Source organism: Streptomyces sp. T39 (assembly GCF_008042045.1).
Taxonomy (GTDB): Bacteria; Actinomycetota; Actinomycetes; order Streptomycetales; family Streptomycetaceae; genus Streptomyces.
Genome location: NZ_RDBP01000012.1, coordinates 112305 through 169975 on the forward strand (window position 1 = coordinate 112305; position 57671 = coordinate 169975).

Genomic DNA, 57671 nt, shown 5'->3' on the forward strand with positions numbered 1-57671 from the left:
GTCACCGACGCCGACACCGTGCGGTCCTCGGGATCGTTCACCGTCGCCAACGGCTTCGGCAGCTCCGGACACGCCGTACTGCCCGGCACCGCGACCGCCGCACACGCCGGCAACTGCACCAGGTGCAGCCGCGACGCATACGAGCCGCCGTACCCCTCCGCGAACGAGGAGTAGTCGACCGTCAGCCGGACCGGTGCCGCCTTCGCCCCCGCGTCGGAGCGCTCCACCCGCAGCACCGCACCGGCACCCAGCTCACCGGCCCGCTTCGACGGCAGCACATCCACCCGCACCTCAGCGGGCGAAACGGACGCCGCCGTGGAAGCGCTCCCCGAACGGGCGGACTTCGCGGCCTTGCCCGGTACGGCGGCCACGGTGACCGGCAAGCCGCCGATCCGCGTCTCCTTCGCCGCCCCCGCGACGGCGAGTTCGGCGCTGCCGCCGCCCGGCCAGACCGCCTTGTCCAGCGCCGTGACGGCCGCCTTCCGCGCCGCGTCCGAGGGGCGCTTCGCCGCCTTCGCGTCCCGGCCCTCGACCGGATCGCCGAAGTCCTGCACACCGGGACGACCCCGGCCCTGCTGCTCCTCCAGGGTGAGCGGCATCGCCTGAACGGTGGAACCGGTCAGGGCGATCGTCACCCCCAGAGCGGTGGCCGCGAGCAGCCGCCCTGGTATCCGCCGGTTCAGCAACCGGCCATGAAATGGCATCACGTGTCTCCGCACGTCGGTAGGGAAGGGTGGATGCGCTCGGGTGCCTGGTCCTCGAAGGTCCCTGCACCGTCACGTCGTGCCTGCGCGGGGACGGGGCCGCTCGGCGGTCCGTCCCCGGCACGTTCGGTGTCGTGCGGTGGGCGACGTCGCCGGCGCCGGGGAGGTGCGGGAAGGGGTATTCGGTGCCCACGGTGCCCGCATCGGGCGTCAGTGGCCGGTGGCCGGTGGCCGCGGGGTGACGCCGTGACACAGGAGACGGGCGGCCGTCGGAGTCCGTCGGTGCGGGAGGTCTACGGAGCCGACGCCGTCGGCGTCCCGACCGGTGCGTCCGGGCCGTCCCGGAAGGCGGCTTCCACCCGTGGTCGCCCACGGGGAGCCGACGCGGTCACCCCGAGCCCCGTACGTGCCAATGCGCGCGGCATGTGCCCCCCACCCCCGCATCGCCTCTCGCCCCGTCATCGGCGGGCCGGGCGGCAATCCGATCCATGTGCTCCGGCTGTGTGCGGATCCCCCCGGACCCCACGAAGCGGAACGGGACTATTCCACGCCGCTGGTGACTTCACAAGATCACAAGTCCGACATCGAACCATCGGCCGCAATCACCGTTTCATCACATCCGGCTCACCTTGCGGTCATGATTCGGCCACAATCGGGCCATCCCCCGCAGTCGCCGGACGCGGCCTCACACCACCTGGTGCAGCCAGCGGACCGGCGCGCCCTCCCCCGCGTACCGGAACGGCTCCAGCTCGTCGTCCCACGGCTTCCCGAGGAGTTTGGCGATCTCCGCCTCCAGGTCCGTCTCGCCGCGGGAGGCCCTCGCCATGGCGGCGCGCAGGCGGTCCTCGGGGACCAGGATGTCGCCGTGGATGCCCGTCACGGCGTGGAAGATGCCGAGGTCCGGCGTCGCGCTGTAGCGCTCGCCCTCCGCCGTCGCGCACGGCTCCGCCGCGACCTCGAAGCGCAGCAGGTGCCACCCGCGCAGCGCGGAGGCGAGTTTGGAGGCCGTGCCGGCCTCGCCGCGCCAGGAGAACTCCGCTCTCCAGGTGCCGGGCGACGCCGGCTGGCGGACCCAGTCGAGCTGGACCCGTGTGCCGAGCACCCCCGCGATCGCCCACTCGACGTGCGGGCACAGCGCGCGCGGTGCGGAGTGAACGTACAGAACGCCACGTGTCGTCACCGGGACCTCCAGTGTGGGACGAGGATCACCTTCCCAGCGGCCTCAGTAAACAGCATCCGGCGCGAAACTCCACAAAAGGGACATCATGTGACGTGATGTAATTTACTGGCGCCGACGGGCGGGGTGCCTCTGGGTCGACGGGGAAAAGCTATCGTGCGGGCGCCCCCGAGGGGTGCCGTACTCTCGGACCTGGGCCCGTACGCACCAAGCTTTCACCCGGCAGGAGTCGGACGCCGGTCTCGGGAGGGGATCACAGGATGCGTCAGCGTCCGGCAACACGCCGCCCGCGTGCGGCGGGAGCGGTCGCCGCGGCCCTCACCCTCCTGCTGACGGCATCCGGACTGGCCGCCTGTGACGCACCGTCACCGCACGGGACACCGTCGGGCCCGGCCACCTCACGGCCCGCTCCCCCGCCCACCCCCCTCTGGGACCGCACACCGCGTTCCGTCGCCGCCGTCGGCGACTCGATCACCCGCGGCTTCGACGCCTGCATGGTCCTCGCCGACTGCCCCGAGGTCTCCTGGGCCACCGGATCCGACACCTCGGTCGACTCCGTCGCGCTGCGGCTGCTCGGACCCGGCCGGGTGGCCTCGCACAGCTGGAACCACGCCGTCTCCGGCGCGGACGCGTCCGATCTGCCCGGCCAGATGGCGAAGGCGGCGGCGCACCGCCCCGAACTGGTCACGGTCATGGTCGGCGCCAACGACGCCTGCGCGGACTCCCTGGACCGGATGACGCCGGTGGACGCCTTCCGGGAATCCGTCACGACCGCGATGGAGGTCCTGCGCGAGGAGGCGCCCAAGGCCCAGGTGTACATGTCGAGCGTGCCCGACCTCAAGCGTCTGTGGGCGACGGGCCGGGACGACGCGCTGGGCAGCCGGATCTGGCAGCTCGGCATCTGCGCCACCATGCTCGGGGACGCGCAGGACGACAGCGCGCCGGCCCGGCAGCGCAGGGACACCGTCCACCAGCGCGTGATCGCCTACAACCAGGTCCTGAAGGACGTCTGCGCCGAGGACGAGCGGTGCCGGCACGACGGCGGCGACGTCTTCGGCTTCCGCTTCACCGAGACGCAGCTGAGCCGCTGGGACTGGTTCCACCCGAGCAAGGACGGGCAGCGGAGGCTGGCCGACATCGCCTACCGCCACATCACGGCCCCGTAGCCAGGATTCCCGGCTGCGGCGATACTTCCGCCCACCCGACGGAAGGACCACTGTGTTCCGGATACGCCCCCGCGCAACCGTGCTCGCCCTGGCCGCCGCCCTCGCCCTGGGTGCCGCCGTCGCCCCGCCCGCGGCGGCGAGAAGCACGGACCCCGCCCCCTCGCCCACGGCCGAGGAGCAGCGGCTGACGCGGGCGGTGCCGCAGGAGATCCTGCGGCGCAGCGGATTCGACTCCGTGGCACCGGCCTTCGCCGGCTCGCTCGCCGCGGCGGACACCTACCACGAGGCCGAGCGGGCCGTCGTCCGGCAGGCCCGTGCCCTGTGGGAGCGGGCCGTGGACCGGGCGCAGGGACGGGGCCCGGCGCTCGGGGACCTGAGCCGTGACGACGACCGGCCGCTGTACTGGGCCCGGCTCGGCATGACCTCCCAGCTGCGCGTGTGGCAGCCCTCCTTCGGCCTCGACGACGCGGCGCGCGCCCGCCTGCTGGACCGCCTGGAACGGGCGTCGCGCGGCCAGGACTCCATGGACTTCCCGGGCGGCAGGAGCGTGCGGCGCGTCGTGCTCACCGGCTTCGACCCGTTCACGCTGGACCGGGACATCCGGATCAGCAACCCCTCGGGGGCCACCGCACTCGCCCTGGACGGCACCTGGATCCGCACTCCCGACGGCCCCGCCCGCATCGAGACGGCCGTCTTCCCGGTCCGCTGGGAGGACTTCGCCGCCGGCACCGTGGAACGCGCCCTGCGGCCGGTGCTGCCGCGGGCCGACCTCTTCACGACGGTGAGCCAGGGCCGCGTCGGCCGGATCGACGTCGAACGCTTCAACGGAGCCTGGCGCGGCGGCTTCGCCGACAACGACAACCTCTCGCGCACCGGGACCGTGCCGGTGTCCGACCCGGCGACGCAGCCGCAGTGGACGGCGACCACGCTCCCGTACACGGCGATCACCGCAGCGCGGACCGGCCGCTTCCCGGTGTACGACAACACCTCCGTGACCGAGATTCCTGCGGGGGCCACCGCCCCGGTCGTCCGCCCCGGGGGGCCGACACCCGGTTCGGCGGCGCGGGCCGGGGGCGGCGGCGACTACCTCTCCAACGAGATCGCCTACCGGGCGACGCTGCTGCGCGACCGGCTCGGCCTCACGACCCCGGGCGGTCATGTGCACACCCCGGTGCTCCAGTTCGGGGCGGGGAACACGACCGAGGTGACGGACCCCGAGTTCGTGCGCAACCGGCTGGACATCATCGCCCAGGTGCGGGCGATCGTCGAGGTCGCGGCGGCGGCAGGCTGACCGGCGGGGACCCCCGCCCGGCGACCCGGGCGGGGGTCCCCTCATCATGGGCGCATGAGGATCGCAGCCGCGCAGTTCGAGTCCGTACCCGGCGACATCGAGGCCAATGTGCGCAGCATGGCCGCCCTGATCCGCGAGGCCGGCGACCGCGGCGTGCGCTTCGTGGCCTTCTGCGAGCTGTCCGCCAACGGCTACGCCCTGGACCCGATCGCCGCGGGCCCGGACGCCTGGCTGACCGAGGACGACCCGCGGCTGGCCCCCGTGCGGGAGGCGTGCCGGGCGACGTCCACGGCCGCGCTGATCGGCTGCGCCGCCGTCACCGGCGAGGACCGCCCGGCGATCGGCGCCCTCGTCGTCGGCCCGGACGGGGGCCTGCTCGCCCGCTACGACAAGACCCGCCTGTACGGCCGGGAGCTGGAGGTCTTCGTCCCGGGTGCCGCCGACGGCCGCTTCACCCTCGACGGTGTCCGCTTCGCCGTCGCCGTCTGCTACGACAACCGCTTCCCCGAGCTGGCGGAGCGGGCGAAGGCGGACGGCTGCGCGGTGTACGTGGCGAGTTCTGCGCTGGACGCGGAGAACGACTCGTTCGAGAAGGTCCTGCCCGTCCGGGCCCGCGACAACGCGCTGCACGTGCTCCTCGCCAACCAGGTCGGCGGCGGCGACGCGGGCGAGTGTTTGGGCGACAGCGGCGTCTGGGGCCCGGACGGCTCCCTGCTCGCGTCCGCGGGGCGCACCGTGCCGGGGCTCGTCGTGTGGGATCTCCCGACGGCGTGACGGTCCGTCATGAGCCGCTCTAGACTCGGTACATGCGGCAGAGGGGCGAACTGGTCGACGGGCGGTTCCGTCTGGTCCGGCTCCTCGGCCGGGGCGGAATGGGCCGCGTCTGGCTCGCCGAGGACGAGCGGCTGGGCCGCAGCGTCGCGCTGAAGGAGCTGCTCTTCCTCCACGGCACCGGCGAGGAGGAGCGCCGCTTCGAGCGCGAGGCGAGGGCGCTCGCCCGGATGCGGCACGACGCGGTCGTCGGGGTGCACGACCTGCTCTCCCATCTGGACCCGCCGGCCATCGTGATGGAGTACGTGGACGGACCGTCGCTCAAGGACGTGCTCCACACGTCCGGCAAGCTGCCGGTGCACGAGGCCGCGCGCATCGGCGGGGCGGTGCTCGGCGCGCTGCGGGAGGCGCACGGCAAGGAGGTCGTCCACCGGGACCTCAAGCCGGCCAACATCCTGGTCGCCGGTGGCCGGGTGGTCGTCACCGACTTCGGCGTCGCACTGCTCGGGGACCTGTCGCAGATGACCGGCCTCAGCGGCACACCGGGAACCTCGCTCTACATGGCGCCCGAGCAGCTGGAGCACGACCGCGGGAGCGCCGCCTCGGACCTGTGGTCGCTCGGGGCGGTGCTGTGGGAGGCCGTCGAGGGCCGGCAGCCGTTCAGCCGGACGAGCCAGGCGGCCGTGGTCCGCGCGATCTGCGACGAGGAGCCGCCCGAGGCGGAGCACGCCGGCGGCCTGACCGAGGTGATCCGTGGCCTGCTGGTCAAGGACCCGGCCGCCTGGCTCGTCCGGCTGAACGGCTGCCGGCCCTCGACGGCCTCCCACAGCACCGCCCCGAGCGACCACAGGTCCGAGGCGGCGCTCCCGCGGTCGTGCTCCAGCTGCTCGGGCGCCATGTAGAGCGAGGTTCCCGGTGTGCCGCTGAGGCCGGTCAATGTTGAGGAGGATGCGGTTGCGGGACAGCAGGGACGCGGTCCGGGCGTCCTTCGCCTTCGCCAGCTCCTCGACGAGCTTCAGGGCCGCGTCCGTGCCCTCCCACTCGTTGCCGTGGATGTTGTTGTTGATGAAGACCGGCGTCTTGTAGCGGGCCTTGATCCGGGGGTCCTTCGCCGCCCGAGCGGGGTCGTTCCCGATGAGCTCCCGCATCCAGTCCTGCTCGCGGGCCCGGGCAGCGGTCTCCGGCGCGGTCACGGTGACGAGGTACAGCTCGTGGCCGCCCGCCGAACGTCCGGCGACCTCCACGCTGACCCGGTCGCCCAGCCGCTGGAGGGCGTTGAGCCGCGGCGCCAGCGAGTGGTAGGGCGCCAGGCCGAGCTTGACGGACTTGTCGGCGGGGTTCTCCGGCGGGACGTCGAGCACGGTCTCGCGCGGGTAGCCCCCGGTGCGGACCGGCGCGGGGGAGCGGGTCGCGAGCGCGGCCGCGGAGGCGGATGCGGGAGCTCATCGGGAACGACCCCGCTCGGGCGGCGAAGGACCCCCGGATCAAGGCCCGCTACAAGACGCCGGTCTTCATCAACAACAACATCCACGGCAACGAGTGGGAGGGCACGGACGCGGCCCTGAAGCTCGTCGAGGAGCTGGCGAAGGCGAAGGACGCCCGGACCGCGTCCCTGCTGTCCCGCAACCGCATCCTCCTCAACATCACCGCCAACCCGGACGGCCGGATCGCGGGCACCCGCGCCAACGCGGCCGGTTTCGACCTCAACCGGGACTTCGTCACCGCGACCCAGCCCGAGACCCGGGCGATCCGGCAGATCGCGATCGACCGCAGGCCCGCCGTGATGCTGGACCTGCACGGCTACGTCAACGGCACCCTGATCGAGCCGACCACCCCGCCGCACGGCGAGAACTACGAGTACGACCTCTTCCTGAAGAACGCGTACGCCAACGCGCTCGGCATGGAGGCCGCGGTCAACGGCCTCGGCTACACCGCCGCCGAGGACGGCGTGCGGCCCGCCGTCATCCCGTTCCGGGACGAGAAGGAGGGCTGGGACGACTGGCCGCCGATCTTCACCCCGCAGTACATGCCCTTCCAGGGCGCGGTCGCCTCGCACACCGTCGAGTTCCCGATGACCGTCAACAACAGCGCCTACACCACCCTGCCGGTGGAGGAACTGCGCCGGCGGGCCGCCATCAACACGGACATCGCCGGAGCGGCGATGCGCGCGACCCTGGAGTACACGGACACCCACCGGACCTCGGTGATCGCCGACCAGATCGAGACGTTCCGCCGCGGGGCCGCCGGCGAGGCGCAGCGTCCGGTGTCCGAGGAGACCGTGCCGGGGGTGCCCGGCATCGGTCCGGAGGACGTCTACACGACCCGGTTCCCGCGCGCCTACGTGATCCCGGCGGGCCGCGGCCAGCGTTCGGCGGTGGCGGCGGCCCGGCTGGTGGCCCACCTGGTCGCCAACGACGTACGGGTCGGCCAGGCGCGCCGCGCCTTCGCGCTGGAGGGCCGTTCCTATCCGGCCGGTTCGTACATCGTGGACATGCACCAGCCCAAGCGGGGGATGGCCAATGTGATCCTGGCCGACGGGCGGGACATCAGCGCGGACGTCTCCACGATGTACGACATCTCCGGCTGGAGCCTCGGTCTGCTGTGGGGCGCGACCGTGGAGCGGTCCGAGAAGCGGGCGCCGCGGGTGCCGGCGCGTGCCGTGCACGCCGCCTCCGCCACCGGGTACGTCGCCCCGTACGGCGACCTGGGTCTGCGCCTGGACGACCCGAAGGAGCTGGCGGCCGTCAACTCCCTGCTCGCGCAGGGCGTCCGGGTGCGCCGGGCGGCCGACGGCTCGGCCGTCGTCCCGGGTTCGGCCCGGGGCGCGGCCCGTGTCCTCGCGGAACGCCTCGGGGTCCGCTTCGAGGCGGCGGCCCGGCGGGGCGTGGCGGACATGCACCGCACCCGGGTCGCGGCGGCGGTGACCTCCGGGGAGCTGTTCGCGCTGCGCGAGATGGGCTTCGAGGTGGAGCCGGTGTCCACGGCGGTGCTCGACGCGGGCTTCGACTGGTCGCGGGCGGACGCGCTGGTCGTGTCCTCCGGCCTGGACTACTCGGCGCTCACCCCTGCCGCGCGGGCGGCGTTCGAGGCGAGCGGGGTTCCGGTCGTCGGGCTCGGTGAGCAGGGTGCGGCGTTCAACGCGTCGGCGGGGCTGCTGGAGGTGACGGCGGTGACGGGCAACGGCGACGCCAACGGCGTGGTGCGGGTGACCAACGCGGGCGGTGCGATCACCGGGGGTGCCCCCGCGCACACCTTCGTCTACACGCCGGGCTGGTTCACCGCGCTCGGCGGCGGAGTGCGGGTGGAGCAGTCGTACGCCACCGGCAACCCGCTGGTCTCCGGGCACTGGCGGGCGGCGGAGGACGGCGGCGGCGGCCCGTCGGACGCTGCCGGGCGGGCCTCGGTGGTCTCGGGTGTCGCGGCATCCGGCGCCCCGGTGGTGCTGTTCGGCACGGAGCCGCTGTTCCGGGCGCACCCCAAGGGGGTGTTCGCCCAGATCGGGCGGGCGCTGCTGGCGCACTGACGGCACGTGCCGAGGGCCCCTCGCCCCGGACGGGGTGAGGGGCCCTCGGGCGCGATGTCACACGGCCAGGTCGACCGTGATGTTGCCGCGGGTCGCCTTGGAGTACGGGCAGACCTGGTGGGCCTTCTCCAGGAGGTCCCTGGCGGTGGCCGGGTCGACGTTCGGGATCGTGGCGGAGATCTTCACGATGATGCCGAAACCGTCGTCGTTCTTGCCGATGCCGACCTCGGCGGTGACCGTCGAGCCGCTGATGTCCGCCTTCTCCTGGCGGGCGACCACGCCCAGGGCACCCTGGAAGCAGGCGCTGTAGCCGGCGGCGAACAGCTGCTCCGGGTTGGTGCCGGCGCCGCTGCCGCCCATGGCCTTCGGCGGGTTGACGACGACGTCGAGGACGCCGTCGTCGGTGGCGACGCGCCCGTCGCGGCCGTTCTCCGCGGTGGCCACGGCGGTGTAGAGCACGTCGGACTGCTGGATGGACATATGTCGTTCCTCCTGCTGGTTCGCCGCGACTCGCGCCCACGATCGCGACGGCTGGGCAAGAGCCTAACGGGTGAACGTCTCAGCCCAGGGAGACGATCATCTTTCCGGTGTTCTCGCCGCGGAGCATGCCGGTGAAGGCGTCGTAGCCGTGCTCGATGCCCTCGACGACGGTCTCGTCGTACTTCAGCTCGCCCGAGGCGATCCAGCCGGCGACGTCCTCGGTGAACTGCTGCTGGAGGTGCTTGTGGTCGTTGACCAGCATGCCCGTCAGCCGCAGGCGCTTGCCGATGACCAGGGCCAGGTTGCGCGGGCCGGGCGCGGGCTCGGTGTTGTTGTACTGGGCGATCATGCCGCAGATGGTGGCGCGGCCGCCGACGTTGAACGAGGAGATCGCGGCCTCCAGGTGGTCGCCGCCGACGTTGTCGAAGTAGACGTCGATGCCGTCGGGGGCGGCTTCCTTCAGCTGCTTGCCGACGGGGCCGTTCTTGTAGTTGAACGCGGCGTCGAAGCCGTACTTCTCGACGAGGAGCTTGACCTTCTCGTCGGAGCCGGCCGAGCCGATGACCCGCGAGGCGCCCTTGATCCGCGCCATCTGGCCGACCTGGCTGCCGACCGCACCGGCCGCGCCGGAGACGAAGACGGCGTCGCCCTCCTTGAAGGAGGCCACCTCGAAGAGGCCCGCGTAGGCGGTGAGCCCGGTCATGCCGAGCACGCCGAGGTACGCGGAGAGCGGCGCGAGGGAGGCGTCGACCTTGACGGCGTGCTGGGCGGGGACGCTCGCGTACTCGCGCCAGCCGAGGCCGTGCAGCACGTGGTCGCCCACCTCGAAGCCCTCGGCGGCGGACGCGACGACCTCGCCGACCGCGCCGCCGTCCATCGGGTGGTCGAGCTGGAAGGGCGGGGTGTAGGACTTCACGTCGTTCATCCGGCCGCGCATGTAGGGGTCGACCGAGAAGTGGAGGTTGCGCACGAGGACGCGGCCCTCCGCGGGGGCGGTCACCTCGGCCTCGCGGAGCGCGAAGTCCTCTGCCTTGGGCCAGCCGTGCGGACGGGCGACGAGGTGCCATTCACGGCCGGACGCGGGAAGTGCGGACATGCTGCGAGCCTCCTGGGGAGCTTCAAAATACTTCAGAACCTGAAACAACCATGCGCCTGAATATTTCAGCTTGTCAAGCATGTGGGTATCGTGGTGTCCATGGCCGCCCAGCAAGCAGACCCCCTGACCGTCGAGGTCGTCGAGCTCATCGGCTCCGTCGTCGCCCGCTACCACGACGAGTACGAGCGGGCGGCCGCCGAGCACTCCCTCACCGGCGCGCAGGCACGGGTCCTGGGACTGCTGTCCATGGACGCGCTGCCCATGCGCCGTATCGCCCGGACGATGAAGTGCGAGCCGTCGAACATCACCGGCATCGTGGACCGCCTGGAGGCCCGGGGCCTGGTCGAACGCCGCCCCGATCCGGGCGACCGCAGGGTCAAGCTGGCCGCGGCCACCGCGGACGGCCGCGACCTGGCACGGCGGCTGCGCACCTCGCTGGACTTCGCCCGCGAACCGCTCGCCGAACTCACCGCCGCCGAGCGCGCGCTCCTGCGCGATCTGCTCAGACGGATGCTGGGCGGCGCGGAGGCATAGCGCCTTCCGTTCGGGTCAGGCCCGCCGGGATCCGGACGAGAGGCCCTGGCCGGCCCCCCGGCCGCGCGTCACAGACACCACCACAGGAACCGCTCGCACGTCGGTGTGGGCGCCGGCTCGGCCGGCGGCGGGGGCTGGGGCGACGGCGCCTGGGTGCCGGTGCCGTCCGACGGAGCACCACCCGACGGGGACGGCGACGCGGACGCCGAGGGCTCGGTGGCGCCGTCGGGATCGCGGGTCGCCGACGGCGAGGGGCTCGCATCTCCCGGGCCGGCCTCCGGCGTGCCCGAACCGTCCTTGCCCGGCGCACGGACCGGCACCGCGGTCCGCCCCGGGCGCGGCGAACCGGACGACGCCACCGGCTGCTCGGTCACCTCGGCCGGGCCGTCCGGCGTGGGGTCGGACGGCGTGGGCTCGGCCGACTCCGTCTCGACGACGGCGCTCTCCTTCACCACGGTCGCCGCCCCGTCGTCCCCCGGGCCCTCCGCGAAGTGCGCGAACCCCAGGGCGCCCGCGGCCAGCGCCAGGCCGACCGCCCCGATCGCCGTCGTGCGCCCGCGCTTCCTGCGCGCCCTGCGCCCCGCCGGAGCCGGCTTGCGGCGCGACGGCGCCCGCCGGCGTGCGCTGCGCGGCCCCGGCCGCGCGGGCTCCGGCTCGGGTTCGCGCTCCAGCTCGTGGACAGGGGTGCGCGCCGCCGGGGCGGTGAAGCTGAGACGGCGGAGCTCCTCGACAGGGGTACCGCACCCGGCACAGGCCAGAGCGCCGTTGAGGTGCCGTCCGCAGGGGTGGCAGTAATCCATGGCCTTGGGAGGCTATGCGCAAGGGACGTACGAGAGGCGGGGCGCTCTGTGAGGATCCTGTGTGGAACCGCATCCTCCGCGGCGTGCCCGCTCGCGGTGTCCGCCGGCGGGCGGGGGCAGGATGTCGGGCATGAGCCCCGACGCCCCCTTCGGTCCCCTCGACTTCCAGCTCGTGCTGCTCCGCCGGATGGCCGACCACCGGCCCGAACTCGTCGACGACGCCCGCCGGAAGCTGGGCGTCCCGCTCGCCGGGATGCGCGAGGCGAACCGCCGCTGGCAGGCGATGTGCCGGTCGCCCCGGGGCCGCGGCGCGCTGTCCCGCTACCACTCGGTCCTCGGCGCACCGGAGTCGACCGGCCGCCGCCGCATCGGCGACCTCGTGTGCGACGCGTTCCTGTGGCCGGTGCCGCTCTGGCCCGATCTGCGCTTCGAGGTGCTGGCCGTGGCCGGGAGCGGGGCGGTCTGGAACGAATGGCTGGTACGCGCACCGGGCGCCGCGGGGCCCGTCCTGCGCACGACGGCGGACCTGGTCCCCTGGTCCTGCACGGTCGACGAGGTCGCCCACGCCTTCCCCGGGGTCCGCCCCCTGGAGGGCACCGCGCCCACCCGCTTCCGGCTCGCCTTCCCCGACCCCGCGGACCCCGCCACCGCCCGCACCGCCGACTTCACCTGGGGACTGCTCCAGACGGTGAGCTGAGGGGCGGCCCGGCCCGTCCGGTGGCCCCTCCCGCGGCCGCCGGACCGTGGCGGGAGCCTCAGGGCACGGTGCGCGACCACCGGCCGCCGGTCGCGGCCGCAGCCCCGGCACACCGTCCCCGGACCGCGCACGCGCCCAGGTCCGTCCGGCCCAGCCCAGCGCGCGCCCCCGCCTGCCCGACCGGACGATGCGAACACGTACCGCACTCGGGAGGACTTGTCATGACCGTCAGCCTCGAGCAGCTCCGCCGCTGCCATGTCGCCGTCGACCTCGGAGCCGCTCGGACCCGCGTCTTCGTCAAGGGCGCCGGGCTCGTCGTCGACGAGCCGAGCGTCGCCGCCGTGAACACCCGCACCGGCGCCCTCATCGCCGTCGGAGCGCTCGCGGAGAAGATGACGGGCCGCACGCCGGACTACATCCGTGTCGCCCGCCCCGTCTCCGGCGGCACCGTCGTGGACATCGAGATGGCCCAGCGGATGCTGCGTCACCTGCTCGGCGAGAAGCTCCGCCGCCAGCTGCGCCGCAAGCCCCGGCTCCGCGCCGCCGCCAGCACCCCCCACGACAGCGACCCGCTCGCGCAGCGCGCGACGGTGGAGACCCTGGTGGGGCTCGGCGCCCGCCGGGTGGAGCTGGTGGACACGCTGATCGCCGCGGCGGTGGGCTGCGGCCTCCCGGTGGAACAGCCCACGGCCACCATGATCATGGTGTGCGGCGCGGCGACCACCCAGATCGCGGTGCTCTCCCTCGGCTCGATCGTGACCGCCGAACGCATTCCGGTCGGCGGCAACGCCATCGACTACGCCGTCATCCAGCACCTGCGCCACCAGCACGAGCTGCTGCTGCCCAGCCAGTCCGTGCGCCCTCTCCAGCTCGCCCTGCGCGGCAACGGCCTGACCGCCCAGGGGCCGGCGGTCACCGAGATCCACGGACGGGACGTCGCCACCGGCCTGGCCCGTTCGGTGCGCGTCGACACGGCCGCCGTGCGGGACGCGATCCACACGCCGCTGACCTCCGTCCTGGACGGCATCGGCAAGGTGCTGCGGGTGTGCCCGCCCGATCTGGTGGCCGACCTGGTGGACCGCGGCATCATGATGGTCGGCGGCAGCGCCCTGCTGCCGGGCCTGGACCAGATGCTCAGGGACGCCACCGGAATGCCGGTGCAGATCGCCGAACGGCCCGACACCTGCGCCGTCCTCGGCCTGGGCGCCATGCTGGAGGGCCGTATCAAGCCCATGGTGCTGGACCCGCTGGCGGACGCGATCCCGGAGGCGCAGCCGAGGCTGCGCACGGAGTTCCTGAAGCTCGGTGACGGCGACCGCGAGGGTGTCGCCGCGGGTGCCGCGGCCGGCTCCGCACGCGGCGGCGGCGCGGACGGCGCCGCCGACGACGGCGACCGTTTCTGAGACGCCCGGTGACGGGCGGGGAGCCTGCGCCTCCGGGGAGGTCCGGCACGCCGGACCTCCCCGGCCTCCTGGAGGCCGTCATCAGCGTCGGCAGCGAACTCGAACTCCGCCCCGCCCTGCAGCGCATCGTCGACACCGCCGCCGGTCTCACCGGCGCCCGGTACGCGGCCCTCGGTGTGCTGGACCCCGAGCACCGCCGGATCACCGAACTGTTCACCCACGGGCTGACCGAGGGCGAACGCCACCGGATCGGGCGGCTGCCGAGCGGGGCGGCGGGGCTCATCGGTGAGCTGATCCGCCGTCCGCGGCCGCTGCTCCTCGACGACCTGACCGCGGACCCCCGCTCCTGCGGGGTCCCCGACGGGCATCCGCGGATGCGCACCTTCCTCGGCGTCCCCGTGCGGGTGGGCGAGGAGGTGTTCGGCAACCTGTATCTGACGGAGCGCCGGGGCGGCCCGTTCGGGGACGGGGACCTGACGCTCGTCACGGTCCTGGCGTCGCAGGCCGGCATCGCGATCGGGAACGCGCGGCTGTACGAGACGGCCCGCCACCGGGAGCGGTGGATCGAGGGCGCCGCGGCCGTCACCACGGCGCTGCTCTCCGGCCACGGCGCGGACGACGCGCTGACGACGGTGGCGGAGCAGGCGAGGATCCTCGCCGGGGCGGCGGCCGGGGTGGTGCTCCAGCCGACCGACGAGGGCGGGATGGAGATCGTCGCCGCGTCCACCCGGGGCGACCCGGAGGGTCTGGTGGGGACGACGATCCTGCCCGGCTCCCCCGTGCTGGCCCAGTTGCTGGGCGGCGAGGCGGTGTTCGTCGAGGACTCGGCCACGGACCCGCGGATGACGACGCCCGTGCGCAGCCGGTTCGGCCCGTCGATGATGCTGCCGCTGCAGAGCGGCGGCCGGCTGATCGGCACCCTGGCGCTGCCGCGCCACCGCGGGGACCGTGCCTACACGGCCGTCGAGCAGTCGCTGGCCTCGCGGTTCGCCGCCCACGCCGCGCTGGCGCTGCTGCTCGCCGACGCGCAGCACGACCGGGAGCGCCTCGCGGTCTACGAGGACCGCGACCGGATCGCCCGCGACCTGCACGATCTGGTCGTCCAGCGGCTGTTCGCGACGGAGATGATGCTGGAGTCCACCCGTCGCCGAGCCGGCGGCGAGGAGGAGACGGGCGCACTGATCGGCCGGGCCGTGGACGAGCTGGACTCGACGATCCAGGAGGTCCGCACGGCGATCTTCGCGCTCCAGCAGCCGCCGGCCGACGCCCCGACGACCTTCCGCGGCCGGGTGCTGCGCGAGACGCGCGGCGCCGCCGTGCTGCTGGGGTTCCCGCCCTCGGTCCGCTTCACGGGCGCCGTCGACGCCCTGGTGCGGGAGCCGCTGGAGGGGCGGCTGCTGGGCGAACTGCGCGGCGCGCTGGCCGCGGCGCACCGGCGGGCGGGTGTGTCGCGGATCGAGGTGACCGTGGACGTGACGGCGACACTGCCGGACGGCGGGGACGGTGTGCGTCTGCTGGTACGGGACGACGGCACGCGCGAGGACGGCGGGCGGGGCACCGAGTTCACCTGGGAGGCGCCCCGCTGAGGGCTGTCCCGTCCGGATCTCGCGGGCTCGCGTGCCCCGATCCGGACGAAGGGCCCGGCACGGCGGCGGGCGGCCGCGCCTGCCCCGTACGGAGCAGTCCAGCGCGCCCCGCACCTGGCCGGATGCCTTGACTGGGCGGGTGGACACCGTCGCGAAGCCCTCGCCCGCGGAGGACGTGAAGCCCTCCGCCGCCGCGTACCGCAACCTCCTCATGGCCACGATCGGGTTCACGCTCACGTTCTGGGCGTGGAACCTGATCTCCCCGCTCGGCGGTGCCTTCAAGGACCGGCTGGACCTGAGCTCGTTCCAGCAGTCGCTGCTGGTCGCCGTGCCGGTGCTGGTCGGGTCGCTCGGGCGGATCCCGGCGGGCGCGCTGACCGACAAGTACGGCGCGAAGCTGATGTTCCCCCTGGTGTCCGCGCTGACCATCGTGCCGGTGCTGCTGCTGATCCCGGCCAAGGACTCGTACGCGGCGATGCTCGCGGTCGGATTCCTGCTGGGGCTCGGCGGCACGACGTTCGCGATCGGCATCCCGCTGGTCAACTCGTGGTTCCCGCCCTCGGAGCGCGGCCTCGCGCTGGGCATCTTCGGCATGGGCATGGGCGGTGTGGCGCTGTCCGGCTACTTCACCCCGCGGATCGCCGACCACGGCGACGACCTGCCGTTCCTCGTGGTGGCCGTCGCCCTCGCCGTGTACGCCGTCCTCGCCGCGCTGCTGATCACCGACCACCCGGACCGCAAGGTGCCCACCACGTCGCTCGGCGAGCGGCTCGGGCAGGCGGGCAGGCTGCGGGTGACGTGGGAACTGTCGGCCCTGTACGCGATCGGGTTCGGCGGCATCGTGGCGTTCGGGGTGTACCTGCCGACGTATCTGAAGACGTGGTACGAGCTGAGCCCCACCGACGCGGGCACCAAGGCGGCCGGATTCGCGCTGGTGACCGTCGTGTTCCGGCCGTTCGGCGGCTGGCTGTCGGACCGGCTCCATCCGGCGCTGGTGACGGCCGGGGCGCTCGGCTTCGTGGCACTGCTGGCGATCGTCCAGGCCTTCGACCCGGAGCTGGACCCGGTCGGCACCATCGCCCTGCTGTGCATGGCGGCGGGACTGGGCACCGCGAGCGGGAGTGTCTTCGCGCTCGTCTCGCAGGTCACCCCGCAGCCGCAGGTCGGGAGCGTCACCGGCATCGTCGGCGCCATGGGCGGTCTCGGCGGCTTCGTGCCGCCGCTGGTGATGGGCGCGATCTACAGCGCGCGGGACTCGTACTCGATCGGCTTCATGCTGCTGTCGGACCTGGCCCTGGCCGGGTGCGTGTACGCCTACGGCCGGATGCGCACCCTGCGTCCGAGCGCCTGACCGCCCGAGCCCGGACGGACCGCCTCCGCCGGAGGCCCCCCTGTCTTTCCCGGGCGCCCCGTGCGGCGGGCCGCGCAGGAGACGATGATGCACCGGAGAGCCGCGCCCGGCGTGCGCGGCACGAGATCCGGAGGTCGACGAGTGAGTTCCCTCTTCCCGGCGCTGACGGGCACGCCCGGTGGCCCGGACCCGGTGGCCCTGCGCTTCGGTGACCGGTCCCTGACGTACGGACAGCTGGCCGGAGCGGCCGGTGCGCTGGCCGCCCGGCTGAGCCGGGACGCCGGAACCGGGCGGGTCGCGCTCTGGGCCACCCCGGCGCTGGAGACCGCGGTCGGCGCGGTGGCGGCGCTGCTGGCCGGCACCCCCGTCGTCCCGCTGAATCCGAGGACCGGTGAGCGGGAACTCGCCCACATCCTCGGCGACAGCGCCCCGCAGCTGGTGCTGGCCGCCCCGGGCGAGCGGCTTCCGGCGGCGCTCGGCGCGCTGGAGCGGGTGGACGTGGAGGTGAGGGGCGAGGGGCGGACGCCGGACACCGAGCCGGCGCCGGACGCCGCGGCGCTGGTCGTCTACACCTCGGGAACCACCGGGCCGCCCAAGGGCGCCGTGCTGTCACGGCGGGCGGTCGCCACGACGCTGGACGCGCTGGAGGACGCCTGGCAGTGGGACGCGGACGACGTCCTGGTGCACGCGCTGCCGCTGTTCCATGTGCACGGGCTGATCCTCGGCGTCCTCGGGCCGCTGCGCCGCGGCGGCGAGGTACGGCACCTGGGCCGCTTCAGCCCCGAGGGGGTGGCCCGGGAACTGGGCTCCGGCGGCACGATGCTGTTCGGCGTGCCGACGATGTACCACCGGATCGCCGAGTCCCTGGACGGCGACCCGGAGCTGGTGAAGGCCCTGGCGGGGGCCCGGCTGCTGGTGTCGGGGTCCGCGGCGCTCCCGCTGCCGGACCACGAGCGGATCGCGGCGGCGACCGGGCGGCGGGTGATCGAGCGCTACGGCATGACCGAGACGCTCATGAACACCAGCGTGCGCGCCGACGGCGAGGCCCGGCCGGGCTCCGTCGGGGTGCCGCTGCGCGGCGTGGAACTGCGGCTCGTCGAGGAGGACGGCACCGAGATCACCGCCCTCGACGGCGAGACGATCGGCGAGATCCAGGTGCGCGGCGCCCACCTGTTCACGGAGTACCTGAACCGGCCGGACGCGACGGCCGCCGCCTTCGACGGAAGCTGGTTCCGCACCGGCGACATGGCGGTGCGCACGGCGGACGGTTCGGTCCGCATCGTCGGCCGCAAGGCCACCGACCTCATCAAGAGCGGCGGCTACAAGATCGGGGCCGGCGAGATCGAGAACGTCCTCCTCGACCACCCCGCCGTACGCGAGGCCGCCGTGACCGGGGAGCCGGACGCGGACCTGGGCGAACGGATCGTCGCCTGGGTGGTGGCGGCCGACCCGGCCGCGCCGCCGAGCGCCGACGAGCTGACCGGGCATGTCGCCGCCCAGCTCGCCCCGCACAAGCGGCCCCGCGAGGTGCGGTTCCTCGACGTCCTGCCCCGCAACGACATGGGGAAGATCATGAAGCGGGCGCTGGGCGATGGCTGACCCGGGGGCCCGGATCTCCGCCCGCGAGGCGATCGCCCTGGTCTGCGAGACCTTCACCGAGCACGAACTCGGCGAGGTGCCCCCGTCCGGGGACGGCCCGCTGGACTGGGAGGGCTACGGCGCGGCGCGCGACCGGGCGGCCCGCAGGACGGGGTCGGCGGAGTCGGTCGTCTACGGCGACGCGACCTGCGGCGGAGTGCCGTGCGTGGTGCTCTCCTTCGAGTTCGGATTCCTCGGGGGCTCGCTCGGTGAACGCACCGGCGACCGGCTGGAGGCCGCGTACGCCCTGGCGCGCGAGCGCCGCCGGCCGCTCGTGTCGCTGATCGCGACGGGCGGCAGCCGGATGCAGGAGGGCATGATCGCGCTCGGCCAGCTCCAGCGGGTGGCACGGGCGTCCGTGCTGCTGCGGGAGGCGGGCGCCGGGCATGTCGCGGTGGTGCGCGACCCCACGACCGGCGGCGGCTGGGCCACCCTCGGCGCCGGCGCCGACGTGGTCCTCGCGCTGCCCGGGGCGCAGGTCGGCTTCGCGGGCTCGCGGGTCCGCCCGGCCGGCGCGGACCCGGCGGCCTACTCGGCCGAGGGCCAGCTCGCGGCGGGCCAGATCGACGCGGTGGTGGAGGAGCACGCGCTCCGGGACACGGTCGCGTTCTGGGCCGGCGCCCTCGCCGGGGGCGCGGACACCGTGCCCGACGCGGCGCCCGTGCCGCGTGCGCTCGGTGCGGACCTGCGGCTGCCGCGCTCCGGCTGGGACGCCGTACAGGCGGCGCGGGACCCGCGGCGGCCGCGGGCGGCGGCCTACCTGGACGACTACTTCACCCGGCGCGAGCCGCTGCGCGGCGACCGCTGCGGCGGCGACGACCCCGGGATGCTCTGCGGGGTGGGCCTGCACCAGGGGCGGCCGGTGGCGTACGTCGCCCAGGCGGGCACGGCGACCCGGCCCGCCGGGTACCGGACCGCCACCCGGGTGGTGGAACTCGCCGGCCGGTTCGGGCTGCCGGTGCTGACCCTGGTCGACACCCCGGGGGCGGCCAACGACGCGGAGGCGGAACGGGCGGGCGCCGGCGCGGCCATCGCCGGCCTGTTCGGCGCGATCGCCGCCGCGCGCACGCCGGTGACGAGTCTGCTGATCGGCGAGGGCGGCAGCGGCGGGGCGCTGGCCCTGGCCGCGCCGGGACGCACCTGGGCCACGCCGGACAGCTACTTCTCGGTCATCGCCCCGGAATGGGCGGCCGCGATCCTCAAGCGCGACCCGTCGCGCGTCGCGCACACGGCCGACCAGCTGCGGCTGCGCCCGCAGGACCTGGCCGAACTGGGCGTGGTCCGGGGCATCGTCGGGCCGGCGCCGCACTGAGGGATCGCGGCGACGGCCGCGCGAAGGGCCCGGCGCCTCGGCGCCGGGCCCTTCGGGGTGGAGGGCAGCGGTTACCGCACGCCCACCGCCCGGGTGATCTCCTGCTTCACCGAGCCGCCCCGGTCGTCGGACGCCGATGCACGGACCGAGATGTGGTCGGCGCCGGAGGGGACGCGGACCGAGCCCTCCCAGGCGGCCGCCTTGCCGCGGACACCGTCGAGCCGGACCGTCGTCCAGGTCTTCCCGTCGTCGAAGGAGACCTCCAGCGTGCCGCCGGTGATCCGGCCCGTCCTCTCGGCGCCCTCGACGTACTCGGCGAAGATGCCGAGGCCGAGCCGCTTGCCGCCGCGCACGTCACCGCTCAGGTCGGTGTCGATGTCGAACCCGAGGTTGATGAGCGGCAGGACGGTCTGCCGGTCCGAGGGCGTCTCGGCGGAACGGAAGGTCCACTCGGCGTGGCCCTTGACGGCGAGCCGCCAGCGCTCCGGGTCCAGCGTGGTGTCGGTGACCACCCGGTACGTCCGCTCGGCCGGGTCCGCGTCCCAGGCGTAGGCGCCGGAACTCATCTTGCGGTCGACGAGTTCGCCGTCGGCCCAGACCTCGGTGAACTGTGTCATCGAGGGGTCGCTCCACACGTCGCCGAAACCCGTGTGGTCGGGGCCGGAGTCGCCCCAGCCGGGGGTGTTGAACTGGAGGTCGTTGCCCCTGCGGGTCTGGCCCCAGCCGAGTCCTGTGCCCAGCCACGGGTGCAGCACGGGCTTGAACCAGTTGAGTTCGGAGCGGGTGCCGCCCTTGTAGGCGGGGGTGCCGCTGCGCTGCTCGATGGCGCCGGGGCCGCTGCTCATCGACTCGTGCCAGCGCTGGCCGGGTCCGGTGGACACGTAGTCGGTGCGCTCGGCCGGGAAGGCGACCTTCTCCTGGAAGCCGAAGCCGATCGGGAAGGTGTCGGTGATCGAGTAGCGGAACTCGCCGCCGTCGGCGGGCTTCGCCGCGTGGAACCTCGTGTCCAGGACGGCCAGGTCGCGCGTGCCCGGACGGTAGGTGAGGTCACGGTCGGGGACGGCGCCCGGGTGGCCCTGGGACAGGTCGTACACGTACGGGGTGTACCGCGTGCCCTCCAGGTCGACCGTGCGGCCGCGGCGGGCGGCGTCGGCGAGCCGCGCGCCGCCGGCCGCGTCGACGGTCGCCACGTGCAGCGGCCGGTCCTCGTACGCCTCGGTGCCGAACCACTCCATCAGCCGGCCGGGGGCGTCGTCGGTGACGAACAGGGCCACCGCCCCGCCGTCCTGCGCGCGCTGGGCGATCTGCGCCGGGACACCGTCGCCGAGGCGGACGACGACGGCCTTGCCGCGCACGTTCCTGCCCTCGAAGGCGGCGGCGGAGCCGTCACCGGCGTCCACGACCGCGAGCCTGCGGCGGCCGTCGAGGACGGTCGCCCCGGCCTGCGGGGTGACGTCGCCGAGCAGCGTGCCACCGGCGGTGACGCTCAGCAGCGGCTTGCCCAGCCGCCAGACGGTCCGGTACTCGAAGGTGCCGGTCGCGGGCCTGTCGGTCGGGGCGGCGAAGATGCTGTCGTACAGCGGCGGGACCTGCACCGCACCGCCGTAGGAGGCGCCGTTGGCGTCGCGGTCGAACTCCATCAGCAGCTGGCGGGTCTCGGTCCGGCGGTCGACGTCCGCCTTCACCTCGCGCAGCTCACGCCCGTCGAGCGTGATCTCGCGGTCTCGGTCGAGGGTGATCTCGGGGTCGCTGAGGAAGCCCAGGCCGAGGGAGTCCTTGCCGTGGCTGCCGCGCACGTCGAGGAAGCTGCTCACCGTGTACGTGCCGGGCTTCAGACGCAGCACCAGGGTGCCGGACGCGGGGACGTCGGCCGGGAACGGGTCGACACCGGCGACGAGCTGCTGCACGCCCAGGCGTGCGGGGGCGGGAGCGCCGTCGCGGTCCTTGACGTGGACGGTGAGGGTGTACCGCTCCTCCTCCTTCACCAGGCCGAGGGCGGTACGGGCGACGGTCTCGCCGCCGGCGGACGCGGTGATCCGGCCGGAGGAGTTGCCGACGGGCGCGCCGGTGCCGTCGCCCGTGACGGTGGTGGACGCGGTGGCGCGGGCCGGCACGGTGAGGGTGGAGTCGGCGAGGGCGACCACTCCGGCGGGCATGCCCTCGACGGCGAGGTCCAGGGTGACGGGGGCGTCGGTGTGGTTGGAGTACGTCACGGTCCTCGTGACGGGCTCGTTCTCCTCGTAGGGCCAGCTGTGGAAGCCGAGGTCCGCGGAGCCGGTGGCGGTGATCCGCGCGCCGACGGCCGCCGGGACGTCGAGCCGGCCGGCGCCGAGCGCGTACGCCGAGGCGTCGAGGCGCTTGGACGTCGACATCAGCGCGTCCTTGAGCTGCCGCCCCGTCCAGTCGGGGTGCTTCTCGGCGAGGAGCGCGGCGACGCCCGCGACGTGCGGAGTGGCCATCGAGGTGCCGCTCATGGCCTGGTAGAGACCCTCGCCCGCGGAGAGCTGCGAGCGGGCGGCCAGGATGTCCACGCCGGGGGCCGACAGGTCGGGCTTGAGCGCGTTGTCGCCGAAGCGGGGGCCCTGGCTGGTGAAGTAGGCGGCCTCGTCGGCGGAGTCGACGGCTCCGACGGTGAGCGCGGAGTCGGCGGCACCCGGGGAACCGATGCTGCCGGGGGTGCCGGTGTTGCCGGCCGCGATGACGAAGAGGGCGCCGGTCTCGGCGGAAAGGGTGTTGACGGCCTGGGCCATCGGATCGGTGCCGTCCGACGCCTCGCGGGAGCCGAGACTCATGGACACGATCGTGGCGTCGATGTCCTTGGCGGCCCACTCCATGCCGGCGATGATCTGCGACTCGCTGCCGGAGCCCTCGTCGCTGAGCACCTTGCCGACGGCGAGCTCGGCGCCCGGGGCGACACCCTTCTCCCGGCCGTCGGACCCTGCCCCGCTGCCGCCGACCGTCGAGGCGACATGGGTGCCGTGCCCGTCGCGGTCGGCGACCTCCTGTCCCTCGATGAAGCTCTTCGTCTCCGCGAGACGGCCCTTGAGGTCCGGGTGGCCCGCGTCGACACCGGTGTCGAGAACGGCGACCTTCACGCCCTTGCCGGTCAGCCCGGCCTCCCACGCCTTCGGCGTGCCTATCTGGGCGTTGGACTCGGCCATGTCGGCCTCCACCCGCCCGTCGAGCCACACCTGGGAGACGCCCGCGCCGAAGGCAGCGCGGGACCGTCCGGAGGTGACGGAGCGCCAGAACTCCCCCGAGGCCGCGGCCTCGACGGCCGCGCCGCCGATGCTCGGCAGACTGCGCACACTCTGCGCACCGCGCGGCACGGCGGCACGCGCGCCCTTGCCGTACGAGACGATCAGCGGCAGGCCGGCTTCGCCGTGGAGCCCCTGCTCGATCAGGCCGGTCACGTCGAACAGCCGCTCGTCGAGGACGCCGGCGTCGAGGTAGGGCCGCGCCTCGTCGGGCACGACGCTGACCCGGCCGCCGGAGATCTCGCTGCGCACGGCGCCGACCGCGCCCGCGGCCCGCTCCACCGAGACCGTCCGCCGGTCGCCGCCGAGGTCGGTGACGGTCACCTTGTCGCCGGTGATCAGGGTGACGGTGTGCGCCGCGTGGGCGGCGGCCGTGGCGGGCCGGGCGGCCGCGCCGGCGGCCGAGTCCCGGTCCGCACCTGCCGCCAGGGCCTGTCCTGCGGGGAGCAGTACGAGCGAGAGCCCGGCGGCCATCAGCCGGGCCCGGCGCCTCGCTGGCGCTCTTGTCATGGGGATGCCTCTCCTCGTTCACGCCCGGTCGACGGGGGTGATGCCGGGGCGTTGCGCAGCAGTCTGGAGGCTGCGCGGGCGCTTGAGGCGTGCGGGACCTGGCGGTTAGCTGCCATGGCGGGCACCCGCCAGGGGGGCGGCCCGGGGGGCCGCCTCGTGCGGGCGTGGTGGTGGCTCGCACTCCCGCGGCGCGCGGGTGTCCTCWGGCGCTGGACGGGCTGTTGTGGTMRGGGGTTCGTTCGCCTCGTGCGGGCCCACGCCCCCTGCGCGCCCCGTCCCCCAAGCCACCCCGCGGACCCGTCCACCGTGGTGAAGGGGGATGAACCGGTCTGCACCCCGGTGGACCCATGACCGGCCTTGCCGGCTCGTGCGCGGCCTTCGGCCGCAACACATACACACGACGGCCCGCAGGGGCGATCCTTCCCCTGCCAGGACGGGCCGGTTCGCTCACGTCGACAGGGGCGCGGAGGGGGTGTGTGCGGGCGATAAAACGTCGTTGCGCTAGGGACCGGCCAACCCCGGGCGAGCCTCGCCCGCACACACCCCCGCAGCGCCCCAACGGCACACCCACGMACCCGGCCCACACCGGGCACCCCAGCCCGTCCGGCGCTTGAGGACACCCGCGCGCAGCGGGGGTGCGCAACCACCAGCCCGCACGGGGCGGACCAACCCCGCACCACAACAGCCCGTCCGGCGCCTGAGGACACCCGCGCGCAGCGGGGGTGCGCAACCACCAGCCCGCACGGGGCGAACGAACCCCGCACCACAACAGCCCGCCCGGCGCTTGAGGACACCCGCGCGCAGCGGGGGTGCGCAACCACCAGCCCGCACGGGGCGAACGAACCCCGCACCACAACAGCCCGTCCGGCGCTTGAGGACACCCGCGCGCAGCGGGGGTGCGCAACCACCGGCCCGCACGGAGCGAACGAACCCGCACGAGGCCGACGAACCCCGCACGAGGCGAACGAACCCCGCACGAGGGACGCCCCCCGCATCACGCCGAGTCCACGCGGGGCGGGCCGTCGACCGCGGTCGACCGCCGGGCGGGGCCGGAGTCCGGCCGGGCGGTGGTCGTGGTCGCCCAGATCTGGGCCGGCGAGTCGTCACGCACCCTCACCGTCACGGGCGATCCGGCGTCCGGCGACACGGGCACCACCGCGAGCCCCTCGTTCCAGCGGGGGACGATCTGGCCCTGGATGGTCAGGTCGTAGCGGACGTCGGTGCCGTCCGGCGCGGCACGCCCCGTGCACGCCCCGGCGACAACGATGCCATCGAGCCCGCGCGAGTCCAGGCACAGACCGGGGGCGAGCGCGCTGCGCAGCCGCCCGTCGGTCTCGTACACCCAGCGCTGGCTGGGCGACGCCGAGCAGGCGGCCATCACGACGTCCGCGCCGGCGCGCGCGTCTCCGCCGGCGAAGTCGACGCACAGGTCGGCCTCGACGTTGCGCAGGGAGAGGGTGAGGGCCCCGCCCGGGTGGCCCGCCGAGGTGGTGGAGGGCTGCGGGGCCGACGGCGTGCCCGTGGCGGGGTCGCTCGCGCCGGGCGCGGGGCGGGCGCTGCCGGTGACCGTCCCCCCGGGCGCGGTGGCGCCGGTGTGGTCGGGCTCGTCCTCCGGCCACAGGGCGGTCGCCAGGGTGGCGACCAGCAGCCCGGTGACCGCGACGGCCGCGCCGATGCCGAGCGCCGTGGGCGCCGTCCGCTCGGCGGCGGCCCGCCGGCCGCGCAGGAGCAGGTCGGGCAGGGCGGCACGCGCCCGGCCGGACCGGGAGTGGCGGCCGCCTCGCCCGGCGGGCCCCGGCCCGTCGGGCCGGTCCGGACCGCCGGCCCTGAGCCGGGCCTGGCGGCGGCGGCCGGGCCGGGAGGCCAGATAGGGCGCGGCGGCGCCGCCGAGCAGCGCCTCGGCGAGCAGGAGCCCGAGGCGCCCGTCGGACTGGTTCAGCTGATCGGCGGCGTCGCGGCAGTAGCGGCACTCGGAAAGGTGCACCTGGATGTCGGGGATGAGCGTCCCGCCGCGGCGCAGGGATATGTCGAGGAGCCGGTTGTAGTGGCGGCATTCCCCGGTCGGCGCGTGTTCGCGGTGGGTGCGGACGCATGCCTGGCGGAACTGTTCGCGCGCCTGGCCGAGTTGATCGGCGGCGAGGCGCGGATCGATTCCGAGGAGACCGGCCGGGACGGATATCCCTTCGGCCTCCGTCTCGGCATGCCAGAGCAGCACCTGGGGGACCATGGGCATTGTGTGGAATGCGCGGGCCACCAATTGGCGGTTCTCGGCGGGCGGTTCGGGAATCGTCAGACCCGGCAGCATCGTGGTGACGCGCGGGTCGCCTGCCCATCCCTTGGCGATGTGACGGGCGGTGACCAGCAGGTGGGGGCGCACCGCGCCCGTCACCCCGTTGCGCGCCAGTGTGTCGAGCACTTGGGCGAACGCGGCCGTCGCGAGCATGGAGGCCGTCCTCGCGGACGGCGCGCAGGCGGCCGCGTAGTCGAACAGGGGCTGCCAGTGGCGCGCGAGGAGCGCGGCGACGGGGTGGGCCGGCCGGGTCGTGTGGTCGGTCCCGAGCGCCGAGGCGAGCTCCTCGTCGGAGGTCCCCGGCATCTGGCCGGCCGGCGGGGAGGGCACGCTCCCGGGCGTGCTGGGGTGCTGCATAGAGGTCTTTCCATCCATGGCAATGCGGTGGGGGGTTGCGGTTTCGGCCATCGGCTCCGGCCGGCGGATGCCGGCGGCCGGTCGAAAGGCGCGCACCTGTTGGTACGCACCTTCTGGTGGCGATGCCCTCTCTTTTGAAGAGGCCCACCCACAGGAAATTCGAACGGTTGATCAGAATGGTGTTTGTTCGGATGCGAAGGCTCACCCTGGCACAACTGCCCTGTCATGAACAAGAGTTCCGTAACTCCTGCCATTCACCACCGCACAGGATCGGACAACTTCAGGGGCCAGGAACCGCTTTCTGCGAACGCGGGTCAGTACAACAATGCCGCCCCATTGGAGTGCCGATCCCCGGCGTTTGCCCGAAAGCGGTCCGAACTCGTCCGGGTTACCGCACGAAACCCCGCCGCTTCCGCACATGCGGCCCTGGAAAAGACACGTTCGGCAACCCGCCCGCGCCGGAGGGGCGCCCCGGATACGCTGCACTTCCGACATGACGCCAGAAAAGGGGATGAACGTGTCTTCTCGCCTCAATCCGTACCTCAGCTTCGCCGGCGACGCGAAGCAGGCGATGGAGTTCTACAAGAGTGTCTTCGGGGGGTCCCTCACGTCCCACACCTTCGGTGAATACGGCGGGGCTCCCTCCGAGGAGTACAACGACAAGATCATGCACAGCATGCTGGAGACGGACAGCGGCTACACCCTCATGGGCGCCGACAACCCGCCCGGCATGGAACACCGTCCCGGCACCAACTTCTCGGTGAGCCTCAGCGGCGACGACGCGGACGAACTGCGCGGCTACTGGGAGAAGCTCTCCTCCCGCGGCACGGTCGCGGTCCCGCTGGAGAAGCAGATGTGGGGCGACGTCTTCGGCATGTGCACGGACGCGTACGGCATCTCCTGGCTGGTCAACATCACCGGCACCGAGAACTGACCGGCGCCGCCGCGCCCCTCCCCGCAAGCGGCGGGCTCCCCTCTACGATGGCCGACATGATCCGGCGACAGGAGCGGCGCACGCCCCGGGCCCGCGGAACACGGGCCCGTCTGCTGCTGGTCCTCGCCGTCCTCACCGGCGTGCTCGGGATGCACGGTCTGGTGTCCGCGCCGGCCCCGCACGCCTCCACCGCGCACACGAGCCACGGCCACGCCGGCGCGGCCCCCGCCCGCGCGCACTCGGATGCCGAGGTCCACGCCGCAGGCCCGGCCGCGCACGACGACCCCGGCGGCGGCCACGCCGAGCACGCCGACGGCACCTGTGCCGCGAGCGGGCTCGGCGCCGCCCCGGCCCTCCCGGCGCTCGCCCCGGCTCCCTGCGCGCCGGCGCCCCAGGCGTACGCCGCGGCGCACGACGGCCCCGCGGGAGCGGAGGGCCGCGGCCCTCCGGCACTGAGCGAACTCCAGGTCCTGCGCATATAGGCGGCCTCCCGCGGCACCGCCCTCCGGCGGCCGTCCGCGTCCGCATGCCCTTGTCCCGCGAGGCCCCGCGCCCGGAGAGCGCCCCGCCGCGCCACTCCCGGAAGGTCTGCCCCCGGGCACCTTCACGGGAGCGCGCGCCGCCCAGGGGCTCCTCCCCGCCGGGAGCGCCTCGCGCCCTACGCAGCACAGGAGTCGCATCACCATGACCGCACAGCGTTCCCTCGCCCGCCGGGCGGCCGTCCTCGCCGCCACCACCGCGGCGGCGCTCGCGCTGGCCGCCTGCGGGTCCGACGGCGGCAGCCCGTCCGGGCACGGCGCCCACGGTTCCCCGGACGCCTCCGCGTCCACCCCTGCCACAGCCGCCGGAGGCCGCCACAACGCCGCCGACGTCGCCTTCGCCGAAGGCATGATCCCCCATCACCGCCAGGCGCTGGAGATGTCCGAACTGGCCGCCGGCCGCGCCTCGTCGGCACAGGTGAAGACGCTCGCCCAAGAGATCCGCGCCGCCCAGGACCCGGAGATCCGGACGTTGTCCGGGTGGCTCACGTCCTGGGGCGAGAAGGTGCCCGCCCCCGGCTCCGAGGGCCATGCCGGCCACGGGGCGGGCCACACGATGTCCGGAATGATGTCGGCCGACGACATGGAGCGGCTGCGGACGTCCTCGGGCGCCGCGTTCGACGCCGCGTTCCTGTCGCTGATGGTCGAGCACCACCAGGGCGCGGTGGAGATGGCCGAGGCCCAGAAGGCCGACGGCTCCTACCCGCCGGCCAGGACGATGGCCGAGGAGATCATCACCGCGCAGAACGCGGAGATCACCCGGATGAAGGCCCTGCTGAAGGACTGACCGTCTCGCGCGGCGGCCCGCAGGCCGCCGTCCGGGAGGTGAGCGGAAGGCCCCCGGCGCGTCGCACCCGTGGTGGGACGTTCCGGGGGCATTCCCTTCCGTGGCCGCCCGCCGTCACCACGGGCCGCTGCCGGCTGTCCGGCAGCTGTGAACGATTCCGCCCGCCTGGCGTGCAGTGGGGCGGGAGGGACTCGAACCCACCAGCGTGACGCCTCTCACCTGCGGAAACACCACGGAGGCGGACCTTCACATGTCACTCGACGGCGCTCGGCTCGCGGAACTCGCTTACGGCCATGGCCGTTTCGACCCCGTGGGGGTGCAGCAGGTGGCGCATACGGAAGGTGTCGACGTATGCGGCGTCGAAGGGGTACGCGAGAAGACGCGAGAGCGCAGTGCCGTGCTTGGCCATCGAGCTCCTGCCCGGCATGAAGATTGACAGCTCGTCCCGGGCCTCGAACGTCTCCACCCCGATGTCGGCAGGTAGAGACGCCAACGTCCTTTCGTCCGCTTCGACGGGGACTCCGACCAGCCAGTGCGGTCCCTCACCGGCAAGGATTCGGCTCTTCTGCTCCGGGGTCCCGGCGGCCAGGGTTCGCCAGGACGTCCCGGTCACCACCGCTCCGCACGACTCCACGGCCCTCACCACTTCCTGAACCGCGGAAGTGACGGCGGCATCAGCCGCATTCCAGTCGTACCGGTTGCGCCCGGCCGGACGCGGCACCGGCTTCGACGCCACGGTCATCTCGTCCACGTGGCGCAGGACCGCCTCGGGAGGCGACGCAAGCAACTCACGTGCGTCTCTGATGTCCTCGTCCTGGGTTCGGCGCTGCTGTCGCACCTCCGTCACGTGCTGCCTCAGGAGGCCGAGTGCCTCGTCGGGTTGGTCGAGAGCGCGTCGGACGAGCGTCACGCTCATACCTGTGCCGCGCAGCGCAGTGATCAGCATGGCCCGTTCGACCTGATCGAACGTGTAGGAGCGGTAGCCGGTCCGCTCGTCGACATCGGCAGGAACGAGCAGGCCTGCGGCGTGGTAGTACCGAAGTGTCTGCGGCGGCAGGTCGCACATCTCGCTGAAATCACTGATCGACAACATGCTGCCATCCTCGGCCTTGCAGTGGCTGCAAGGTCCAGTACCGGGCCCGAGCCATGGAAGGTACCCGGCCTGTCGGCCCGCGCCACGTCGAGGTCCCTCGGGTGAACGGTGTGCGTGTCCGGTCGGCATCCGTGGCCCACGGTCCCAGACCTGCTGCTCTTCTGCGGCGACCGCTGCGACACCCCGCACGCGACCGGTGCAGTCACCGGCGGGACGCCCGCCCGGCCCGTGGGGCGGGCGTCCCGTGTCGCGGAGTCCGGCCGGGCCAGGTCCCAGCCCGGCTGCCCGGTCGTGCTGCTGCCATGATGCGCGTCGACTCCTGTCGCCGGCCCGACGGCATGGTTCGCGGGGCTCACGGTCCTGTCGTGCAGCAACCGGGCTACGGCTCAGGTTCCCGCCCGGTGCGTAACCGGCCGCGTGCCCTCTCGCGGCAGGCGGGGCGTCGGCCGCCGGTCAGGCGGCGAGGAACGCGAGGAGTGCGTCGGTGACTTCCTGGGCATGGGTCCACAGCAGGCCGTGGGGGGCGCCGTCGATGACGACGTAGTCGGCCTGCGGAAGTGCCTGGTGGAAGAGTTCCCCGGTGGCCTCGATGGGGAGGATGCGGTCGGCGGTGCCGTGCAGGATCAGTGCCGGGACGTCGATCTTGGCCACATCTGCACGGAAGTCGGTCGACCAGGTCGCCACGCAGGCCAGCGAGGCGTACGAGGAGGCGCCGGCGGCGACGTTCCAGCTGTTGCGGACGGCTTCCTCGCTGATGCGGGTGCCGAGGTTCTCGTCGAGGTTGTAGAAGTTCTCGTAGAACTCGGTGAAGTAGGCGTAGCGGTCCGCGGTGACGGCACCTTCGATGTCCTGGAAGATGCTGCCGTCGACGCCGCCGGGGTTGTCGTCGGTCTTCAGCAGGAAGGGTTCGAGGGAGGCGAGGAAGGCGGCCTTGGCGATGCGGGCGGAGCCATAGGTGCCCAGGTAACGGCCGACCTCGCCGGTACCCATGGAGAAGCCCACCAGAACCACGTCGTCGAGGTCGAGGGTCTCCAGGACCACGTTCAGGTCGGCGGCGAAGGTGTCGTAGTCGTAGCCGGTGGTGGGCTGGCTGGAGCGGCCGAAACCACGCCGGTCGTACGTGATCACGCGGTAGCCGGCCGACAGGAGTGCGGCGGACTGCTTCTCCCAGGAGTGGCCGTCGAGCGGGTAGCCGTGGATCAGCACGACCGGCTGCCCCGTGCCGTGGTCCTCGTAGTACAGCTCGACGCTGGCGGAGTTCTCCTGGTCTACGGTGATGAACGCCATGGTGTGCGCTGCCTTCCGGTGTGAGTGCGTCTGATGGTGACGTGCCCGGTCGGGCACGGCTGTGAGGTGAGGTGCGGTGAACGGCTGGGCGGCGCCGTCGGTCATCGGACCGTGCGGGCCGCCTGCTCGACGATGCGGGTGACAGCCTCCGGGCGGGATACGGACACCGCGTGAGACGCGTCGATGGTCGTGGTGCGGGCCTCGGCGCGGGCCGACATGAAGCGCTGGGCGGCGACGGGGATGTTGCGGTCCTCCGTGGTCACCAGCGACCAGGAGGGGATCGTCTTCCAGGCGGCCCGGGTGGACTTCTCCTCCAGAGCGGCGGCGGCGATCGGACGCTGCCCGGCAGCCATGAGCCCGGCCTTGTCCTTCGGCACATCCGCGGCGAACTGGCTCCGGAACTTCTCCGGCTCGATGTAGACGTCAGCGCCCTGACCGCCGTCGGGCAGGGTGTAGTTGACGGACTCGACGGCCTCGCCGAGGGTGCTGCCGGGGAACTTGTTCGTCAGTCCGATCGAGCTCTCGCCGGTGTCGGGCAGGAACGCCGCGATGTAGACCAGTGCCTTGACCTTGTCTTCGAGGCCTGCGGCGGCCTGACTGATGACGGTGCCGCCGTAGGAGTGGCCGACCAGGACCACGGGCCCGTCGATGTGGTCGAGGACGCTGCGCAGATGGGCGGCATCGGTCGCCGGACCACGCAGCGGGTTCGCGGCGGACACGACCGGGTAGCCCGCCCGCTGGAGCCGGGCGACGACACCGTCCCAGCTCGCGGCGTCGGCGAACGCTCCGTGTTCCAGCACGATCGTCGGACGTACGGGGCGGTGGGGCGTCGCGTCGGCCGCAGTGGGCAGGGTGACGGCGGCGACGGACAGTCCGACGGCCGCGGTGACACCGAGCAGCGCGGATCTGCTGCCCGGACGGGCGTGGCGGGTGTTGCGCATGGGAGGAATTCCTCGTGTGTGGTCAGTGGTCCTCGACGGACCGTGGAGACGGCGCAGGGCGCGTTCGAGGAACGGGGCCGGTCTGCTCCGCCGGTGACGGGTTGATGTGCGTCCGTCCGCGCCATGTGAGCGCAGCGGACCGGACCGCGGGTGGCGGCAGGGCGGCAGCGGCCCGGAGAGCGGCTGCCGGGCTGCGGCCCGGGTGGTCCTGAGGCATCGGCCTCGCCCGGTCGGCGGGCGAGGAGCGTCCTTCGTCCTGTCCTACGAGAGGGCGAGCGGACGGGTTCATCCGGAGACGGACGTTCGTTCACGGACATGGGGGTCGTGCGGGGTGCTGCGGTCAGCGGCTTCCCGGCGCGGCCGGCCCCGTGGCCGGGTCCGCGGGCACACCGCGGCCGGTGGGCTCCAGAACTTCGTAGACGTGCCTGAGGTAGCTGTGGGTGCGCTCCGAGCCGAGGATCCCGTCGCCCACCCGGTTCATCGTGTACGAGAACGTGACGCGCCGGTCGAGGTCCATCATGACGATCGAACCGCCCCGACCGACCCAGAAGCAGATCCTCCCGGTGGGCATGTGCGGCATCGTCCTCGGATCGGAGAGTGCGTAGCCCATGCCCCAGCGGACGGGAACGCCCAGGAACAGGTCGACTCCGTCCGTCTGTGCCTCGAACACCTGGTCCACCGTCTTCTCGGAGAGAAGCCGGGGGCCATTGGCCTGCCCCCGCCGCGAGATGACGGAGAGCGCTCGTGCCAGGCCCCGTGCGTTGCTGTGCCCGTTGACGGCACCGAGCTCGGCGGACCTCCACTGCGGGGTGTCGACGTGCTCGTCACGGGCGGGACTTCCGAGCAGCGTCCTGGTGAACACTCCCTCGGGATCAAGTCCGCCGGGTATACCGCCCAGTTGTGCGGGGGTCACCAGATCGGCGATGCGCGGCCAGTCGGCCCGGCGCGCACCGATCTGGACATCGGCCTGCAACGGCTCGGCGATCTCGGTGGCGACGAACTCCTTCAGGCTGAGGCCGCTGACCCGCCTGACGAGCTCTCCCACCAGTTGCCCCTGGGTCTGCACGTGGTAGCCGGAAGCGGAGCCCGGCTCCCACCAGGGTGCCTGCGCCGCCAACCGGGCACTTGCGGTGGGCCAGTCGTAGAGATCCTCGACGGAGAAGGGCTGCTCCCAGCCGGAAAGCCCCGAGGCGTGGGCAAGGACGTGCCGCACCTCGATGTGCTCCTTCCCTCTGGCGGCGAACTCGGGCCAGTAGTGCGCGACCGGGCGGTGCAGATGCAGTGCGCCCCGGTCGACGAGGACGAGCGCCGCGAGGCTGGTGAGGGTCTTCGTGGTCGACCACAGGCTCACCAATGTGTCCCGCTGCCACGGAACGGTCCGCGCCGCGTCCGCGTAGCCACCCCAGAGGTCGACCTCCATGACGCCGTCCACATCGACGGCGATCGACGCTCCCAGCTCCTCGCCCGCTTCGAGGTGCGCTGCCAGCGCCGCTCGTACCGGTTCGAACCGGTCAGTGCTCGTTCCCTCGACGACCATGCTTCTCTCCACTTCTGACGACAACCCCGTTCCCTCACTCGACGGGCCGGACCTCATGGCGGTTCATGTATCACTACAGGTCATGACATCTGTTCACATGCCGGTGCGGCACGGTGGGGCTACGCAGCACGGTGGCGTCGCCCTCGACGGAACCGAGGCGTGACCCTGACCACGACGCGATCTCCGCCCGACGCCGGGGGCACGGGGCGAGGACCGCTCGCGGGGGCCGGGCAGGCCGGGTTCTCAGACCCGGTTCTCCGCCTGGAACATCCAGCTCTGCCTCTCCAGATCGGAGGTGAGTCCGATGAGGAGGTCCTCGGTGACGACATCCACCGGGCCCACCTCGACGATGCGTTCACGCAGTCGTTCGATCACCGCGGAGAGCGCGTGCACCAGAGCCTCGACGGCGTCGCTGTCCTTGGTCCAGCCCGGCGGAAGGGCGGGCACGCCGCTGGCTCCCGCGATGGTCCCGGCCCGTCCGTCCGGGCTGACGCCCAGGGCAGCCGCGCGCTCGGCCACCGTGTCGGCGTGGTTCCGGGCGACGGTGGCGGCCTCGTCGAGCTGGACGTGGACCGAGCGGAAACGCGGGCCGTACACAGTCCAGTGGGCCTGCTTGGCCACCAGGGACAGATCGAGAAGGTCGGCCAGGGTCGCCTGGAGCGCCGCACCCGCGGTCTCGCGGTCGCGCTCCGGCAGAGGGTTGTCGATGACCGGCACAGGAGTGTGGTCCTTTCGTGAGAGGTACCGGCGCCCTGGTGGCGGACGCCGGCGACCGGCGTCGGCAGAAACGTGCACAGCTCGTTTCCGGGGGCGCCGATCGGTCTGGACGAGGTCGCCGTGAGAGGGGGAGACGACGGGGGGAGTGCGCCCGTCTGCTCTCGTCGGTGACGCACGCGGCACGCGGCGACAGCCGCCTCGAGGCAGTGGAGCGCTCAGGGGGACACGTGGCCTCGCCGGCTACACCCCCAGAATCCCCTGCTTCTCCAGCGCCCTGCGCAACGCCCGCACGGCATAGAAGGCGCGGCTCTTGACCGTGCCGGGCGGTATGCCGAGATGCTCGGCAGCCTGATCGACGCTGCATTCCAGGACGTACATGAGGCGGATGACGGTCTGCTGCTGTTCGTTGAGCTCCGCCAATGCCTGCACCACCCCATGGGAGTTGATGGTGGATGCCGTGCTGTCACTGGACGTGTCCAGCTCCTCGACGGGCATGAGCTCCAGCGGCCTGATCCGGCGTGCCCGGTAGTGGTCGATGACGAGATTTCTGGTCACGGTGAACAGCCAGGGTCTGAGGCGTTCGTTGCGGCTGCCCAGGAAGCGGGCGTGCGTCCAGGCGCGGGCCGCGGTCTCCTGGAAGATGTCCTCCCCCTTGTGCCAGTCGCCGTCCAGCAGCCGCGTGGCGTAGCGGACGAGCACAGGTCCGTACTGGTCGTAGATGTCCTGGATGAAGGCGTCGCAGTCGGTGTCCGCGGCGAGGTGCCCGGCCTGCGACGCAGTCGGAACGGCGGCAGTGACCCCCGTTCCCGTGATCCCGTTCATGGAGGCGCCCAATCCTGTTCAAGTGTTCCGTGGCGTTCTCACCCGCATGCGCGGAGAACAGCTCACCCACGTGCTCCTCACCAGGGGAGGAGCGCCGGCTTTCAGACGGCGAGGAAGTCGATCAGAGCGGCGTTGACCTCGGCTGCGTGGGTGAGCAGCAGCCCGTGCGGAGCGCCGTCGATCTCGACATAACGCGCCTCGGGCAGGAGGCGGCGGAACTCACGAGCCGTGGCGTCGATCGGCAGGATGCGGTCGGCGGTCCCGTGCAGGATCAGCGACGGCACATCGATGCGCTCCACGTCGGCCCGGAAGTCCGTCAGCCACGCCGGGACGCACGCGTACGCCGCCATGGGCGCCGAGCCGACGGCAGTGATCCAGTTCGCCCGCAGCGCGGCCTCGCTGAGCCGCGACCCGAGTGTCTCGTCGGTGTTGAAGAAGTCGACGAAGAAGCTCTCGTACCAGGCGTAGCGGTCGGCCTCCGCCTCTTCCGCGATGCCGTCGAAGACGCTCTGCGGCACACCGGTGGGGTTGTCCGGCGCCTGCAGCAGGAACGGCTGGAGCGAACCGAGGAACGCCGCCTTCGCCACCCGCTGCGATCCGTGGACGCCGAGGTAGCGGGCGACCTCGCCCGAGCCCATCGAGAACCCGACGAGAACCACGTCCCGCAGGTCCAGTTCCGTCAGTACGGTGTCCAGGTCGGCGGCGAAGGTGTCGTAGTCGTAGCCCGTCATGGTCTTGCTCGACCGGCCGAAGCCGCGGCGGTCGTAGGTGATGACGCGGTATCCGGCCTTGACCAGCGCATCGGTCTGCTTCTCCCACGACTGCCCGTCCAGCGGGTAACCGTGGATCAGGACGACCGGCTGCCCCGACCCGTGGTCCTCGTAGTAGAGCTCGATGCCGGTCGAACCCTCGGTTCCGACGGTGATGGTCCCCATGGTGTGCCTTCCCACCCGTCCGCCGTGTGCGGACCGGGCATGGCACCAACCTAGGAAACGAGCAGGCGGGCCCGCGTCCGTCGGAGTACGTCTTCGGCGTACGTCATCACGTCGCGCCGTCGGGGTACGTCATCGCGCCGCCCAGCACCGCGGCGAGCTCGCCGCGGGACGTCAGGCCCAGTTTGGGGAACATCCGCTGGAGATGGGTGCTCACCGTCCTGGGCGAGACGTACAGCCGCTCGCCGATCTCCCGGTTCGTCAGACCTTGCGCGGCAAGCTGGGCGACATGCAGCTCGGTCGAGGTCAGCCGGTCGACCGCGGCCGGGTCCTGGCGCGGGGACGACGCGCCCGCGGCGCGCAGCTCCTGCCGTGCCCGCTCCGCCCACGCCGACGCGCCGAGGGCGTCGAAGATCTCGCGTGCGGCCTGCAGGGCGGCGCGGGACTCCGCGGGCCGCCGGTGCCGCCGCAGCCACTCGCCCAGAGCGAGGCGCGCCCGCGCCCGCTCGAACGGCCAGTCCGTGGGGACCGCGTCGAGGGCCGCCCTGTACAACGGCTCGGCGGCATCCTGCGGACTCAGCAGAGCCCGGCCAAGTCGCACTCCGCAGAGCAGGGCCGGCGAAGACGTCGTTTCCCCGAGTGGGGTCAGCTCCCGCACGATGTCGCGCGCCACCTCCGCCGATTCGCTGCGCACAGCCGCCTCGACCAGCTCCGCGACCGCGTAGAAGCGCAGCCAAGGATGGAAGGAAGGGTCAGCCGGGTCGAAGACGCGGTGCAGGTGGCCGAACGCGTCGCCGTAGCGGCCCTGGCAGAGTGCCGCCTGGCCGCGGGCCGTCTGCAGGATGGCCAGCACGGGGCGCCCTCCGCTGGGAAGCGCCGCGCGTTCCGCTTCCGCCGCCCACGCCTCCGCCGCCGGGTCGCCGCTGACGGCGGCCAGTTGCGCGCGGATGGCATTGACCATCGCGTGCACGAGGGGCTGACCGGTCTCTCGGGCGAGCGACGCGGCCTCCTCCGCGGCGAGGGAACCGGCGCGTACGTCACCCAGCCGGGCGGCGCTCCCCGCCTGGACGCAGAGGGCGCGGGCCAGCATCGACAGCCTGCCTTGCGCCCGGAGGGCGTCGAGCGACCTCGTCGTCAACCGGCTTGCCAGGGCGGGGGCGCCCACCGTCACGGCGGCGCCCCCCAGAAGCTGGTCGCCCTCTGCGTTCTCGGACGCACGCTCCAGCTGACCCGCCAGGTCCTCCATGACCGCTCCCCCACGCTCGACCGGCACCGAGTAGGCCCGCAGAGCGACCAGGTCGGCGTTGTCGGTGTGTACGGGCATCCGGTCGGCGGCGGCGGCGACCCGCTCGCGGGCGGCCGGCCCCGGCTCTCCCCAGAAGCACTGCAGGACCGCGCCCCACAGCATGCGCAGCGCCAGCGTCGGTTCGCCTTCAGCGGCGATCTCGACCGCCAGATCGGCCAGCTCGGCGGTCGCGGCGCCCTCGCCCCGAGTCCCCTCGGCCAGAGCGATGCTGACCCAGGCCGCGCGGCCTTGGTCCCGGACCGAAAGGTCCAGTGAGCGCGCCTGGGCCAGCAGATGTGCCGCGACGTCTCCTTGGCCCGACTCCAGCGCGAGCTCCGCCGCCCGGAGCAGCCGGTCCGCCCGCGCGGACGGGTCCTTCGTCAGCTCCGTCGCACGCCTCAGCGCGGCAAGGGCTGCGGCGACACCGCCTCGCCGCAGGGCTCTGCCGGCAGTGGAGTCCAGATCCCTTGCCACCTGTTCGTCGGGACCAGCGGTGGCGGCGGCGCGGTGCCATGCCTGCCGGTCGGGCTGGCTCTGGAGTGCGGCGGCCAGAGCGTCATGTGCGGCCTGCCGTTCCGCGGCGGTAGCGGCGTGGTAGATCGCCGAGCGGACGAGCGGGTGCCTGAAGGCCATTCCCCGGGCTTCCACCAAGCCCGCGCTGATCGCTGCCTCACCAGCGGAGACGTCGACCACCCTCCCGAGCATCCGGGTCGCTGCGGCGAGGCATTCGTCCATGGTTCCGTCACCGTTGAGAGCCGAGAGGAGCAGGAGCGCACGGGTGTCGGCCGGAAGGCGGGAGACACGCGCCGTGAAGGTCCTCTCCAGCCGTGCGGTCAGCGGCAACGGACCAGGGTTGAGCGCATACGCTCCGCCGACCGACCGCAGCGCGACCGGCAGCTCGGTGAGCGCCAGCGGGTTCCCGGCGGACTCCTCCAGGAGTCGCCGCCTGACCTGCTGTCCCAGGCCGGGGGCCACCGCGTCCAGCACCTCACCCGACACCTCGTCCGTCAGCGGCCCCAGGTGCAGCACGGGCAGGCCGGCGCTACTGAGGCGGTCGTCAAGGCGCCGGGTGACGGCGACCAGGACGAGGGGATCGGACTCGATCCGCCGCGCCACGAACCCGAGCACATCGAGGCTGGCATGATCCATCCAGTGGGCGTCCTCGACCACCACGAGCAGCGGAGCCTTTGCCGCCGCGTCCGTCAGCAAGGTCAGCGCGGCCAGGCCTACGAGGTACAGATCGGGGACGGCCTCGTCGACGAGCCCGACGGCGGCGAGCAGCGCGGTACGCTGGCGCCCCGGCAAGTCGTCGATCCCGTCGCGCAGTTGGTGAACCAGCTGGTGCAGCCCGGCACAGGGCAGGTTTTCCTCCGACTGGACCCCGACAGCAGTGATCACATGGGTTCCCCCGCGCGCTGCCACGGCCGCGGCCTCTGCGACCAGTGCCGACTTACCGATCCCCGGCGCGCCGGTGATCACCGTCGCGCCGCCCGACCCGGCGGCTCCCTGCTCGACCAGGGCAGCCAGCGCGCGACGCTCCGTCTCGCGCCCCAGCAGCACCCGCCTCTGCATGTCTCACTCCGATTCTCTGCGGCTCCCGGCAGCCGAGGACTCCACGTCCTCGCGTCGCCAGGCAACTCGGCGGCATCTCCGACGGCGGGCGATCGGACAGGCCTGACCTGGATGCCGTTCGTGCAATGGTATGCACGCAGCCGGGTGGGAACTACCGCGGTCCGCGCCCCCAAGGGCCGCCGCCCGTGGCGGTGTCGTGGTGGCGGGCGGCCGGTTCCTCGTCGATGCGCGGGGACCGGAGGGGGCGGCGTCTTCGCCGCCCTGCGATCGCAGGACAGGATCTGGCGGGCGGCGCCGGTGCGCTCCATGGCCTCCGGCGTGATGTGTCGGCCCTCCCCGGCGCGCCGACGCCGCACGACACCCGGCGTTCGCCGCGGCCGATTCCGTCTGCCTGCACCGAGCGCGTGAACAGCTCAGAGAGAAAGCGACCGGAGCAAGGTGCCCGAGTGGTGAACGGGAGTGCCCTTTTCCACGTTGCGCTGATGGGACGTGCCTGCGTCCCTGCGATGCCGCCGTGCGCTCCGGCCCACTGCGGCACCACACCACCATGGAAGGAACAACACACCAGTGAAGCGCTTCATCACACGCCTCGCGGTAGTCGCGGCGGCTGGGGCCATGGCCGTCGTGCTGCCTGCCTCGTCGGCGTCCGCCATCAACCGCACCGAATGCAAGGGACTGGGCCTCCTGTCGCTTCACAACGCAGGCGGCTCTCTCTGCTTCGCCAACGCGGGAGTGCAGAGCGTGGCGATCTACGGCGTGGACCAGATCTGGACCGGAGACAACAAGGTCACCTTCGAGTACGTGCCGAGGCTCGGGGCTCCGGCGACCAGCGCGACCGTGGACAAGTGGCATTTCGGCACCGCCCCCGGTGAGCCCATCCACAAGATCACGAAGATCAGGATCTGGTAGCGGCAAGCCGGTGCGAACGGGGTGACAGCGTGCCCTCGTCAGCGATCACGTCGCTGTGGCCGGTCCGTTGAGTCCGTTCGGTGCCGCCTCTCGAGGGGGACCCGCGGTCGCCGCACCTCCGGGAGGCGGACGCCGCACGGAAAACGGTTCCAGAAAAAGCGATTCCCCAGGTCAGAACGATTCTGCCTGGGGGCCCTGGTGGGGCGGGTGGGACTCGAACCCACGGCCGACGGATTATGAGTCCGCTGCTCTAACCGGCTGAGCTACCGCCCCTAACGGCGCGTCGCGCACATGTGTGCGCGCCGTCCGCCGTAGCATAGCCGGTCATACGATCTCCTGCCTCGTATGGTCGGCATCGCCTGACCATGAGGACTCCGCTGGTCGCCGCCCGGTTCCCGCATCGCGTGCACAGGACACGGGATGTCGCACGGAACACATCCGGGACACGCCCCGGCACGAACGACGAAGAGGGCCCCCGGGGGCCCTCTTCGTCTCCGCTCCCCCGGCTGGACTCGAACCAGCAACCCTCCGGTTAACAGCCGAATGCTCTGCCAATTGAGCTACAGGGGATCGCGCTCCCCCGACTGGACTCGAACCAGTAACCTGCCGGTTAACAGCCGGCTGCTCTGCCAATTGAGCTACAGGGGATTGCTGCGTGTGCACCGAACGTACCTACCGGATGCGTCCCGGAGGGCGTGCGCTCGCTGCGACACATACATTAGCGCAAGCAGGGGGGTGCTCCGCCAATCGGTTCCGCGCAGGGTGATCTGGCGCCGGGACGGGTAGGCGGGCAGCACCGACGCAACGGAAGGTGACACCCATGCGGTACAAGCTCACGTTCGTCGCCGGACTGGCCCTCGGCTTTGTGCTCGGCGCACGTGCCGGGCGCGAGCGGTACGAGCAGCTCAAGAAGTCCGCGCGACAGATCTCCCAGAACCCCGCCGTGCGCAACGCGGCCGAGTCCGCGGCCCACAACGGCCGCGAGGCCGCGGGCAAGGCGTTCCACGCGGTGAGCGACAAGGTCGGCGACCGCGTCCCCGAGTCGGTCGCCGACCGGGTGCGCTCGCTGCGTGAACGCGGCTCCGGCACCGAGGACGACTGGGGAACGACCAACACCTGACCCGCCGGCCCCCGCGCGTACGGCAGAATTCCGGACATGGGGATAGTCGCAGGACTGGACAGTTCGTCCGAGTACACACGCATCGTCGTCTGTGACGCGGACACGGGCGCCGTACTGCGCCAGGGATACGCGCCGCACCCGCTGGAGCCGAAGTCCACCGAAGCCGACCCGCAGGCCTGGCTGCTCTCGCTCGGCGAGGCCGCGGGCGGCGGGCTTCTGGAGGGCGTGCAGGCCATCGGTGTATCGGCCCAGCAGCACGGCCTGATCACCCTCGACGCGCAGGGCGGCCCCGTGCGCCCCGCGCTGCTCGGCAACGACCGGCGCGCCCAGGTCGCCGCCGCCGATCTGGTGGACGCCCTGGGCGGCCGGCAGGCGTGGGCCGAGGCCGTCGGGTCGGTGCCGCAGGCGGCCCAGCCCGTCGCCAAGCTGCGCTGGCTGGCCCGCACCGAGCCGGAGGCGGCGCAGCGGGTCGCCGCGGTGATGCAGCCGCACGACTGGCTGGTGTGGCAGCTGCTCGGCAGGCCCGCCCGCCGCACCACCGATCGCGGCGGCGCCTCGTGCACCGGCTACTGGTCGGCCGGCACGGGCGCCTACCGCCCCGATCTGGTGGAGACCGCGCTGGGTCACCCGTGCGCGCTGCCCGAGGTGCTCGGCCCGGCCGAGGCCGCGGGCACCACTCCGGAGGGGCTGCTGATCTCGGCCGGTACGGGCGAGACGATGGCCGCCGCGTTCGGGCTGGGCGTCGGCACCGGTGACGCCGTGGTGTCGCTCGGGGCGTCCGGCTCGGTGATGGCCGTCCACCACGAGGCGCTCGCCGACCCCACCGGGATGATCACCTCGTTCGCCGACGCGACCGGGATGCACCTGCCCGTGGTGCACACCCTGAACGCCGTCCGTGCCCTGCGCGGGACGGCCGAGATGCTCGGGGTCGAGTCGCTCGACGAACTCTCCGCCCTCGCCGTGAAGTCGACGCCCGGGGCCTCCGGGCTGGTGCTGCTCCCGTACCTGGAGGGTGAGCGCACACCCCAGCTGCCGCACACCGCGGGCACGTTGAGCGGGCTGCGGCGCGAGTCGATGAAGCCGGAGCACCTGGCGCGGGCCGCCTTCGAGGGCATGCTGTGCTCGCTGGCCGACGCCCTGGACGTGCTGCGCGGGCGCGGGGTGGAGGTGCGGCGGGTGTTCCTGCTGGGCGCCGCCGCCGAGCTGCCCGCGGTGCAGGCCGTGGCCCCCGCCGTGCTCGCCGCCCAGGTCGTGGTGCCGCAGCCCGCGGACTACGCCGCCCTCGGCGCGGCCCGTCAGGCGGCCTGGGCCCTGGGCGTCGCGCAGGGGACCCTCTCCCCCGCGGCCCCGCCGGCCTGGCAGGGCGCCGCTGCGCAGGTGTTCGAGGCGGGCGAGGACGCGGACGTGGGCATGGCGGTGCGCCAGCAGTACCGGGCCACGCGGGAGCAGATCCACCCGGGGGCGTTCTCCCAGGGCATGTGATCCGTGCCGGGCGGCGCGGCCCGCCCGGCACGGTCCGTTCTTGACCGGGGTTTGGGGAAAATCCCGGGAGGTTCGCCGACTCGGTGTCGGAAGATGGGTGGATCCAACCCCCGATCGTGCCGAGCCGAGAGACACGTGTGCTGATACGACTTCTGCGGACCTATCTGGGTCCGTACAAGAGACCCATCGTCCTTCTGGTGGTGCTGCAACTGCTGCAGACCAGCGCCACCCTCTATCTGCCGACCCTCAACGCGGACATCATCGACGACGGCGTCGTGAAGGGGGACACGGGCTACATCCTGTCCCTCGGCGCCCTGATGATCGTCATCAGCGTCGTCCAGGTGCTGTGCAACATCGGGGCCGTCTTCTACGGCGCGCGCACGGCGTCCGCGCTCGGGCGGGACGTGCGGGCCGACGTGTTCGGGCGGGTGCAGAGCTTCTCCGCCCGTGAGGTCGGCCGCTTCGGGGCGCCGTCGCTGATCACCCGTACCACCAACGACGTCCAGCAGGTCCAGATGCTGGTGCTGATGGCGTTCACGCTGATGGTCTCGGCTCCGATCATGTGCGTCGGCGGCATCGTGCTGGCGCTCGGGCAGGACGTGCGGCTGTCGGCGGTGCTGCTGGCCGTGGTGCCGGTGCTCGGCATCTCCGTCTCGCTGATCGTGAAGCGGATGCGGCCGCTGTTCCGCACCATGCAGGAGCGGTTGGACACGGTGAACCGGGTGCTGCGCGAGCAGATCACCGGAAACCGGGTGATCCGGGCGTTCGTCCGCGACGGCTACGAGACGGAGCGCTTCCGGGGCGCCAACGGGCAGCTGACGGACGTGTCGCTGTCGACGGGCCGGCTGATGGCGCTGATGTTCCCGATCGTCATGACGGTCGTCAACGTGTCGTCGATCGCCGTCGTCTGGTTCGGCGCGCACCGGATCGACAGCGGCGGGATGGAGATCGGCGCGCTCACCGCGTTCCTCGCCTACCTGATGCAGATCGTGATGGCCGTGATGATGGCCACCTTCATGTTCATGATGGTGCCGCGCGCCGAGGTGTGCGCCGAGCGCATCCAGGAGGTGCTGGACAGCGAGTCCAGCGTCGTCCCGCCGAAGGCGCCGGTGCGCGAGCTGCGCGCGCACGGTCATCTGGAGGTACGGGACGTCGACTTCCGCTACCCGGGCGCGGAGGAGCCGGTGCTGCGGTCGGTGTCCCTGGTCGCCCGTCCCGGCGAGACCACGGCGATCATCGGCTCGACGGGCAGCGGCAAATCGACCCTGCTGGGCCTGGTGCCCCGGCTGTTCGACGTGACGGGCGGCGAGGTGCTCGTGGACGGCGTCGACGTGCGCACCCTGGACCCGGCGCTGATGGCGCGGACGGTCGGGCTGGTGCCGCAGAAGCCGTACCTCTTCACCGGCACCGTCGCCACCAACCTGCGCTACGGCAACCCGGACGCGAGCGACGAGGAGCTGTGGCAGGCGCTGGAGGTCGCGCAGGCCGCCGACTTCGTCCGGGCGCTCGGCGCCGGGCTCGACTCCCCCATCGCGCAGGGCGGCACCAATGTCTCCGGCGGTCAGCGCCAGCGCCTCGCCATCGCGCGCACGCTGGTGCAGCGGCCGGAGATCTACCTGTTCGACGACTCCTTCTCCGCGCTCGACTACGCGACGGACGCGGCGCTGCGTGCCGCGCTCGCGGCCCGCACGGCCGACGCGACCGTGGTGATCGTCGCGCAGCGGGTGTCGACGATCCGTGACGCGGACCGGATCGTCGTCCTCGACGAGGGCCGGGTCGTCGGGACGGGCAGCCATCACGAGCTGATGGAGGGCAACGAGACGTACCGGGAGATCGTTCTCTCGCAGCTGACGGAGGCTGAGGCCGCATGAGCGGGCCGGGTGCTGCACGGATGATGGCCGGCGGGTCCCCCGCCGACCGTTCGATGGACTTCAAGGGCTCGGGCAGACGGCTGCTGCGGCAGCTCGCGCCCGAGCGGGCCGCCCTGTGGCTGATGCTGTGCGCCGGGGTGCTCTCCGTCGCCCTGTCGGTGGTCGGCCCCAAGATCCTCGGAGCGGCGACCGACCTGGTCTTCGCCGGGGTCGTCGGGCGGCAGATGCCCGAGGGCGCCACCAAGGAGCAGGCGGTCGAGGGCGTCCGGGCGGACGGTGACGGCTCGCTCGCGGACATGCTCGCCGGCGTGGACTTCACCCCGGGCGAGGGCATCGACTTCGGCGCCGTCGGCCAGGTGCTGCTGCTGGCGCTCGCCGTGTACCTCGGGGCGGGCCTGCTGATGCTGGTGTCGACGCGGCTGTCGATCAAGGTGATCAACCGGACCGTCTACCGGATGCGCGAGGACGTGCAGGCGAAGCTGGCGCGGCTGCCGCTGTCGTACTTCGACAGGAAGCAGCGCGGCGAGGTGCTCAGCCGCGCGACCAACGACATCGACAACATCTCGCAGACGCTCCAGCAGTCGATGGGGCAGCTGATCAACTCGCTGCTCACCATCGTCGGCGTGCTGGTGATGATGTTCTGGATCTCCCCGCTGCTGGCGCTGGTCGCCCTGGTGACCGTGCCGCTGTCGGTGTTCGTCGCGGCCCGGATCGGCAAGCGGTCGCAGCCGCACTTCGTGCAGCAGTGGAAGTCGACGGGCACGCTGAACGCGCACATCGAGGAGATGTACACCGGGCACACGCTGGTCAAGGTCTTCGGGCGGCAGGACGAGTCCGCGCGGGACTTCGCCGAGCAGAACGAGGCGCTCTACGAGGCCGGATTCCGGGCGCAGTTCAACAGCGGCATGATGCAGCCGGTCATGTTCTTCGTGTCCAACATCAACTACGTGCTGGTCGCGGTGGTCGGCGGGCTGCGGGTCGCCTCGGGCTCGCTGTCGATCGGTGACGTGCAGGCGTTCGTCCAGTACTCGCGGCAGTTCTCGATGCCGCTGACGCAGGTCGCGTCGATGGCGAACCTGGTGCAGTCGGGTGTCGCGTCCGCGGAGCGGGTCTTCGAGCTGCTGGACGCCGACGAGCAGGAGCCGGACGCGCCGGCCGAGGCGCGGCCCGTGCGGCCGGACCGGCCCGAGGGCCGGGTGGCGCTGGAGAAGGTGGCGTTCCGCTACGACCCCCAGAAGCCGCTGATCGAGGATCTGTCGCTCACGGTCGAACCCGGTCACACGGTGGCGATCGTCGGGCCGACGGGCGCGGGCAAGACGACGCTCGTCAATCTGCTGATGCGCTTCTACGAGGTCACAGGCGGGCGGATCACCCTCGACGGCGCCGACATCGCCGCGATGTCCCGCGAGGAGCTGCGCTCCGGCATAGGGATGGTCCTCCAGGACACCTGGCTGTTCGGCGGCACGATCGCCGAGAACATCGCCTACGGCGCCTCCCGGGAGGTCACCCGCGAGGAGATCGAGGAGGCGGCGCGCGCCGCGCACGCCGACCGGTTCGTGCGGACGCTCCCCGACGGCTACGACACCGTCATCGACGACGAGGGCGCGGGGGTGAGCGCGGGCGAGAAGCAGCTGATCACCATCGCACGGGCGTTCCTGTCGGACCCGGTCATCCTGGTCCTCGACGAGGCGACCAGTTCGGTCGACACCCGCACCGAGGTGCTGATCCAGAAGGCGATGGCGCGCCTGTCCCACGGGCGCACCAGTTTCGTGATCGCGCACCGGCTCTCCACGATCCGGGACGCCGACGTGATCCTGGTCATGGAGGACGGGACGATCGTCGAGCAGGGGACGCACGAGGAGCTGCTGGCGCGGGAGGGGGCCTACGCCCGGCTCCACGCGGCGCAGTTCGCGCAGGCGGTGGTGGAGGTGGAGTAGCCCGGCACCGCCCGTCGTGTCGGCCGCCGTGCCGCCGTGCCTCCCCGGCGCGGCGGCACGGCCCGTCTCCGGGTCAGTCGAGGTAGCCGCGGAGCTGGTCGGCGAAGGRGTGGTCGCGCAGCTTGTTCAGCGTCTTCGACTCGATCTGGCGGATGCGTTCGCGGGTCACCCCGAACAGCCGCCCTATCTCCTCCAGGGTGCGGGGGCGGCCGTCGTCGAGGCCGTACCGCAGCTGGACCACCTTGCGTTCGCGTTCGCCGAGCGTGGAGAGCACCGCCTCCAGGTGCTCGCGCAGCAGCAGGAAGGCCGCCGACTCGACCGGGGACGCGGCGTCGCCGTCCTCGATCAGATCCCCGAGCGCGACGTCGTCCTCCTCGCCGACGGGCGCGTGCAGCGACACCGGTTCCTGAGCCAGCCGCAGCACCTCGCCCACGCGCTCGGGCGCCAGGTCCAGCTGGGCGGCGACCTCCTCGGCGGTGGGCTCGTAGCCGCGTTCCTGGAGCATGCGGCGCTGGACGCGGATCACGCGGTTGATCAGTTCGACGACGTGGACGGGCACCCGGATGGTGCGGGCCTGGTCGGCGAGCGCGCGGGACATGGCCTGGCGGATCCACCAGGTCGCGTACGTCGAGAACTTGTAGCCCCGGGCGTAGTCGAACTTCTCCACCGCTCTGATGAGGCCCAGGTTCCCCTCCTGGACGAGGTCGAGCATGGTGAGGCCGCGTCCGACGTAGCGCTTGGCGACGGAGACCACCAGACGCAGGTTCGCCTCGATCAGCCGCCGCTTGGCGACCCGGCCCATGACGACGAGGCGGTCGAGATCGACGGCGAGCCGGGAATCGGGGTCGGGCGTCCGGGCGAGGCGTTCCTCGGCGAACAGACCGGCCTCCACCCGCCGCGCGAGCTCGACCTCCTCGGCCGCGCTGAGCAGCGGGATGCGCCCGATCTCGCGCAGGTACTGGCGGAAGAGGTCCGAGGAGGGACCCGAGCCGTCGGCGGCCCGGCCGGTGGGCCGCGGCGGCTCGGGTGTTTCGAGTTCCACGAGGGGCTCGTCGGGAACGGCCTCGGGAAGGCCGTCGGGCCGGCCCTGCGCGGGCACCTGCCCGACCGGGGCGACGGCCGCTGCCATGGCCGGTTCGGTCTCGGGCTCGGTCAGGATCTGGGTCTGCACGCGACCTCCAGGGTGATCGCTGCCGGTCGGGGGGCTTGCGGCAGCTTCCGAGGGCTCAGGCACCGCCACCCAGTGTGGGGTACGACACATCCCCGCCACGAGGGGCGTGCGGCGACTTTCTGGGACCCGGTGTGACCGGACGGTTACTCGGATGCCCCCATGTGTGGGGGTCTGGCAGGATCGGCCGATGCCGAGGGGCGGCGACGAGACGTACGAGACCCCTGTGACCGTCCGGTGCGACGGAGAGCCCGGCCGTGGGCGGCTGGACGCGGGGGCGCGGACGGCGGGGCCGAAGGCGACGCACATCGTGCCGGCGCGGGGGCGGATGGTGTCGCGGCCGATGCTGACGCTGCGGGGCGGCGACGGCCTCGCGGCGCAACAGGCCGCCGCCCACGGACTGGTGACCGGACTGCGCAAGGCCGGCTTCGCGCCGGCGCGGGTGAAGACCGAGACGACGCCCTGGGCCGCGGAGGTCGCCACGGCCCCGACGGCTGCTTCGAGCACCGTCTGAAGCTTCCGCTGGACGACACACGTACCCGCGGGGCAGGGAATCTCCACGACGCGGTGCTGCCGGCCGAGCGGCACCCGCTGCCGCTGCCGCTGCCGCTGCTCACGGAGGCGCTGCGGCTCTCCGGCGAGTGGCCGCCGGGGGCACCCGGCGTCGTGCGCCTGGAGGATGTCGAGGATGCGGTCCGGCATGTGGAGTGGCACCACTTCCCGGCCGAGCCGCCGGTGCCGGCCGACACCGGGGAGGCGTACGCCCGGCGGCTGGTGACGGCCGTGCGGCCGGCCTTCGCGGGGCGCTGACCGGCCCGGCCGCCCGGAGCGCAGGCCCGGTCCGGCGCGGGTCGGACGCCGGGCGCCCCCGGCGCGGGCGGGGGGCACAGGTCTGCGGGCACGGGCAGGCGGGCACCGCGCCGGAGGAACGGGGCCGCCGCCGCTCAGGGCGGGGCGGTCACAGCGCCGCCGCGCCCTGGTTGCGCAGGGCCTGACCGTACTGCTGGAGGACCCAGAGCTCGTTCGCCACGGCGGCGTACCGCTCGGGGTCGCCGCCGGTGCCGAGGCGGGCGAGGGTGCCCTGGACGTCGGCGATGCGGCGGTCGACGGCGCGCAGCCGGACCTGGACCAGCTGCATGCCGGCGTACACCTCGTCGACGGCGCGTGCGTGGATCGCCTCGACGGCGAGCTCGGTGACGAGGGCGCGCACCGAGTCGTCGGGCGCGGTGTCGCGGACCCGGGCGAGGTAGCCGGGGGTGTCCTCGCAGCCCGACTCCGCGCCGCCGGCCTCCATGATCGTCTGGCGGACCGCCGCGTAGGGCGGGGCGGTGAACTCGTCCGTGCCGTAGGCGTCGAAGGCCGGGGAGACCAGGGCCGGGTGCTGGAGCGCGAGCTTCAGCAGCTCCCGCTCGGTGCGGTGGGCGGGGCTGCGGAGGTTGAGGGCGGGGCCGGACGGGGCGTGCGGCGCCGCCGGCGCCTCGAACGCCCGGGCCCTGCGGTCGGGCCCGGGGCCGCCGGGCCCGCGGCCGTTGCCGCCGCGCTCCCGGGCCCAGCGGGCCAGCTGGGCGACGCGCTTGACCACGAACTGCGTGTCCAGGATGCCGAGGATCCCGGCCAGCTGGACGGCCGACTCGTGCTGGATGGCGACGTTCTTGATGGCGGCGACGACGGGCGCGGCCTCGTCGAGGGCGGCCGCCCGGCCGGCGGGGGTCTCCAGGTTGTGCCGGGTGACCATCTGCCGGATGGCGAACTCGAAGAGCGGGGTGCGGGATTCGACGAGCTTCTGCACCGCGTCGTCGCCCTGGGCGAGGCGCAGGTCGCACGGGTCCATGCCGCCGGGGGTGATCGCGATCGAGGTCTCGGCCGCGAACTTCTGGTCGTCCTCGAAGGCGCGCAGGGCTGCCTTCTGCCCGGCCGCGTCGCCGTCGAAGGTGAAGATCACCTCGGCGGTGGCGTTGTCCATGAGGAGCCGCCGCAGGATCTTGATGTGGTCGCCGCCGAAGGCGGTGCCGCAGGTCGCGATGGCGGTGGTGACGCCCGCGAGGTGGCAGGCCATCACATCGGTGTACCCCTCGACGACGACGGCGCTGCTGGTGCGGGCGATCTCCTTCTTGGCGAGATCGATGCCGTACAGGACCTGCGACTTCTTGTAGATCGCCGTCTCGGGGGTGTTCAGGTACTTCGGTCCGTTGTCGTCCTCGCGGAGCTTGCGCGCGCCGAAGCCGACGACCTCCCCGGTGATGTCCCGGATCGGCCACATCAGCCGCCCGCGGAAGCGGTCGATGGGGCCGCGGCGGCCCTCCTGGGAGAGGCCGGAGAGCAGCAGCTCCTTGTCGCTGAAGCCCTTGCCGCGCAGGTACCGGGTCAGGTGGTCCCAGCCCGCCGGGCTGTAGCCGACGCCGAAGTGCTGGGCGGCCGCCTGGTCGAAGCCCCGCTCGGCGAGGAACGTCCGCCCGGTCTCGGCCTCGGCGCCGTCCAGCTGCTCGACGTAGAACTGGGCGGCGATCTTGTGGGCCTCGACCAGGCGGATGCGCTCGCCGCGCTGGTGGGTCGGGTTGTAGCCGCCCTCCTCGTACCGCAGCGTGATGCCCGCCTGGGCGGCGAGGCGTTCGACCGTCTCCGAGAAGGAGAGGTGGTCGATCTTCATCACGAAGGCGATGGTGTCGCCGCCCTCCTGGCAGCCGAAGCAGTGGAACAGGCCCTTGCTCGGGCTGACCTGGAAGGAGGGGGACTTCTCGTCGTGGAAGGGGCACAGTCCCTTGAGGTTGCCGCCGCCGGCGTTCCTCAGCTGGAGGTACTCGGACACGACGGCGTCGATCGGGACCGCGTCCCGTACCGCCTTCACGTCGTCGTCGTTGATCCTGCCTGCCACGGGGGAAGTCTACGGCGGCGCCACGGCACTCCCGTCAGCCGGCGAGCGAGGCGAGGGGGACGGCGGGGTCGCCCAGGGCCTGGGGGTCCACCGGGGACCCGGACCGGACGAGGCGCTGGATCTCCTCGGTGACGTCCCACACATTCACGTTCATCCCCGCCAGCACCCTGCCCTCGCTCAGCCAGAAGGCGATGAACTCGCGCTTGCCGGCGTCGCCGCGGAGCACGACCTGGTCGTACGAGCCGGGCGGGGCCCAGCCGGAGTACTCCATGCCGAGGTCGTACTGGTCGGAGAAGAAGTACGGCACCCGGTCGTAGACGGTGTCCTGGCCGAGCATGGCGCGGGCGGCGGCCGGGCCGCCGTTCAGGGCGTTCGCCCAGTGCTCGACGCGCAGCCGGGTGCCGATCAGCGGGTGCTGGTGGGCGGCGACGTCGCCGGCGGCGTAGATGTCGGGGTCGGAGGTGCGCAGCCGGGCGTCGACCGCGATGCCGCCGCCGTGGGCCCGGTCCGCGAGCTCCAGCCCGGCGGTCTCGGCGAGGGAGGTGCGGGGGGCGGCGCCGATCGCGGCGAGGACCTCGTGCGCGGGGTGCTCCTCGCCGTCGTCGGTGCGGGCGGCGAGGACCATGCCGTCCTGGCCGGTGATCTCGGTGAGGCGGGCGCCGAAGTGGAACCGCACGCCGCGTTCGCGGTGGAGGTCGGCGAAGACCTGGCCGAGCTCGGGCCCGAGGACGCCGTGGAGCGGGGTCGGCGCCGGTTCCACGACGGTGACCTCGGCGCCGTACCCGCGGGCGGCGGCGGCGACCTCCAGCCCGATCCAGCCGGCGCCGGCGACGAGCAGGTGCCCGTTGTCGCGTCCGAGGGTGGCGAGCACCCGGCGCAGCCGGTCGGAGTGGGCGAGGCGCCGCAGATGGTGCACGCCGGCCAGGCCGGTGCCCGGGATGTCGAGGCGGCGGGGTTCCGCGCCGGTGGCGAGGAGCAGTTTGTCGTAGTGGAGCACGGTGCCGTCGCCGAGGCGGACGGCCTTGGCCGCGCGGTCGATGGAGACGGCGGTCTGGCCGAGGTGGAGCTCGATCTCGGAGCGGGCGTACCAGCCGGGTTCGTGGACGAAGACGCTGTCGCGCTCCTCCTTGCCGTTCAGGAACCCCTTGGAGAGCGGCGGACGCTCGTAGGGCCGGTCGCGCTCGTCGCCGATGAGGATCACCCGCCCCGTGAACCCCTCGGCGCGCAGTGTCTCGGCCGCCTTGGCGCCGGCCAGTCCACCGCCGACGATGACGAAGGTCCGATGTGCGTCGACCACGTGTTGCCTCCTCTTCAGGTCCTGTTCGGCCTTCTGCGAGCGTCCCGCACCGCGCGTGTCGGCGAAAGGGGGAGTGCCCGCCCAAGACCCCAAGACGTACGGAACCGGACGGAACGACAAACGATCACCGTACCCGGACCGGCACCGGGCGTCGGTCAGCGCCTCGGCAGGCGTGCGTGCAGGGTCCGGGCCGAGGCGTCGGTGAGCGAGGCGATCTGGTCGACGACGACCCGCTTGCGGGCCCGGTCGTCCGGCGCGGCCTCGAACAGGGCCCGGAACTGCGGCTCCAGCCCCTCGGGCGCGCGGGCGGTGAGTGCCTCGGCCAGTTCGGCGAGCACCACGCGCTGGTCGGCGCGGAGCTCCTCCTGCTCGGCGCGGCGCATCACATAGCGGTCGGCGACGGCCTTGAGCACCGCGCACTCGTGCCGGGCGGCCCGCGGGACGACCAGTTCGGCGCCGTACCGGGTCAGCGGGCCACCGCCGTACGCCTGGCGGGTGGCGCCCTCGGCGGCGAGCGCGAACCGGCCGACGAGCTGGCTCGTCGCATCCTTCAGCCGGGCCTGGGCGACGGCCGAGCCGTCGTAGTGGTGCGGCCACCACGGTGCGTCGACCAGCCGGTCGAGCGCCTCGGACAGTTCGTCGGGCGAGGTGTCGGCGGACACGTAGCGGCCGATGGCGACCGACCAGATCGACTCCCGTTCGACCGCGGAGAGCAGGCAGTTGGGGTCGATGTGGCCGGCGTGCAGACCGTCCTCGAAGTCGTGGACCGAGTAGGCGACGTCGTCCGACCAGTCCATGACCTGCGCCTCGAAGCAGGTGCGGCCGGCGGGGGCGCCGCGGCGGGCCCACGCGAAGACCGGCAGGTCGTCCTCGTACACCCCGAACTTGCCCGACGCCGGATCAGGGCCGCCGCCGCGCGGCCACGGGTACTTGGTCGCCGCGTCCAGCGCGGCGCGGGTCAGGTTGAGTCCCACGCTGACCGGTTCGCCGGTACGGGCGTCCGGCGCGAAGCGCTTGGGCTCGATACGGGTGAGGAGCCGCAGGGACTGGGCGTTGCCCTCGAAGCCCCCGCAGTCGGCGGCGAACTCGTTGAGCGCCTGCTCGCCGTTGTGGCCGAAAGGCGGATGGCCCATGTCGTGGGAGAGGCAGGCCGCCTCCACCAGGTCGGGGTCGCACCCGAGGGCGGCGCCGAGCTCCCGCCCGATCTGGGCGCACTCCAGGGAGTGGGTGAGCCGGGTGCGGGGGCTGGCGTCCCAGGTGTGGCTGCGGGTTCCGGGCGTGACGACCTGGGTCTTCCCCGCGAGACGGCGCAGCGCCGAGGAGTGCAGGACCCGTGCCCGGTCGCGCTGGAAGGCCGTGCGGCCGGGGCGCTTGTCGGGCTCGGGCGCGTAGCGCTCGACCGCTGCGGCGTCGTAGCCCCCCTCGTCGCCGGTGGGCGGGGCGGGCGCCTCGGGGTCGTGCGGCCAGGCCGCCTCCCGCGCCGCCGGGGCGGTGCGTGCGGCCGGGGCCTCGGGATCGTGGGGCCAGGTGCTGCCGTCGGTGCCGGTGGTGCCAGTGCCGTCCATGCACCGAAGGTAGCCGCCCCCACCGACGCCCGGTGCGAAGGCGTGCGCGCCGCGCCCCACCCCCGCGGGACGCGGGGCGCGCCGGGGCCTGCCGCGCGGCGCGGGGCGGGCCCTCCGGTCAGGCCGCGGTGAGTTCGCGGAGGCGCGCGGGGTGCGAGTGGGCCGTCAGCGCCTCGTCGTAGCGGTGGAGCAGCAGGCGGGCGAGGGCCGGGTGGGTGCCGAGCGGTTGCGCGGCGATCCACGGCGCCGCCTCGGCGCTGCGGGTGGCGAACAGGCCCGGCGCGGCGAAGTAGGAGGCCACGGCGATGCGGTGGCGCCCACGGGCGGTCAGGGCACGCACCGCCGCGGGGACGGTCGGCGCCAGGGCGGAGGCGTACGCGGGGACGACCGGCACCCGGAGGCGCTCGGCGAGCAGAGCCGCCGCCCGGCGGGTGTCCTCGGCCGACTCGGGGTCGCGGGAGCCTGCGGACGCGAGCACCACCGCGGCCCGGCGGCTGCCGTTGTCCTCGTCCCGCCAGCCGGCCTCCGCGAGCCGGGAGGCCAGCGCCTCGGCGAGCAGCGGATGCGGGCCGAGGGGGGCGGCGACGCGGACGTCCGCGCCGGGCACCTTCGCGGCCGCCGACGGCAGATCGTGCTTGACGTGGTACCCGCGGCTGAGCAGCAGGGGCACGAGCACGGCGGACGCGCCGCCGGTGCCGGCGAAGTCCTCGAGGGTGTGGTCGAGCAGCGGCTCGTTCAGCTCGATGTGGCCGAGGCGGACATCGAGGCCGGGGCGGAGCTCACGGACCCGGTCGAGGAGAGCGGAGACGGTGTGCACGGCGCGCGGGTCACGGCTGCCGTGGGCGACGGCGACGAGGGCGGGCCGGTGGGGTGTCGGGCGCATGCGTGGCGGGTTCCGTTCAGTCGGACGTGACTCAGCTGGGTGCCGAGCTGAGCGGTGATGCGCGAGAGCAGCTGCGCGGTGGTGTCGAAGTGCGCGGTGCTCCCGTGGGGCATCGGTGCGGGAGGGGGCAGGGACTCACGAAGGTGTTCCGGCTCCGTCATGACCCGATGGTGGCGGGCGCAGGTTGCCTTCGTGTTGCGTGAGGGTGACGGCGGTTTTCGCCCGGCTCACACCCCGTCTTCCCCCTCGCCCCGTCCGGCGGATGCGGCCAGGTCCGCATCCGCCGGCACCGCGGCAGTCCGGCGGGGACCCGGACACGGCGGCCCCCGGGCCGTGCGCGGGTCCTGGCAGGGGGCGGCAACGGGCCGGCCGGCCCGGCGCACGCCGACCCCATCCGCGGCCGGCACGCCGGGACCGGACGCGGCGGCTCAGGCCGTGGCCGGAACACGGCGACCCGAGTCCCGGCGGGCCCGCGGAACCGGGAACGGCCGCTCACGTCGTGGCCGGAGCGCGGTGAGCCGAGCGGTGGACGGCACCCCGGAACCGGAAACGGTCGCGCACACCGTCGCCGGCACCGCCCCGGGCGCGGCGGGCCCGCCGGAACCGGGCGCCGGCTGCTCAGGCCGTGGCCAGCCACACCCGCAGCGGCCCCGCCGGGGACAGGCCCTGGCGGACGGCTGCGGCGAGGTCCTCGCCGTGTTCGTAGCCGACCACCGGCACACCCGGCCACATCCGGCTCACCGCGGCGAGGCAGCCGGCCCAGGCCGTGTCGAGGTCGCCGTCCGCGGTGAAGAGGTTGGAGATGCCGGCGGCCGTGCCGTCCGCCGTGACCACGGCGCCCGCGACCGGGGCGCCGGACGGGCCCCGCACGGCGAGGACGGCGGTGTCCGCGTCCCTCAGCAGCTCCGGACGGAAGAGGCCGGCGAGGCCCTGGCCGCCGTCCCAGGCGTCCGCCCACCCCGCGAGCTCCCCGGCCGTCGTCACCCGCTCCCACCGCGGCCCGGCCCGGCCGGGCCCGGTGTCCCCGTGCGCCGGGCGGTGCAGCCACTGCGCCTCGAAGAGCACCTCGAACCCGGCGGGCGCGAGGTCGAGCGCGGCGAAGGAGTCCTTGACGGAGGCGCCGGGGGCGGCCGTGTCGGTACGGGCCAGAACGCTCGCCGCGGACGCCCCACGGGTCAGCGTGACGGCGTCCGGGTGGAGCGGCGGCGTGCGGCGGGCGGCGGTCCAGGCGTCGGGGGCGAAGCTCCCGGTGAGGCCGTGGGCCAGGCACATCGCGTGGCACCACCGGGCGTTGTTGCGGGCGGCGAGCTCCACCCTGTCGTCCCTCGTCATGGGCGGGATCCTGCCAACCGGAACGGTGGCGCGGCGAACCGTTTTCGCACCGGACGCGTCTGTCCCTGCGGGGAGGGATCATGAAACGGATCCGCGAGTGGTGGACGGCCGGCGGGCCGCGCCGCAGGCGGCGCGTGGCCCAGGCCGTCATGGCGGGGTGCGTGCTGGCGCTGCTGCCGTCGACCTGGATGCACGCGGTCGCGGACGGCAGGGTGCACGGGGTCGCCGACGTGCCCGCGCGCGAGGTGGCCGTCGTCTTCGGTGCGGGACTGTGGGACGGGCGGCCGACGCCGTATCTGGCGCACCGCCTGGACGCGGCCGCCGAGCTGTACCGGACGGGCAAGGTCGAGGTCGTCCTGGTCACCGGCGACAACAGCCGTGCCGGGTACGACGAGCCGGACGCGATGCGGGGCTATCTCACCGGACTCGGTGTGCCGGACGACCGGATCGTCAGCGACTACGCCGGGTTCGACACCTGGGACTCGTGCGCACGGGCGCGCAGGATCTTCGGCGTGGAGCGGGCGGTGCTGGTGACGCAGGGCTTCCACATCCGGCGGGCCGTCACGCTGTGCCGGTCCGCGGGCATCGACGCCTACGGCGTCGCGGTGGCCGAGCCGCACGACGCGACCTGGTACTACGGCGGCGTCCGGGAGCTGTTCGCGGCGGGCAAGGCGTCCCTCGACGCCGCGTTCCGCCCCGACCCGCGGTTCCTCGGCGACGAGGAGCCCGGCGTCCACGACGCCCTGGCGGCGTCGGGACCGTGACGCGCAGGGCGTGCCCGGATCGTAAAGCTCCGCACGGGCGACCGGCACGCCACGCTCGCTTCCGGGCCCGGGGCAGGCGACAGTGAGCCGCATGAACAACGACGTGACAGTGCTGCTCGCCCGGCATGCGGAGGCTCTCGCCCTGGTCACCGACCGGGTGCACGCCGTCCGGGCGGACCAGTGGGACGATCCGACGCCGTGCACCGAGTGGTCCGTACGCGATCTCGTCAACCATCTCACCGCCGAACAGCTGTGGGTCCCCGCCCTGGTGACCGACGGGTCGGGCCCGGACGACGTCGGCGACACCTTCGACGGCGATGTGCTCGGCGAGAGGCCCCGGGTCACCTGGGACGCGGCCGCCCGCGCCGCCCGGAAGGCGTTCGCGGCCGAGGGCGCGCTGGAGCGGACGGTCGTGCTGTCGTACGGGGAGACCCCGGCGGTCGCCTACTGCGCCCAGATGACGGCGGACGCGGTGGTGCACGCCTGGGACCTGTCCCGGGCGATCGGCGCGCCGGAGCACCTCCCCCACGATCTGGTCGCCTTCGCCCTGGACGAGGTCACGCCGTACGCGGACGGCCTGGCCGGGTCGGGCCTGTTCGCGCCGCCCGTCGAACCGCCGCCGGCCGACACCCCGCAGTCCCGTCTGCTGGCGATGCTCGGCCGCCGGGGCTGAACCGCCCTGCCGCGCAGGCGCCGCACCGGGGCACCGCACCTCCCGCACGGGTGCGCCCCGGCTCCCGCACCGGACCGCCGCACCTCCCGCACGGGTGCGCCCCGGCTCCCTCACCGGGCGGCGCGGCGCACCCGGAGGGCCGCGTACCCCGCCCGTAATGCGCGGCGTCCGCCGGCGTAACACGGATGTCCCACGCTGGCAGCATGCGCGACGAGACCATCGACACCCACTGCCCCTACTGCGCCCTGCAGTGCGGCATGAAGCTGCGTGCCGCACCGGACCCGGCGGACGGCACCGAACGGACCGTCGAGGTGGTGGAGCGCACCGAGTTTCCCGTGAACCGGGGGGCGCTGTGCGGCAAGGGCCGCACCGCGCCCGCTGTTCTCTCCTCCCGGGTGCGCCTGACCGGGCCGCTCGTCCGATCCCACGCCACCGGCCGGCTCGAACCGGCCACCTGGGAGGAGGCACTGCGTACGATCGCCGACGGGCTGAGCCGCACACGCGCCGAGTACGGCGCCGACGCGGTGGGTGTCTTCGGCGGCGGCGGGCTGACCAACGAGAAGGCGTACACGCTCGGCAAGTTCGCACGGGTCGCGCTCGGCACCTCGCAGATCGACTACAACGGCCGCTTCTGCATGTCGTCGGCGGCCGCCGCGCACACCAGGGCGTTCGGCCTCGACCGGGGGCTGCCGTTCCCGCTGGAGGACATCCCGAGAACCGGTTGCGTGATCCTCGTCGGCTCCAATCTCGCCGAGACCATGCCGCCCGCGCTGCGCTACCTCACCGAACTGAAGGAGAACGGGGGGCGGCTGATCGTCGTCGACCCGCGGCGCACCAGGACGGCCGAGCAGGCGGACCTGCACCTCGCGCCGCGGCCCGGCACCGATCTGGCGCTGGCCCTGGGGCTGCTGCACATCGTGGTCTCCGAGGGGCGCACCGACGACGGCTTCGTCGAGGAGCGGACGGCCGGCTGGCCCGAGGCGCGCGCCGCGGCGATGGCGCACTGGCCGGAGCTGGTGGAGCGGATCACCGGTGTCGGGGTGCCCCAGCTCCGGGAGGCGGTGAAGATGTTCTGCGACGCGCCGACGGGCATGGTGCTGACCGCGCGCGGCCCCGAGCAGCAGTCCAAGGGCACCGACACGGTCGGCGCATGGATCAACCTCTGCCTGGCGACCGGCCGCGCGGGCCGGCCGCTGTCCGGGTACGGCTGCCTCACGGGGCAGGGCAACGGGCAGGGCGGACGTGAGCACGGCCAGAAGGCGGACCAGCTGCCCGGGTACCGCAAGCTGGACGACCCGGCAGCCCGGGCGCACGTCGCCGAGGTCTGGGGCGTGCCGCCCGAGTCGCTGCCCGGCCCCGGGCGCAGCGCCTACGAACTCCTGGACGCGCTCGGGCAGGACGTGCGGTCG

Annotated in this window: 43 protein-coding genes, 3 tRNA genes and 5 pseudogenes (1 of these 51 only partly in view); 25 read left to right on the plus strand and 26 right to left on the minus strand. The window is 73.3% G+C overall.

Annotated features, from left to right (window positions below):
* Both EAO77_RS38375 and EAO77_RS01415 read right to left on the minus strand, forming a co-directional pair.
* A partial coding sequence (locus EAO77_RS38375) for a hypothetical protein (protein ID WP_222723641.1) occupies nucleotides 1–719 on the minus strand: 719 nt, incomplete at its 3' end.
* 670 nt (nucleotides 720–1389) lie between these two features.
* Complete coding sequence (locus tag EAO77_RS01415; protein ID WP_147986312.1) at nucleotides 1390–1884, minus strand: DUF3145 domain-containing protein; 495 nt, start codon at nucleotides 1882–1884, stop codon at nucleotides 1390–1392.
* A gap of 257 nt (nucleotides 1885–2141) precedes the next feature.
* Between EAO77_RS01415 and EAO77_RS01420 the strand changes: the two genes are divergently transcribed.
* The 4 genes and pseudogenes from EAO77_RS01420 to EAO77_RS01435 form a co-directional block, all read left to right on the plus strand.
* Nucleotides 2142–3047 (plus strand): SGNH/GDSL hydrolase family protein, encoded by a 906-nt coding sequence (locus EAO77_RS01420; protein ID WP_147986313.1) that lies wholly within the window; start codon nucleotides 2142–2144, stop codon nucleotides 3045–3047.
* Between the two features lie 52 nt (nucleotides 3048–3099).
* Nucleotides 3100–4338 carry a pyroglutamyl peptidase gene (locus tag EAO77_RS01425; protein WP_410088180.1) on the plus strand — a complete coding sequence of 413 codons (1239 nt, stop codon included), beginning with the start codon at nucleotides 3100–3102 and terminating at the stop codon, nucleotides 4336–4338.
* Between the two features lie 54 nt (nucleotides 4339–4392).
* Nucleotides 4393–5112, plus strand: a complete 720-nt coding sequence (locus EAO77_RS01430) for a carbon-nitrogen hydrolase family protein (protein WP_147986314.1) — start codon at nucleotides 4393–4395, stop codon at nucleotides 5110–5112.
* A 32-nt stretch (nucleotides 5113–5144) separates the two neighbouring features.
* Nucleotides 5145–5816 (plus strand): annotated as a pseudogene (locus tag EAO77_RS01435) (serine/threonine-protein kinase); the annotation flags it as partial.
* A 128-nt stretch (nucleotides 5817–5944) separates the two neighbouring features.
* On the opposite strand, the pseudogene EAO77_RS41000 reads toward EAO77_RS01435, so the two are convergent.
* A pseudogene (locus tag EAO77_RS41000) lies at nucleotides 5945–6007 on the minus strand (hypothetical protein); the annotation flags it as partial.
* 103 nt (nucleotides 6008–6110) lie between these two features.
* Nucleotides 6111–6470 (minus strand): annotated as a pseudogene (locus EAO77_RS01440) (M14 family zinc carboxypeptidase); the annotation flags it as partial.
* Nucleotides 6471–6541: 71 nt separating this feature from the next.
* Here EAO77_RS01440 and EAO77_RS01445 point away from each other — a divergent pair.
* On the plus strand, nucleotides 6542–8632 hold the full coding sequence (locus EAO77_RS01445) for a M14 family zinc carboxypeptidase (RefSeq protein ID WP_261993761.1): 2091 nt from the start codon (nucleotides 6542–6544) through the stop codon (nucleotides 8630–8632).
* A 57-nt stretch (nucleotides 8633–8689) separates the two neighbouring features.
* On the opposite strand, the gene EAO77_RS01450 is transcribed toward EAO77_RS01445, so the two are convergent.
* Nucleotides 8690–9112 (minus strand): organic hydroperoxide resistance protein, encoded by a 423-nt coding sequence (locus EAO77_RS01450; protein WP_147986316.1) that lies wholly within the window; start codon nucleotides 9110–9112, stop codon nucleotides 8690–8692.
* Nucleotides 9113–9191: 79 nt separating this feature from the next.
* Nucleotides 9192–10208, minus strand: a complete 1017-nt coding sequence (locus EAO77_RS01455) for an NADP-dependent oxidoreductase (RefSeq protein ID WP_147986317.1) — start codon at nucleotides 10206–10208, stop codon at nucleotides 9192–9194.
* A 99-nt stretch (nucleotides 10209–10307) separates the two neighbouring features.
* Between EAO77_RS01455 and EAO77_RS01460 the strand changes: the two genes are divergently transcribed.
* Nucleotides 10308–10742, plus strand: coding sequence for a MarR family winged helix-turn-helix transcriptional regulator (locus EAO77_RS01460; protein ID WP_147986318.1), 435 nt, complete (start codon nucleotides 10308–10310; stop codon nucleotides 10740–10742).
* A 68-nt stretch (nucleotides 10743–10810) separates the two neighbouring features.
* Here EAO77_RS01460 and EAO77_RS38380 read toward each other — a convergent pair whose 3' ends face one another.
* On the minus strand, nucleotides 10811–11542 hold the full coding sequence (locus EAO77_RS38380) for a hypothetical protein (protein WP_187283085.1): 732 nt from the start codon (nucleotides 11540–11542) through the stop codon (nucleotides 10811–10813).
* 121 nt (nucleotides 11543–11663) lie between these two features.
* Here EAO77_RS38380 and EAO77_RS01470 point away from each other — a divergent pair, with 121 nt between their 5' ends.
* From EAO77_RS01470 to EAO77_RS01495, 6 genes are all read left to right on the plus strand, one after another.
* On the plus strand, nucleotides 11664–12239 hold the full coding sequence (locus EAO77_RS01470) for a hypothetical protein (RefSeq protein WP_147986320.1): 576 nt from the start codon (nucleotides 11664–11666) through the stop codon (nucleotides 12237–12239).
* A 221-nt stretch (nucleotides 12240–12460) separates the two neighbouring features.
* Entirely contained in the window at nucleotides 12461–13642 is a 1182-nt protein-coding gene (locus tag EAO77_RS01475) for a rod shape-determining protein (RefSeq protein WP_147986321.1), read from the plus strand.
* Between the two features lie 8 nt (nucleotides 13643–13650).
* Complete coding sequence (locus EAO77_RS01480; RefSeq protein WP_147986322.1) at nucleotides 13651–15228, plus strand: GAF domain-containing protein; 1578 nt, start codon at nucleotides 13651–13653, stop codon at nucleotides 15226–15228.
* Nucleotides 15229–15439: 211 nt separating this feature from the next.
* A complete protein-coding gene (locus EAO77_RS01485; protein WP_147988879.1) occupies nucleotides 15440–16579 on the plus strand; it encodes a nitrate/nitrite transporter in 1140 nt (379 codons plus the stop codon).
* A 141-nt stretch (nucleotides 16580–16720) separates the two neighbouring features.
* On the plus strand, nucleotides 16721–18178 hold the full coding sequence (locus tag EAO77_RS01490; protein WP_261993762.1) for an acyl-CoA synthetase: 1458 nt from the start codon (nucleotides 16721–16723) through the stop codon (nucleotides 18176–18178).
* Nucleotides 18171–19529: a carboxyl transferase domain-containing protein gene (locus tag EAO77_RS01495; RefSeq protein WP_147986323.1), complete on the plus strand. Its 1359-nt coding sequence runs from the start codon at nucleotides 18171–18173 to the stop codon at nucleotides 19527–19529. Before EAO77_RS01490 ends, EAO77_RS01495 begins: the two co-directional genes overlap by 8 nt.
* A gap of 71 nt (nucleotides 19530–19600) precedes the next feature.
* On the opposite strand, the gene EAO77_RS01500 is transcribed toward EAO77_RS01495, so the two are convergent.
* Nucleotides 19601–23296: a S8 family serine peptidase gene (locus tag EAO77_RS01500; RefSeq protein WP_147986324.1), complete on the minus strand. Its 3696-nt coding sequence runs from the start codon at nucleotides 23294–23296 to the stop codon at nucleotides 19601–19603.
* A 994-nt stretch (nucleotides 23297–24290) separates the two neighbouring features.
* The gene (locus EAO77_RS01505; RefSeq protein WP_147986325.1) at nucleotides 24291–25943 is read right to left on the minus strand and encodes an RICIN domain-containing protein; all 1653 of its coding nucleotides are present in this window, start codon (nucleotides 25941–25943) and stop codon (nucleotides 24291–24293) included.
* Nucleotides 25944–26460: 517 nt separating this feature from the next.
* Between EAO77_RS01505 and EAO77_RS01510 the strand changes: the two genes are divergently transcribed.
* The 3 genes from EAO77_RS01510 to EAO77_RS01520 all read left to right on the plus strand — a co-directional run bounded on the left by EAO77_RS01510 (nucleotide 26461) and on the right by EAO77_RS01520 (nucleotide 28203).
* Nucleotides 26461–26877 carry a VOC family protein gene (locus EAO77_RS01510; protein ID WP_147986326.1) on the plus strand — a complete coding sequence of 139 codons (417 nt, stop codon included), beginning with the start codon at nucleotides 26461–26463 and terminating at the stop codon, nucleotides 26875–26877.
* Nucleotides 26878–26933: 56 nt separating this feature from the next.
* Nucleotides 26934–27359 (plus strand): DUF6153 family protein, encoded by a 426-nt coding sequence (locus EAO77_RS01515; RefSeq protein ID WP_147986327.1) that lies wholly within the window; start codon nucleotides 26934–26936, stop codon nucleotides 27357–27359.
* A 202-nt stretch (nucleotides 27360–27561) separates the two neighbouring features.
* Nucleotides 27562–28203 carry a DUF305 domain-containing protein gene (locus EAO77_RS01520; RefSeq protein WP_147986328.1) on the plus strand — a complete coding sequence of 214 codons (642 nt, stop codon included), beginning with the start codon at nucleotides 27562–27564 and terminating at the stop codon, nucleotides 28201–28203.
* Nucleotides 28204–28456: 253 nt separating this feature from the next.
* Here EAO77_RS01520 and EAO77_RS01525 read toward each other — a convergent pair whose 3' ends face one another.
* The 8 genes from EAO77_RS01525 to EAO77_RS01560 all read right to left on the minus strand — a co-directional run bounded on the left by EAO77_RS01525 (nucleotide 28457) and on the right by EAO77_RS01560 (nucleotide 38389).
* Nucleotides 28457–29296 (minus strand): MerR family transcriptional regulator, encoded by an 840-nt coding sequence (locus EAO77_RS01525; protein WP_147986329.1) that lies wholly within the window; start codon nucleotides 29294–29296, stop codon nucleotides 28457–28459.
* A 453-nt stretch (nucleotides 29297–29749) separates the two neighbouring features.
* Nucleotides 29750–30583: an alpha/beta fold hydrolase gene (locus tag EAO77_RS01530; protein ID WP_147986330.1), complete on the minus strand. Its 834-nt coding sequence runs from the start codon at nucleotides 30581–30583 to the stop codon at nucleotides 29750–29752.
* 101 nt (nucleotides 30584–30684) lie between these two features.
* Complete coding sequence (locus EAO77_RS01535; RefSeq protein ID WP_147986331.1) at nucleotides 30685–31524, minus strand: alpha/beta fold hydrolase; 840 nt, start codon at nucleotides 31522–31524, stop codon at nucleotides 30685–30687.
* 340 nt (nucleotides 31525–31864) lie between these two features.
* Complete coding sequence (locus EAO77_RS01540) at nucleotides 31865–33061, minus strand: serine hydrolase domain-containing protein (RefSeq protein WP_147986332.1); 1197 nt, start codon at nucleotides 33059–33061, stop codon at nucleotides 31865–31867.
* Nucleotides 33062–33304: 243 nt separating this feature from the next.
* Nucleotides 33305–33778 (minus strand): Dps family protein, encoded by a 474-nt coding sequence (locus EAO77_RS01545; protein ID WP_147986333.1) that lies wholly within the window; start codon nucleotides 33776–33778, stop codon nucleotides 33305–33307.
* A gap of 240 nt (nucleotides 33779–34018) precedes the next feature.
* Nucleotides 34019–34600, minus strand: coding sequence for a sigma-70 family RNA polymerase sigma factor (locus tag EAO77_RS01550; protein WP_147986334.1), 582 nt, complete (start codon nucleotides 34598–34600; stop codon nucleotides 34019–34021).
* A 101-nt stretch (nucleotides 34601–34701) separates the two neighbouring features.
* Entirely contained in the window at nucleotides 34702–35535 is an 834-nt protein-coding gene (locus EAO77_RS01555; protein WP_147986335.1) for an alpha/beta fold hydrolase, read from the minus strand.
* A 106-nt stretch (nucleotides 35536–35641) separates the two neighbouring features.
* Nucleotides 35642–38389, minus strand: a complete 2748-nt coding sequence (locus tag EAO77_RS01560) for an ATP-binding protein (protein WP_147986336.1) — start codon at nucleotides 38387–38389, stop codon at nucleotides 35642–35644.
* Between the two features lie 567 nt (nucleotides 38390–38956).
* On the opposite strand from EAO77_RS01560, the gene EAO77_RS01565 reads away from it, so the two are divergent.
* Complete coding sequence (locus EAO77_RS01565; protein ID WP_147986337.1) at nucleotides 38957–39298, plus strand: beta/gamma crystallin domain-containing protein; 342 nt, start codon at nucleotides 38957–38959, stop codon at nucleotides 39296–39298.
* A gap of 196 nt (nucleotides 39299–39494) precedes the next feature.
* On the opposite strand, the gene EAO77_RS01570 is transcribed toward EAO77_RS01565, so the two are convergent.
* The 3 genes from EAO77_RS01570 to EAO77_RS01580 form a co-directional block, all read right to left on the minus strand.
* A tRNA-Ile gene (locus EAO77_RS01570) sits at nucleotides 39495–39571 on the minus strand.
* A gap of 224 nt (nucleotides 39572–39795) precedes the next feature.
* A tRNA-Asn gene (locus tag EAO77_RS01575) sits at nucleotides 39796–39868 on the minus strand.
* Nucleotides 39869–39873: 5 nt separating this feature from the next.
* A tRNA-Asn gene (locus EAO77_RS01580) sits at nucleotides 39874–39946 on the minus strand.
* Between the two features lie 172 nt (nucleotides 39947–40118).
* Between EAO77_RS01580 and EAO77_RS01585 the strand changes: the two genes are divergently transcribed.
* The 4 genes from EAO77_RS01585 (at nucleotide 40119) to EAO77_RS01600 (ending at nucleotide 45708) form a co-directional block, all read left to right on the plus strand.
* On the plus strand, nucleotides 40119–40418 hold the full coding sequence (locus EAO77_RS01585; RefSeq protein ID WP_147986338.1) for a YtxH domain-containing protein: 300 nt from the start codon (nucleotides 40119–40121) through the stop codon (nucleotides 40416–40418).
* A gap of 36 nt (nucleotides 40419–40454) precedes the next feature.
* The gene (locus EAO77_RS01590; RefSeq protein ID WP_147986339.1) at nucleotides 40455–41900 is read left to right on the plus strand and encodes an FGGY family carbohydrate kinase; all 1446 of its coding nucleotides are present in this window, start codon (nucleotides 40455–40457) and stop codon (nucleotides 41898–41900) included.
* Nucleotides 41901–42037: 137 nt separating this feature from the next.
* Nucleotides 42038–43771, plus strand: a complete 1734-nt coding sequence (locus tag EAO77_RS01595) for an ABC transporter ATP-binding protein (RefSeq protein ID WP_147986340.1) — start codon at nucleotides 42038–42040, stop codon at nucleotides 43769–43771.
* Nucleotides 43768–45708: an ABC transporter ATP-binding protein gene (locus EAO77_RS01600; protein WP_147986341.1), complete on the plus strand. Its 1941-nt coding sequence runs from the start codon at nucleotides 43768–43770 to the stop codon at nucleotides 45706–45708. Before EAO77_RS01595 ends, EAO77_RS01600 begins: the two co-directional genes overlap by 4 nt.
* Before the next feature lie 73 nt (nucleotides 45709–45781).
* Here EAO77_RS01600 and EAO77_RS01605 read toward each other — a convergent pair whose 3' ends face one another.
* On the minus strand, nucleotides 45782–46969 hold the full coding sequence (locus EAO77_RS01605; protein WP_410088183.1) for an RNA polymerase sigma factor: 1188 nt from the start codon (nucleotides 46967–46969) through the stop codon (nucleotides 45782–45784).
* 97 nt (nucleotides 46970–47066) lie between these two features.
* Here EAO77_RS01605 and EAO77_RS01610 point away from each other — a divergent pair, with 97 nt between their 5' ends.
* Together EAO77_RS01610 and EAO77_RS01615 are read left to right on the plus strand one after the other, a co-directional pair.
* A complete protein-coding gene (locus EAO77_RS01610; protein WP_147986343.1) occupies nucleotides 47067–47390 on the plus strand; it encodes a hypothetical protein in 324 nt (107 codons plus the stop codon).
* 53 nt (nucleotides 47391–47443) lie between these two features.
* Entirely contained in the window at nucleotides 47444–47686 is a 243-nt protein-coding gene (locus EAO77_RS01615) for a hypothetical protein (RefSeq protein WP_147986344.1), read from the plus strand.
* 148 nt (nucleotides 47687–47834) lie between these two features.
* Here the strand turns inward: EAO77_RS01615 and dnaG are convergent, their stop codons facing one another.
* From dnaG to EAO77_RS01640, 5 genes and pseudogenes are all read right to left on the minus strand, one after another.
* Nucleotides 47835–49748 (minus strand): DNA primase, encoded by a 1914-nt coding sequence (gene dnaG, locus EAO77_RS01620; RefSeq protein ID WP_147986345.1) that lies wholly within the window; start codon nucleotides 49746–49748, stop codon nucleotides 47835–47837.
* Nucleotides 49749–49782: 34 nt separating this feature from the next.
* Nucleotides 49783–51045 (minus strand): NAD(P)/FAD-dependent oxidoreductase, encoded by a 1263-nt coding sequence (locus EAO77_RS01625; protein WP_147986346.1) that lies wholly within the window; start codon nucleotides 51043–51045, stop codon nucleotides 49783–49785.
* Nucleotides 51046–51200: 155 nt separating this feature from the next.
* Complete coding sequence (locus tag EAO77_RS01630) at nucleotides 51201–52610, minus strand: deoxyguanosinetriphosphate triphosphohydrolase (RefSeq protein WP_147986347.1); 1410 nt, start codon at nucleotides 52608–52610, stop codon at nucleotides 51201–51203.
* Between the two features lie 118 nt (nucleotides 52611–52728).
* Nucleotides 52729–53654, minus strand: a pseudogene (locus tag EAO77_RS01635) (sirohydrochlorin chelatase).
* Between the two features lie 457 nt (nucleotides 53655–54111).
* Nucleotides 54112–54825: a hypothetical protein gene (locus EAO77_RS01640; protein ID WP_147986349.1), complete on the minus strand. Its 714-nt coding sequence runs from the start codon at nucleotides 54823–54825 to the stop codon at nucleotides 54112–54114.
* A 65-nt stretch (nucleotides 54826–54890) separates the two neighbouring features.
* On the opposite strand from EAO77_RS01640, the pseudogene EAO77_RS01645 reads away from it, so the two are divergent.
* The 3 genes and pseudogenes from EAO77_RS01645 to EAO77_RS01655 form a co-directional block, all read left to right on the plus strand.
* Nucleotides 54891–55589, plus strand: a pseudogene (locus EAO77_RS01645) (vancomycin high temperature exclusion protein); the annotation flags it as partial.
* A gap of 91 nt (nucleotides 55590–55680) precedes the next feature.
* Nucleotides 55681–56262, plus strand: a complete 582-nt coding sequence (locus EAO77_RS01650; protein WP_147986351.1) for a TIGR03086 family metal-binding protein — start codon at nucleotides 55681–55683, stop codon at nucleotides 56260–56262.
* Between the two features lie 203 nt (nucleotides 56263–56465).
* Nucleotides 56466–57671: the 5' portion of a molybdopterin oxidoreductase family protein gene (locus tag EAO77_RS01655; protein ID WP_147986352.1), read on the plus strand. Its footprint extends 930 nt past the window's final position; the window shows 1206 of its 2136 coding nt (coding positions 1–1206); its start codon is at nucleotides 56466–56468; the stop codon falls past the right edge of the window.

What these genes read in the sequence shown, in the direction of transcription:
- EAO77_RS01420 (WP_147986313.1), top strand. Translation starts at nt 2,142, where the DNA reads ATGCGTCAGCGTCCGGCAACACGCCGCCCGCGTGCGGCGGGAGCGGTC.
- EAO77_RS01430 (WP_147986314.1), top strand. Translation starts at nt 4,393, where the DNA reads ATGAGGATCGCAGCCGCGCAGTTCGAGTCCGTACCCGGCGACATCGAG.
- EAO77_RS01445 (WP_261993761.1), top strand. Translation starts at nt 6,542, where the DNA reads ATGCGGGAGCTCATCGGGAACGACCCCGCTCGGGCGGCGAAGGACCCC.
- EAO77_RS01450 (WP_147986316.1), bottom strand. Translation starts at nt 9,112, where the DNA reads ATGTCCATCCAGCAGTCCGACGTGCTCTACACCGCCGTGGCCACCGCG.
- EAO77_RS01455 (WP_147986317.1), bottom strand. Translation starts at nt 10,208, where the DNA reads ATGTCCGCACTTCCCGCGTCCGGCCGTGAATGGCACCTCGTCGCCCGT.
- EAO77_RS01460 (WP_147986318.1), top strand. Translation starts at nt 10,308, where the DNA reads ATGGCCGCCCAGCAAGCAGACCCCCTGACCGTCGAGGTCGTCGAGCTC.
- EAO77_RS38380 (WP_187283085.1), bottom strand. Translation starts at nt 11,542, where the DNA reads ATGGATTACTGCCACCCCTGCGGACGGCACCTCAACGGCGCTCTGGCC.
- EAO77_RS01470 (WP_147986320.1), top strand. Translation starts at nt 11,664, where the DNA reads ATGTCGGGCATGAGCCCCGACGCCCCCTTCGGTCCCCTCGACTTCCAG.
- EAO77_RS01475 (WP_147986321.1), top strand. Translation starts at nt 12,461, where the DNA reads ATGACCGTCAGCCTCGAGCAGCTCCGCCGCTGCCATGTCGCCGTCGAC.
- EAO77_RS01485 (WP_147988879.1), top strand. Translation starts at nt 15,440, where the DNA reads ATGGCCACGATCGGGTTCACGCTCACGTTCTGGGCGTGGAACCTGATC.
- EAO77_RS01495 (WP_147986323.1), top strand. Translation starts at nt 18,171, where the DNA reads ATGGCTGACCCGGGGGCCCGGATCTCCGCCCGCGAGGCGATCGCCCTG.
- EAO77_RS01500 (WP_147986324.1), bottom strand. Translation starts at nt 23,296, where the DNA reads ATGACAAGAGCGCCAGCGAGGCGCCGGGCCCGGCTGATGGCCGCCGGG.
- EAO77_RS01505 (WP_147986325.1), bottom strand. Translation starts at nt 25,943, where the DNA reads ATGCAGCACCCCAGCACGCCCGGGAGCGTGCCCTCCCCGCCGGCCGGC.
- EAO77_RS01515 (WP_147986327.1), top strand. Translation starts at nt 26,934, where the DNA reads ATGATCCGGCGACAGGAGCGGCGCACGCCCCGGGCCCGCGGAACACGG.
- EAO77_RS01520 (WP_147986328.1), top strand. Translation starts at nt 27,562, where the DNA reads ATGACCGCACAGCGTTCCCTCGCCCGCCGGGCGGCCGTCCTCGCCGCC.
- EAO77_RS01525 (WP_147986329.1), bottom strand. Translation starts at nt 29,296, where the DNA reads ATGTTGTCGATCAGTGATTTCAGCGAGATGTGCGACCTGCCGCCGCAG.
- EAO77_RS01530 (WP_147986330.1), bottom strand. Translation starts at nt 30,583, where the DNA reads ATGGCGTTCATCACCGTAGACCAGGAGAACTCCGCCAGCGTCGAGCTG.
- EAO77_RS01535 (WP_147986331.1), bottom strand. Translation starts at nt 31,524, where the DNA reads ATGCGCAACACCCGCCACGCCCGTCCGGGCAGCAGATCCGCGCTGCTC.
- EAO77_RS01540 (WP_147986332.1), bottom strand. Translation starts at nt 33,061, where the DNA reads ATGGTCGTCGAGGGAACGAGCACTGACCGGTTCGAACCGGTACGAGCG.
- EAO77_RS01550 (WP_147986334.1), bottom strand. Translation starts at nt 34,600, where the DNA reads ATGAACGGGATCACGGGAACGGGGGTCACTGCCGCCGTTCCGACTGCG.
- EAO77_RS01555 (WP_147986335.1), bottom strand. Translation starts at nt 35,535, where the DNA reads ATGGGGACCATCACCGTCGGAACCGAGGGTTCGACCGGCATCGAGCTC.
- EAO77_RS01560 (WP_147986336.1), bottom strand. Translation starts at nt 38,389, where the DNA reads ATGCAGAGGCGGGTGCTGCTGGGGCGCGAGACGGAGCGTCGCGCGCTG.
- EAO77_RS01585 (WP_147986338.1), top strand. Translation starts at nt 40,119, where the DNA reads ATGCGGTACAAGCTCACGTTCGTCGCCGGACTGGCCCTCGGCTTTGTG.
- EAO77_RS01590 (WP_147986339.1), top strand. Translation starts at nt 40,455, where the DNA reads ATGGGGATAGTCGCAGGACTGGACAGTTCGTCCGAGTACACACGCATC.
- EAO77_RS01600 (WP_147986341.1), top strand. Translation starts at nt 43,768, where the DNA reads ATGAGCGGGCCGGGTGCTGCACGGATGATGGCCGGCGGGTCCCCCGCC.
- EAO77_RS01610 (WP_147986343.1), top strand. Translation starts at nt 47,067, where the DNA reads ATGCCGAGGGGCGGCGACGAGACGTACGAGACCCCTGTGACCGTCCGG.
- EAO77_RS01630 (WP_147986347.1), bottom strand. Translation starts at nt 52,610, where the DNA reads ATGGACGGCACTGGCACCACCGGCACCGACGGCAGCACCTGGCCCCAC.
- EAO77_RS01640 (WP_147986349.1), bottom strand. Translation starts at nt 54,825, where the DNA reads ATGACGAGGGACGACAGGGTGGAGCTCGCCGCCCGCAACAACGCCCGG.
- EAO77_RS01650 (WP_147986351.1), top strand. Translation starts at nt 55,681, where the DNA reads ATGAACAACGACGTGACAGTGCTGCTCGCCCGGCATGCGGAGGCTCTC.